General features: G+C 72.0%; 45 protein-coding genes and 6 pseudogenes (2 of these 51 running past the window's edge). 23 read left to right on the plus strand and 28 right to left on the minus strand.

From position 1 onward, the window contains the following. Window positions 1-3,860, minus strand: the 5' portion of a protein-coding gene (locus AMK33_RS18930; RefSeq protein WP_073934013.1) for a hypothetical protein. It extends 1,198 nt beyond the left edge of the window; 3,860 of the gene's 5,058 nt are visible here — the first part of the coding sequence; its start codon is at window positions 3,858-3,860; the stop codon falls past the left edge of the window. Then, window positions 3,857-4,711 (minus strand): DUF4132 domain-containing protein, encoded by an 855-nt coding sequence (locus AMK33_RS18935; protein WP_073934014.1) that lies wholly within the window; start codon window positions 4,709-4,711, stop codon window positions 3,857-3,859. The genes AMK33_RS18930 and AMK33_RS18935 overlap by 4 nt, the downstream gene beginning before the upstream one ends. 221 nt (window positions 4,712-4,932) lie before the next feature. Here AMK33_RS18935 and AMK33_RS18940 point away from each other — a divergent pair, with 221 nt between their 5' ends. Next, entirely contained in the window at window positions 4,933-5,145 is a 213-nt protein-coding gene (locus AMK33_RS18940) for a hypothetical protein (protein ID WP_073934015.1), read from the plus strand. Window positions 5,146-5,157: 12 nt separating this feature from the next. Here the strand turns inward: AMK33_RS18940 and AMK33_RS18945 are convergent. Next, window positions 5,158-5,626 (minus strand): annotated as a pseudogene (locus AMK33_RS18945) (DUF4396 domain-containing protein). Window positions 5,627-5,930: 304 nt separating this feature from the next. Further along, window positions 5,931-6,023: pseudogene (locus tag AMK33_RS45190) on the minus strand (hypothetical protein); the annotation flags it as partial. A gap of 139 nt (window positions 6,024-6,162) precedes the next feature. Here AMK33_RS45190 and AMK33_RS45195 point away from each other — a divergent pair. Both AMK33_RS45195 and AMK33_RS43880 read left to right on the plus strand, forming a co-directional pair. Continuing rightward, window positions 6,163-6,576, plus strand: a pseudogene (locus AMK33_RS45195) (WD40 repeat domain-containing protein); the annotation flags it as partial. 241 nt (window positions 6,577-6,817) lie between these two features. Continuing rightward, a complete protein-coding gene (locus tag AMK33_RS43880; protein ID WP_235618135.1) occupies window positions 6,818-6,988 on the plus strand; it encodes a hypothetical protein in 171 nt (56 codons plus the stop codon). Between the two features lie 33 nt (window positions 6,989-7,021). Here the strand turns inward: AMK33_RS43880 and AMK33_RS18955 are convergent, their stop codons facing one another. Continuing rightward, window positions 7,022-8,017, minus strand: a complete 996-nt coding sequence (locus tag AMK33_RS18955) for an aldo/keto reductase (protein WP_073934017.1) — start codon at window positions 8,015-8,017, stop codon at window positions 7,022-7,024. Between the two features lie 127 nt (window positions 8,018-8,144). On the opposite strand from AMK33_RS18955, the gene AMK33_RS18960 reads away from it, so the two are divergent. Then, window positions 8,145-8,993 carry a helix-turn-helix transcriptional regulator gene (locus tag AMK33_RS18960; RefSeq protein ID WP_073934018.1) on the plus strand — a complete coding sequence of 283 codons (849 nt, stop codon included), beginning with the start codon at window positions 8,145-8,147 and terminating at the stop codon, window positions 8,991-8,993. A gap of 79 nt (window positions 8,994-9,072) precedes the next feature. Then, on the plus strand, window positions 9,073-10,389 hold the full coding sequence (locus AMK33_RS18965) for a tetratricopeptide repeat protein (RefSeq protein WP_073934019.1): 1,317 nt from the start codon (window positions 9,073-9,075) through the stop codon (window positions 10,387-10,389). A gap of 57 nt (window positions 10,390-10,446) precedes the next feature. On the opposite strand, the gene AMK33_RS18970 is transcribed toward AMK33_RS18965, so the two are convergent. Both AMK33_RS18970 and AMK33_RS18975 read right to left on the minus strand, forming a co-directional pair. Then, window positions 10,447-10,629: a hypothetical protein gene (locus AMK33_RS18970; RefSeq protein WP_073934020.1), complete on the minus strand. Its 183-nt coding sequence runs from the start codon at window positions 10,627-10,629 to the stop codon at window positions 10,447-10,449. A 102-nt stretch (window positions 10,630-10,731) separates the two neighbouring features. Then, on the minus strand, window positions 10,732-11,346 hold the full coding sequence (locus AMK33_RS18975) for a DUF998 domain-containing protein (RefSeq protein ID WP_073934021.1): 615 nt from the start codon (window positions 11,344-11,346) through the stop codon (window positions 10,732-10,734). 116 nt (window positions 11,347-11,462) lie between these two features. On the opposite strand from AMK33_RS18975, the gene AMK33_RS18980 reads away from it, so the two are divergent. Then, entirely contained in the window at window positions 11,463-12,293 is an 831-nt protein-coding gene (locus AMK33_RS18980) for an alpha/beta fold hydrolase (protein WP_073934022.1), read from the plus strand. A gap of 103 nt (window positions 12,294-12,396) precedes the next feature. Here AMK33_RS18980 and AMK33_RS18985 read toward each other — a convergent pair whose 3' ends face one another. The 5 genes from AMK33_RS18985 to AMK33_RS19005 form a co-directional block, all read right to left on the minus strand. Continuing rightward, entirely contained in the window at window positions 12,397-13,587 is a 1,191-nt protein-coding gene (locus tag AMK33_RS18985; RefSeq protein ID WP_073934023.1) for an MFS transporter, read from the minus strand. 73 nt (window positions 13,588-13,660) lie between these two features. Next, window positions 13,661-14,605 (minus strand): carbohydrate ABC transporter permease, encoded by a 945-nt coding sequence (locus AMK33_RS18990; protein WP_073934024.1) that lies wholly within the window; start codon window positions 14,603-14,605, stop codon window positions 13,661-13,663. 1 nt (window position 14,606) lies between these two features. Continuing rightward, window positions 14,607-15,539, minus strand: coding sequence for a carbohydrate ABC transporter permease (locus tag AMK33_RS18995; protein WP_073934025.1), 933 nt, complete (start codon window positions 15,537-15,539; stop codon window positions 14,607-14,609). A gap of 22 nt (window positions 15,540-15,561) precedes the next feature. Continuing rightward, window positions 15,562-16,932, minus strand: coding sequence for an extracellular solute-binding protein (locus AMK33_RS19000; RefSeq protein ID WP_073934026.1), 1,371 nt, complete (start codon window positions 16,930-16,932; stop codon window positions 15,562-15,564). A gap of 108 nt (window positions 16,933-17,040) precedes the next feature. Then, window positions 17,041-18,867, minus strand: coding sequence for a glycoside hydrolase family 2 protein (locus AMK33_RS19005; protein WP_073934027.1), 1,827 nt, complete (start codon window positions 18,865-18,867; stop codon window positions 17,041-17,043). Between the two features lie 177 nt (window positions 18,868-19,044). Here AMK33_RS19005 and AMK33_RS19010 point away from each other — a divergent pair, with 177 nt between their 5' ends. From AMK33_RS19010 to AMK33_RS19045, 8 genes and pseudogenes are all read left to right on the plus strand, one after another. Further along, window positions 19,045-20,058, plus strand: coding sequence for a LacI family DNA-binding transcriptional regulator (locus AMK33_RS19010; RefSeq protein ID WP_073934028.1), 1,014 nt, complete (start codon window positions 19,045-19,047; stop codon window positions 20,056-20,058). Between the two features lie 505 nt (window positions 20,059-20,563). Next, on the plus strand, window positions 20,564-21,595 hold the full coding sequence (locus AMK33_RS19015; RefSeq protein WP_073934029.1) for a LacI family DNA-binding transcriptional regulator: 1,032 nt from the start codon (window positions 20,564-20,566) through the stop codon (window positions 21,593-21,595). A gap of 1,059 nt (window positions 21,596-22,654) precedes the next feature. Beyond that, the gene (locus AMK33_RS19020) at window positions 22,655-23,752 is read left to right on the plus strand and encodes an ABC transporter substrate-binding protein (protein ID WP_073934030.1); all 1,098 of its coding nucleotides are present in this window, start codon (window positions 22,655-22,657) and stop codon (window positions 23,750-23,752) included. A gap of 66 nt (window positions 23,753-23,818) precedes the next feature. Further along, window positions 23,819-25,378 carry a sugar ABC transporter ATP-binding protein gene (locus AMK33_RS19025; RefSeq protein WP_073934031.1) on the plus strand — a complete coding sequence of 520 codons (1,560 nt, stop codon included), beginning with the start codon at window positions 23,819-23,821 and terminating at the stop codon, window positions 25,376-25,378. Beyond that, a complete protein-coding gene (locus AMK33_RS19030; protein WP_073934032.1) occupies window positions 25,371-26,333 on the plus strand; it encodes an ABC transporter permease in 963 nt (320 codons plus the stop codon). The genes AMK33_RS19025 and AMK33_RS19030 overlap by 8 nt, the downstream gene beginning before the upstream one ends. Then, window positions 26,330-27,367: an ABC transporter permease gene (locus tag AMK33_RS19035; protein WP_073934033.1), complete on the plus strand. Its 1,038-nt coding sequence runs from the start codon at window positions 26,330-26,332 to the stop codon at window positions 27,365-27,367. Before AMK33_RS19030 ends, AMK33_RS19035 begins: the two co-directional genes overlap by 4 nt. Window positions 27,368-27,741: 374 nt before the next feature. Next, window positions 27,742-28,965, plus strand: coding sequence for an RNA-guided endonuclease InsQ/TnpB family protein (locus tag AMK33_RS19040; RefSeq protein WP_073934034.1), 1,224 nt, complete (start codon window positions 27,742-27,744; stop codon window positions 28,963-28,965). 57 nt (window positions 28,966-29,022) lie between these two features. Beyond that, window positions 29,023-29,315 (plus strand): annotated as a pseudogene (locus AMK33_RS19045) (AbfB domain-containing protein); the annotation flags it as partial. 64 nt (window positions 29,316-29,379) lie between these two features. Here the strand turns inward: AMK33_RS19045 and AMK33_RS19050 are convergent. Further along, entirely contained in the window at window positions 29,380-32,655 is a 3,276-nt protein-coding gene (locus tag AMK33_RS19050) for a glycoside hydrolase family 2 (RefSeq protein WP_073934035.1), read from the minus strand. Window positions 32,656-32,959: 304 nt separating this feature from the next. Between AMK33_RS19050 and AMK33_RS19055 the strand changes: the two genes are divergently transcribed. Then, a complete protein-coding gene (locus AMK33_RS19055) occupies window positions 32,960-34,054 on the plus strand; it encodes a glycoside hydrolase family 43 protein (protein ID WP_073934036.1) in 1,095 nt (364 codons plus the stop codon). A gap of 1 nt (window position 34,055) precedes the next feature. Here the strand turns inward: AMK33_RS19055 and AMK33_RS19060 are convergent, their stop codons facing one another. Continuing rightward, entirely contained in the window at window positions 34,056-35,237 is a 1,182-nt protein-coding gene (locus tag AMK33_RS19060; RefSeq protein ID WP_073934037.1) for a GDSL-type esterase/lipase family protein, read from the minus strand. A 46-nt stretch (window positions 35,238-35,283) separates the two neighbouring features. After that, window positions 35,284-35,856, minus strand: coding sequence for a TetR/AcrR family transcriptional regulator (locus AMK33_RS19065; RefSeq protein ID WP_073934038.1), 573 nt, complete (start codon window positions 35,854-35,856; stop codon window positions 35,284-35,286). 117 nt (window positions 35,857-35,973) lie between these two features. Here AMK33_RS19065 and ligA point away from each other — a divergent pair, with 117 nt between their 5' ends. Continuing rightward, window positions 35,974-38,046: an NAD-dependent DNA ligase LigA gene (gene ligA, locus AMK33_RS19070; RefSeq protein WP_073934039.1), complete on the plus strand. Its 2,073-nt coding sequence runs from the start codon at window positions 35,974-35,976 to the stop codon at window positions 38,044-38,046. A 26-nt stretch (window positions 38,047-38,072) separates the two neighbouring features. Here ligA and AMK33_RS19075 read toward each other — a convergent pair whose 3' ends face one another. Both AMK33_RS19075 and AMK33_RS19080 read right to left on the minus strand, forming a co-directional pair. After that, window positions 38,073-38,510: a nuclear transport factor 2 family protein gene (locus AMK33_RS19075; protein WP_073934040.1), complete on the minus strand. Its 438-nt coding sequence runs from the start codon at window positions 38,508-38,510 to the stop codon at window positions 38,073-38,075. A 313-nt stretch (window positions 38,511-38,823) separates the two neighbouring features. Further along, complete coding sequence (locus AMK33_RS19080; protein WP_073934041.1) at window positions 38,824-39,582, minus strand: hypothetical protein; 759 nt, start codon at window positions 39,580-39,582, stop codon at window positions 38,824-38,826. Between the two features lie 144 nt (window positions 39,583-39,726). Here AMK33_RS19080 and AMK33_RS19085 point away from each other — a divergent pair, with 144 nt between their 5' ends. Next, a complete protein-coding gene (locus tag AMK33_RS19085; protein ID WP_073934042.1) occupies window positions 39,727-40,248 on the plus strand; it encodes a VOC family protein in 522 nt (173 codons plus the stop codon). Here AMK33_RS19085 and AMK33_RS19090 read toward each other — a convergent pair. After that, entirely contained in the window at window positions 40,232-40,702 is a 471-nt protein-coding gene (locus AMK33_RS19090; protein WP_073934197.1) for an Lrp/AsnC family transcriptional regulator, read from the minus strand. The two genes, AMK33_RS19085 and AMK33_RS19090, sit on opposite strands and share 17 nt — an antisense overlap. An 85-nt stretch (window positions 40,703-40,787) precedes the next feature. On the opposite strand from AMK33_RS19090, the gene AMK33_RS19095 reads away from it, so the two are divergent. After that, window positions 40,788-41,696: an SMP-30/gluconolactonase/LRE family protein gene (locus tag AMK33_RS19095; RefSeq protein ID WP_073934043.1), complete on the plus strand. Its 909-nt coding sequence runs from the start codon at window positions 40,788-40,790 to the stop codon at window positions 41,694-41,696. 280 nt (window positions 41,697-41,976) lie between these two features. Further along, complete coding sequence (locus AMK33_RS19100) at window positions 41,977-43,704, plus strand: ATP-binding cassette domain-containing protein (protein WP_443030923.1); 1,728 nt, start codon at window positions 41,977-41,979, stop codon at window positions 43,702-43,704. A gap of 17 nt (window positions 43,705-43,721) precedes the next feature. Here the strand turns inward: AMK33_RS19100 and AMK33_RS19105 are convergent. The 3 genes and pseudogenes from AMK33_RS19105 to AMK33_RS19115 form a co-directional block, all read right to left on the minus strand. Next, window positions 43,722-45,001 (minus strand): annotated as a pseudogene (locus AMK33_RS19105) (RNA polymerase sigma factor). A gap of 10 nt (window positions 45,002-45,011) precedes the next feature. Further along, the gene (locus tag AMK33_RS19110) at window positions 45,012-45,371 is read right to left on the minus strand and encodes a YciI family protein (RefSeq protein WP_073934045.1); all 360 of its coding nucleotides are present in this window, start codon (window positions 45,369-45,371) and stop codon (window positions 45,012-45,014) included. Window positions 45,372-45,434: 63 nt separating this feature from the next. Continuing rightward, entirely contained in the window at window positions 45,435-47,036 is a 1,602-nt protein-coding gene (locus AMK33_RS19115) for an MFS transporter (protein WP_073934046.1), read from the minus strand. A gap of 201 nt (window positions 47,037-47,237) precedes the next feature. On the opposite strand from AMK33_RS19115, the gene AMK33_RS19120 reads away from it, so the two are divergent. After that, complete coding sequence (locus AMK33_RS19120; protein ID WP_201263045.1) at window positions 47,238-47,888, plus strand: phosphoribosyltransferase; 651 nt, start codon at window positions 47,238-47,240, stop codon at window positions 47,886-47,888. Here the strand turns inward: AMK33_RS19120 and AMK33_RS19125 are convergent. After that, window positions 47,839-48,795 carry a LysR family transcriptional regulator gene (locus AMK33_RS19125; protein WP_073934048.1) on the minus strand — a complete coding sequence of 319 codons (957 nt, stop codon included), beginning with the start codon at window positions 48,793-48,795 and terminating at the stop codon, window positions 47,839-47,841. The two genes, AMK33_RS19120 and AMK33_RS19125, sit on opposite strands and share 50 nt — an antisense overlap. Before the next feature lie 72 nt (window positions 48,796-48,867). Here AMK33_RS19125 and AMK33_RS19130 point away from each other — a divergent pair, with 72 nt between their 5' ends. Beyond that, window positions 48,868-49,257 carry a RidA family protein gene (locus AMK33_RS19130; RefSeq protein WP_073934049.1) on the plus strand — a complete coding sequence of 130 codons (390 nt, stop codon included), beginning with the start codon at window positions 48,868-48,870 and terminating at the stop codon, window positions 49,255-49,257. A gap of 24 nt (window positions 49,258-49,281) precedes the next feature. Here the strand turns inward: AMK33_RS19130 and AMK33_RS19135 are convergent, their stop codons facing one another. The 5 genes and pseudogenes from AMK33_RS19135 to AMK33_RS43885 form a co-directional block, all read right to left on the minus strand. After that, window positions 49,282-50,079 (minus strand): VOC family protein, encoded by a 798-nt coding sequence (locus AMK33_RS19135; RefSeq protein ID WP_073934050.1) that lies wholly within the window; start codon window positions 50,077-50,079, stop codon window positions 49,282-49,284. 68 nt (window positions 50,080-50,147) lie between these two features. After that, a complete protein-coding gene (locus AMK33_RS19140) occupies window positions 50,148-50,591 on the minus strand; it encodes a CocE/NonD family hydrolase C-terminal non-catalytic domain-containing protein (protein WP_235618136.1) in 444 nt (147 codons plus the stop codon). A 500-nt stretch (window positions 50,592-51,091) separates the two neighbouring features. Then, on the minus strand, window positions 51,092-52,237 hold the full coding sequence (locus AMK33_RS19145; RefSeq protein ID WP_073934051.1) for an RNA polymerase sigma factor: 1,146 nt from the start codon (window positions 52,235-52,237) through the stop codon (window positions 51,092-51,094). An 8-nt stretch (window positions 52,238-52,245) separates the two neighbouring features. Further along, window positions 52,246-52,653 carry a YciI family protein gene (locus AMK33_RS19150; protein ID WP_073934052.1) on the minus strand — a complete coding sequence of 136 codons (408 nt, stop codon included), beginning with the start codon at window positions 52,651-52,653 and terminating at the stop codon, window positions 52,246-52,248. 602 nt (window positions 52,654-53,255) lie between these two features. Beyond that, window positions 53,256-53,351, minus strand: a pseudogene (locus AMK33_RS43885) (TetR family transcriptional regulator); the annotation flags it as partial. Window positions 53,352-53,432: 81 nt separating this feature from the next. Here AMK33_RS43885 and AMK33_RS43265 point away from each other — a divergent pair. Continuing rightward, window positions 53,433-53,744, plus strand: coding sequence for a hypothetical protein (locus AMK33_RS43265; protein ID WP_201263046.1), 312 nt, complete (start codon window positions 53,433-53,435; stop codon window positions 53,742-53,744). A gap of 146 nt (window positions 53,745-53,890) precedes the next feature. Beyond that, window positions 53,891-54,031, plus strand: a complete 141-nt coding sequence (locus tag AMK33_RS43270; protein ID WP_201263047.1) for a hypothetical protein — start codon at window positions 53,891-53,893, stop codon at window positions 54,029-54,031. On the opposite strand, the gene AMK33_RS19165 is transcribed toward AMK33_RS43270, so the two are convergent. After that, on the minus strand, window positions 54,028-56,835 hold the 3' portion of the coding sequence (locus AMK33_RS19165; protein WP_073934054.1) for a family 16 glycoside hydrolase. The gene runs 204 nt beyond the window's last position; only the last 2,808 of its 3,012 coding nucleotides appear in the window; its start codon lies off the right edge, out of view; the stop codon is at window positions 54,028-54,030. The genes AMK33_RS43270 and AMK33_RS19165 overlap by 4 nt on opposite strands.

Consider the following 56,835-nt stretch of genomic DNA (forward strand, 5'->3'; position numbering starts at 1 on the left):
ATCCGGTCGCCGTGCTCCAGCGAGCCCAGCAGCGTGTCGCCGAGCTGCTTCTGGCGCGGCTTCAGACCGGTGGCGGCGATGACCTCGTCGGTGAGCTGCGGCGGCTCGCCGGCGAGCAGCAGTGCCGCCTGGACCGGGCCCAGCCCGTCCCGGGTCGCGGCGGACAGGGCGGCGGTCGCCTCCGGCTGCCAGGGCGCTGCGCCCTTGTCCCGGATCAGACCGGTCACGGCCGCCAGCGCGTCGGCCGGGAACACCGGCGGGTACGCGGTCTCCCGCTCCAGGGTGAAGTGTGCGACGGCGCCGAAGACACCGGCCGGGTCGTGGTCCAGGGCGAGCCAGTTGACCCGTCCGGTGCGGTGGTCGACGTTCTGACGCCCGAGCACGACGACGGTGCGGCCCTCGCGGCGCAGCACCTGGCCGACGCGCTCCTGCCGTTCGTTCGGCTCGCTCAGCATCACCTCGCGCAGTGCGGCCCCGGGCGCGGCCAGCGGGCCCTCCGTGATCGCGTCGAACAGCAGGAGCAGCGCCCGGCGGTGCGGTTCCGTCAGGGTGGCCGAGGCGGCACGGTAGGCGAGCGGTCGCAGCACGCCCAGCACCGACGGCCACACCGCGGCGATGCCGGGAACGGTGAACTCGTCGCTGTGCCACCCGTCGGCGGTCCCGGCGGGCCGGGACGACGCGGGCAGGGGCTTGCCGTCGGCGGGCTTGCCGGACAGGACGTGGTTCACGGCGCGGATCTGACGCAGCATGCTCCAGTTCTGTCCGCTGCCCCACCAGCCGTGCAGCCCGGCGAAACCGGAGGTCGCCTCCCGCAGCGTCTGTTCGTCGCCGTCCTCGGGGCTGTAGTCGGCGAACATGCCCTCGGCGCGCTTGCGTTCGGTCCGGGGCCGCTCGGCCGGGGGTGTCACGAAGGTGGCGACGGACGCCGCCAGGCGCAGCACCGCGTGCACGAGGGCGGCGACACCGGTGAGCAGGTGGGGCTCGGTGAGGGCGGGCAGGGCGCGGGACACCGCGTCCCGCACGACCTTGTCGGCGGTGGGGACGTCGGGCTTGGCGGTGGCGGCCCTCGCGGGGCCGGGCCGGCCGGCGGTCTGCGGGGAGTCGGCCGGTGTCCCCGCCGCCGCGATCCTCGCCTGCCGCTCGGTCAGCGCCTCGGCGCCGGCGCGCAGCAGTTCCTCGGCCTGTTCGTCGCTCAGGGCCCGCAGGAGCGCCGAGGCGTTCTCGTCGCGCGGCCGCAGCGCGTGCCAGAAGTCGGCCGGCGGGACGAGCCGGGTGCCGGCGGCGAACTCGCCGCCGCGCTCCAGCGGTGTCACCCGGCCCAGTTCCCGCAGGCCTGTGGTGCTGTCGGTCGTGTAGAGGGCGATCTGACGGTGCTGGGCGACGACGACGGGCTCGACGCCGCCGGGCAGCCGCAGCGCGCCGAGCGGCACGCCCGGTATCCGGCGGCCGTGTGCCGCCGCCAGGGTGGCGGTCCGGCCGTCCGGGGTGCCGACGGTGGTCCGGGCCTCGTCCCCCTGGCCCTCGGTGCGCACCCAGCGGCCGAGGACCGTGCCGTCCGTGCCGAACGGGCTGTCCTCCAGGCCGGGTTGCAGGGGCAGCACCGCGCAGTGGTGCTGGAGGAGGGTGGCGCCGTCGCGGATGCCGGAGTTCAGGAAGGCGGGCAGTGAGGCACGTCCGTGGGTGCCGGTGGCCGGGTCGTACTCGAGCCACACCTGCCGCGTCCCCTGCCGTCCACGCCGCCAGTAGGAGGTGCCGTCGCCGAGGATCTGGCGCGCGGGCGGCAGGACCGTGTCGCCGGCGTGCAGGGCGCGTCCGCCGGTGGCGCGGCCGCCGTCCGGCAGGGGGATGGAGGTCTCGCCCACGCCGCCGCCGTACCAGTGCGGAAGCTTCTCGCCGTCGAGCGGGAACACCTCGGACGGCCGGGCGGACCAGTAGCCGTGCTGTTTGTTGTCCTGCCGCCACATCACCAGGAGTTCGCCGTCCGTGTAGCGGAACGACGGGCGCTGCCACCTGTCCAGTCCGTCCGGCAGCCGCAGGTCGTGCTCCAGCAGGATGTCCCGCGGTCCCACGACGATCGCCTTGTGCCGGCGGGAGAGGATCAGGGCCGGCCAGGCCTCGTGGACGGCGAGGGTGTCGTCGCGGTCGCGGCGGGTCTCCGCGTCGAGCCGGCGCAGCGCCTCGTCGAGGGCGGGCCAGCCCAGTTCGTCCGGGATGCCGGCGCGCAGGGCGTTGCCGAGCAGCGGTGCGACGTCGAGTGCGGCGGCGCGGGCGACGGCGTCCGGGCTGATCCGGGCGGCGATCGCGCGGAACGGGCTCAGCCGCTGGAGTGCCGTGCGGGCGGCCTCGAGACCGGCGGCGCCGTCCAGTTCGCCGGCGGAGTCGTCCAGCCACTCGCGGAGCACGTCGGCGAGCACGGGGTGGCCGGCGATTCCGTCCAGCATCTTCTGGCCGGTGTGCCGGCCGTGCTGGTTGCCGATGGCGTGGTAGAGCGTGCGGCGGCCGAGCCGGTCCGCCGCGACGGCCGTCAGGTCGCGTCGCCCGGGCCGGGTGTCCCTCAGCCACCGGTCGAGGGCGAGGTGGACGTCGGTGCCGTCGCCGGGCGGGGCCAGCGGCACGTCCAGCGCCAGGCACAGGTCCAGCAGGTCGAGGTCGGTGCCGGCGTGCCAGCGGCCGGTGAAGAGGTCGACGGGGCGGCCCCGGTCGCGCAGTCGCGGGGCCATGCGCTCCACGAGCGCGAGGGTGGCCGGCGAGCGGTCGCCGACCGTGCCGCCGTGCTTGCGGTGCAGGCACCAGCGGCTGAGCCAGTCGGCCGCGTCGGTCCCGTCCGCCGTCTCCGCCTCCCCCGTCAGCAGCCGGTCGGCGCCGGTCTCGGCGAGCAGCGCCAGCCAGAACTCGTCGTCCTCGGTGGAGCGGCCGAGACCGGCCGGCATGATCTCCAGCAGCCGGCCGCGTACGGCGGGCCGCTGTCCGGCGAGGACGACGAGCGTGGCCCGGTAGGTGTTCCAGAAGGAGGCGGGGGCGCGGACCGCCGCGGGCGACGCGAGCAGGTCCGCGACCAGGGCGCACTCCTCGGTGACCCGGTCCAGGCCGGCGGCCTTGATCAGGGCGCGGGCGTCCTGGGGCAGCGACGCGTACGGCGGCATGCCGGCCGCGCAGCGTTCCACGGTGAGCTGCCGGAACTGCGCCCAGGCGTCGGCCGGGGTGAGCCGGGCGGCGAGGGCCTTCACGTGCTCCTTGAGCGCCTTGACCGTCAGCGCCCCGGCGAAGGCGAACTCCAGGAACACGGCGCGCTGCCGCTCCTCGTCCACGGTCAGCGCGTGCACCCGCTCCGCCTCGCGGGCCTTGCCGAAGAACGCCGCCGCGTAGGTGGTGTTCTCGTGCTGGAGGAAGACGCGGGCGGCCTGCTCGTAGAAGGTGGGCAGGAAGTGCGGGACGGCACGGCCGAGCCGCTCGCCGAGCGCCTCGAAGCCGTCCTTGGCGGTGCCGGGGCGGGACTTGGCCTGCCGGGCGAGCCGCTCGACGTCCTTGACCAGCGCCAGCGCGTGGTGCCCGTTGGCCGGGTCGTTGACCAGCGCCCACGCGGGGAAGCCGAGGGTCTCCCGGCGCACCTGTCCGACCTCGCGGGTCTCCGGCTCGCGGGCCAGTCCGAGGAAGTCCAGGGCGAGGTCCTCCGCCTCGCCCAGCGTGCCCGGCACCAGCCGTACGACCTTCCGCTCGTCCAGCGCGGTGTGCGTGTACGTGCGGGCGGTGAGGACGTCGGCGTCCTCCCGGTCGGTGGTGCCCGGGGGCAGTACGGCGCCGGCGTCGAGCAGAGCGGCGGAGGTGGTCTCGTCGTAGGTGAATCCGTCGTACGTCGTCATGCCGCACGCTCCTCGTCCTCGATGTCGCGTCCGGCGTACAGCGCGGCCGCCATGCGCATGCCCTCCGACCAGGCCACCGGCCCTACCCGGCCGAGCTTCAGCACCCGGCCGGCCGGGTCGGTGAAGACCAGGGGGCCGGTCTCCGTCTCGTCGTAGCCGTCGTAGTCGCCGACCCACACCCGGGCCTCGACGGCGTGGCCGTCCTCCACCACGGAGCACACTGCGTGGCCGCCGCGCACGCGGTAGCCGAGCTGGGTCGCGCGGCCGTGCAGGAACCTCAGCTCCTTGAAGGCGCCGCCCGCGTGGTCCTCGACGGAGGCGGCCTCGGCGTCGAGTGCCGCGGGCCGGTGCCACACCTCGCGGAAGAGCTGCTGGGCGCGCTGTTCGACGCCGAGCTCGACGGCGAACTCCCGCAGCTCCTCCAGGTCGTCGAGGAGCACGGGGTGCGGCAGGCGGACCAGGCCGGGGGTGAGGCGAACGGTGTCGCCGTCGAGGTCGACCAGGCCGAGGCCGCGCTCGGGGTCGGCGTCCCGCAGGAATCCGGCCGCCGCGCCGTCCGTGCCCGTGACCACCAGGTCGCGGAGGGCGGCCTGCCAGGCGGGGTCCGGCCACACCCGCGCCAGCACCTCGAACGGCACCGGCAGCGAGCGCACCATCCACCGCTCCACATCGGCCAGGCACTGCCGTTCGTGCCGCTCCAGCCACTCGGTGAGCTGGCGCAGCCCCACCACCGCCGGATCGTCGGCGATCTTGGACGGTACGGACTTCAGCCGCCGTCCGGCCGCGTTGCGGCACACCACCTTGCCGTCGTCGAGGGCGACCTCGTAGCCGCCTGCCGACACCCACCCCATGCGTGCCTCCCGCACCCGCAATGATCAAGTGACGGGAACTGTAGAGCAGGGCTCTGACAACGGGTCCCGGGGTACTCGTCCCCAGGCGGGCACCGCCGTGGCGCGGGGCGGTGAAGCGGGGCCATCAGGGTGGTCGCAGGCCGTGTCGGGCGGCCGTCCCGGGGCCGGCTGGCCATCCTGGGTCGGTAGCGCGGCCCCTTCCGAGCGACAAGGAGCACGGCATGCCCACGGACCCGGTCGGACGATTCCTCGCGGCCCTGGACCCTCACCACCGGGAGGCCGTCAGCGGCAGACCGCGCGAGGAACAGGAACGGCTGGCGGCGGCCTGGGAACAGGAGCTGGAGGCCGACACCGAGCTCGACTCCCTCGACGAGTTGTCCCCGCCGGCGGCGGAGGCCGAGGCGGCCCGCCGCGTCCTGGACCGCGAGCACTGAAGCATTCCGCGGTCAGTGGTGGGCGTGGGCGACGGCGTGGCCCTTGCCGCGGCCGATCATCCACCTGTTGACCGGTGGTGGTGACCGCGAACGCCACGGCGAAGCCGCCGAGCAGCGCCGACCGGAACAGCCCGTCCGACAGGTGCGCGTCCGTCGCGCCCGGTGTCAGGGCGATGATCGCGTTGTCGACCAGTTCCATCACCGCGACGGAGACCGTGTCGGCGGCCAGCGCCACCTTGATCGCGGCCCGCAGGGACAGGCCCGCGCGCATCACCGCGAAGAGCGTGAAGGAGTAGCCGAGGGCGAGGGCGATCGCGAGGATCATGGTCGGTACGTTGCCCCACAGCAGGGCCGTGCCGATGACCATGCCGAGGATCTCGCCGATGGCGCACCCGGTCAGGCAGTGGAGCGTCGCCTTCACCGCCATCGCCCAGGAGGCGTGGTCGTGCCCGGCGGCGGTGTGGTGCGTGCTGTGATCCATGGCCTTCGTCCCCCTTCGGCATCCCGGGCGGCCGGTGCCGGCCCACCGGGATCAACACATACGGCCAGGGGGTATACACCAAGGGCTGTTCAGCGACGTGAACGGCCTCATGCCCCTTGCGGGCCGGACGCGTCGCGCCGGACGGCGAGGACCGCCCGGTCGTCCGCCTGGGGGCCGTCGGTCCACCGCTCCACATCGGCCAGCACCGCACCGCCGCGGTGTGCAGGGCGGGGAAGGGCGCCAGGCGCGGCAGGTGCCGCTGGGGGTCGTAGAAGTCGCCGGTGCGGTTGCGGGCCTCGGTGACACCGTCCGTGACCATGATCAGAACCGAGTCCCGCTCGAAGGCCACCTCGGCGACGGCCGGGCGGCTGCGGCAGCTCAGTGGCGCACTGGCCGTGTGCCTCGTCCTGGCGGTGCCGGCGGGCCTGACCGCGTGGCAGCAGGGCGAAGTGGCCGGCGAGCAGGCGCGGCTGGCCGTCTCCCGGGAGCTGGCGGCCCTGTCCGAGGCCGCGGCGGCCCATCAGGTGGAGGCGCCCATGACGCTGGCGGTGGCCGCGTTCGACGAGTCGCCCACGCCCGCGGCTCTCAGCGCGCTGCTCAGCACACAGGCCCACCCGTACGCCGGGCGGCTCGCGGGACACGGCGGGAAACCGGTGAACGCGCTGGCCTTCACCCCGGACGGCCGGACCGTCGTGACCGCCGGCGACGACGGCGTCGTCCGCCTGTGGGACGTGGCCGGGCGGAGGCGTACGGCCCGGCTGACCGTGCCGGGCACGGGGCTGACCGCGGTGGCGATCGGCCCCTCCGGCTCCGTGTTCGCGGTGGCCGGGCGCACCGGTGCGCCGCGCCTGTACGACATGGGGTCAGGGCGCGGGACCGGCACCCTGGCGGCGACGGCACCGGTGCACGCGGTGGCGTTCAGTCCGGACGGCTCGCTGCTCGCCTCGGGGGCGACGACGGCACCGTGCGGCTGTGGCACGTGCGCGACCGCCTGCGTCCCGGCCCGGTGCTCCGGGTGGGAGGGACAGTGCGGGCGCCGGCGTTCCGTCCCGGGGACGGCACTCCGGCGGTGGCCGGGGCGGCACGCGGCTGGTGAGCGGCTCGGACGACGGTACCGCGCGGCTGTGGGACCTCCCCCGCCGGGCGCCGAGGGCGACGCTGCGCGGGCACACCGGGCGGGTCCAGGACGCCGTGTTCGACGGCGACGGCACCCTGCGCACGGTCGGCCGTGACGGCACCTGGCGCACCTGGGACCTGGACCCGCACCGGGTGGCGGCACACGTCTGCGAGCGGATTCCGCCGCCGGCCCGGGCGTACTGGGAGCGCATCGCTCCCGGCACGCCGTACCGCGACGGCTGCTGACGCCGGCCGACGGGCCCCGCCGGGGAGCCGGGCTCAGTTGCCCACGCCGAGGCCGGCCATGAACGCGGCCGGGTAGCGGTCGCCGTGGGCCGCGCCCAGCGGTACCGCCTTCTCGATCTCGGCGAGGTCGTCCGCGGTGAGGTCGAGGTCCATCGCGGGCAGCGCCTCGGTCAGCCGCTCGCGGGTGCGGGGGCCGACCAGCGGCACGATGTCCTCGCCCTGTGCGGCGACCCAGGCGATGGCCAGCTGGGCGACGGTGCACCCCTTCGCGCCGGCCACCCGGCGCAGCGCCTCCACGAGGGCGAGGTTGTGTTCCACGTTGCCGCTCGAGAACCGGGGGCTGAGCGCCCGGTGGTCACCGGTGCCGGCGCCACGGCCGGCGGTCCAGTGCCCGGAGATGAGGCCGCGGCCCAGGACGCCGTACGCGGTCAGGCCGATGCCGAGCTCCCGCAGCGCGGGCAGGACGTCCGCCTCGACCGCGCGGGAGATCAGCGAGTACTCGATCTGCAGGTCGGTGACGGGATGCACGGCGTGCGCCCGGCGGACCGTCGCCGCGTCGACCTCCGAGAGGCCGAGATGCCGTACGTACCCGGCGTCGATCAGCTCCTTGATCGCGCCCACGGTCTCCTCGATCGGTACCGCCGGGTCCAGCCGCGCGGGACGGTAGACGTCGATGTGGTCGGTGCCCAGCCGGGTCAGCGAGTAGGCGAGGAAGTTCTTCACCGCCTCGGGGCGGCCGTCGTACCCGCCCATGGCCGGGGTCGGCCCGCTCAGCATGCCGAACTTGACGCTCAGCCGGTAACCGTCCCGGTCGCGGCCCCGCAGGGCCTCGGCGAGCAGCAGCTCGTTGTGGCCCATGCCGTAGAAGTCGCCCGTGTCGATCAGCGTGACGCCGGCCTCCAGCGCGGCGTGCACGGTGGCGATGCTCTCCGTGCGGTCGGCCGCGCCGTAGGCACCCGACATGCTCATCGCGCCGAGGCCCAGCGCGGAGACGGCCGGACCGTCGCTGCCCAGAGTGCGTGTCTGCATCGTGTTCTCCTTCGTGGTCGCTCCGTCACCCACCCTGCGCCGGTGCCGGGGCCACCGGGAGCGGAGCGTTCATCATGGGAGAGCCGCTCCCTGGATCGGCGGGTGCGCCGCGAGGGAGCATGGGGTCATGCAACGTGAGGAACTCGCCGACTTCCTGCGCCGCCGCCGCGAGGCGATCCGCCCGGCCGACGTCGGCATCACCGACGGCCCCCGCCGCCGCACCGCCGGTCTGCGCCGGGAGGAGGTCGCGATGCTGGCGGGCATGTCGGTGGACTACGTCGTACGCCTGGAGCAGGGCCGCAGCAGTCAGCCCTCCACGCAGCTGCTCGTCGCGCTGGCGCGTGCGCTGCGCCTCTCCGACGACGAGCGCGACCACCTGTTCCATCTGGCCGGTCACCGGCCCCCGCCCGCCGACGGGGTGGCCCGCCTGGCCCGGGCGGGTCTGGTGCGCATGCTCGACCTGCTCGGCGACACACCGGCCCTCGTCATGTCCGACCTGGGGGAAGTCCTCGCGCAGAACCGGGCGTCCCTTCTGCTGATGAGCGACCTCACCGGCTTCTCCGGCGACCGGCGCTACATCGTTCACCGCTGGTTCACCGAACCGGCCGCCCGCGCCGTCGGCCCGGCCGAGGAAGAGGAGTACTACGCCCGCCGGCTCGTGGCCGATCTGCGCGCGGTCGCCGGGCGCCGGGCCGGCGATCCCACGGTCACCGGACTCGTCGAACGGCTGCGGGCCGCGAGCGCGCACTTCCGCCGGCTCTGGGCGGAGCACGAGGTGGCGGTCCGGCGGGCCGACCGCAAGACGTTCCTGCACCCGCGGGTGGGCCGCCTGCTGATGGACTGCGAAACCCTGGTCACCCCCGATCAGCGACAGCAGCTGCTGGTGCTCACACCGGCGGACACCGAGGCCCGCGAGCGGCTGGAGCTGCTGCGCGTGCTCGGCAGTGAGGAGTTCCCCACGGGCACACCCCGCTGAAACGGCCGGCACACCAACCCGGCCAGGACGCGGAACAATACGGTTGAGGGCGGCCGTGATCGCCGGAGAGGATCCGCGCATGTTCTCGCGCAGAAACCGCCGCCCCACCTCCCCGGACCTGGCCAAGGCCTGGGAGTGCCTCGACACGGATGACGTTCCCGGCGCGCTGCGCCGACTGCGGCAGGCCGGCACGGCCCCCCTCGACCAGGTCGCCCCCGTCGTCGGGCGGGCCGCCCGGACAGCCGGGTTCGACGACCTCCAGGAGGCGGCCTCGGCACTGGCCGCGCACCCCGGCAAGGCCCGGGCGCTGTACGACTACGGGTACGCGTGCGTGGAACGCGGCGTGTCCTACCTGGCGGTCCCCGCCCTGCGCGAGGCGTTGCGGCTGGCGCCGGACTCCCCCGCGGTACTGCGGGAACTGGTGTCGGCGTACGAGGACGAGGGCCGGCACCGCGACGCCGCCGACGCGCTGCTGGCGCACGAGGCCAGCCTCACCGACTGGCCCGACCGCTATCTGCTGGTCTTCAACGCCGTCCTGGCCGGTGACCTGGAGCTGGCCCGGCGTCAGCACACGCTGCTGCCCGCCCCCGACGACGCCGTGTGGCTGGAGGCACAAGGCCGGCAGAACCGCGTCCTGGAGCGCGCCACGAGCGCCGGCGAGGCCGGTCCGCTGGACCACGCGGACCTGCGCGGCTGGCAGTACGTGATGGGCGGCACCGTGCTCGGCACGATGTCCCCGTACGGGTACGACGCCGGGATGGCCGGCCGGTACGCCTGGCTCCAGGACACCCACGGCCAGTGTCTGCTCGGTCTGCTGCGGCTGCGGTCGGTGCTCGCCGCCGCGGACGTACGACCGCGCTCGGTGTCGCTGCTGCCGGACCGCGGGAGCAGGATCCTGGGACTGGCCGCCGCCGAGGTGCTGGACCTTCCGGCGGAGCCCTACGAGGCCGGCCGGCAGGACACCGTCGTCGTCGCCCACGACCTCGGCGCGACCGCCGACGAGCGGGAGGGCCCGCGCATACTGGAGCAGCTCCTGCACCGGACGCCGGGACAGGTGCTGCACGAACACGCCTGCTGCTGGACCGACCCGCCGGCCGTCACGGCCGACAGTGTCGCGCTGCTCCACCAGTCGGCGGTGGCTCCGTGGGCCGCCGGCCTGCGGCAGAGCTCCGACGGGGGCGTGGAGCCCGGCGAGCCGGACGAGCGGCCGGAGGCGGAGATCGCCGCGGAGATCGTGGGCGCCGACCCGACGCCGGACGAGGGCGACGGGTCGGCGCCCGCGGATCCGGTCGAACGGCTCACGGACTTCGTCTCGGCCGTACGCGGCACATGGCTGCGGGGCGACCGGTACCGCCTTCGGTCCTCCGGACCGGTGGCCAGCTCACGGTTCCTCTGACCGGGCCCGGTCCGGTCGGCGGGTCCGGTCGGCGGGTCCGGTCGGCCGGATCGGGCTCTAGTCGACGGCGAGGTGGCCGGGCTGGGCGACCGCGTACAGGACCGCGTTCGCGATGTCCTCGGGCCGCAGGGTCCGCACCGAGCCGGCCATGGTCCTGGCCGTGTCCCGGACGGCCGGTTCGGTGATGTGACCGGCCGGTTCGGCCGGAACGAGTCCGGGCTCGATGACGACGACGCGCACGGCTCGGGCACGTGAACAGGGCGCCGTCCGCGGCGACAGCACGGGAACGGACGTCGTGCTGCCGCACCGGCCGCCCACCGGCCCGCACCTCACCGACCCACGTCAGTCCGGCCGACCCGCGGACGACTCGTCGCCGTCCCCGGCATGGCGGAGGCAGGAGGTGACGACCACGAAGGGCCAGAGGGACTGAATGACCGTCACCACGCGTTCCGCGACGCCCGCCGCGCCGTGGCGGTGCATCTCGACGAGGAACCACACCGCGCCGACCACCATCGAGGCGGTCGCCACGGCCGAGGCCGCCGGCCGCAGCGCCCAGGGAGCGGCACGGCCGCCGTCGGCGGCCAGCAGCGGCCACAGGGCCAGGAGCGCGAACCCGACCGCGGCCACCGAACCGTGGCGCAGGGACCCCCCGCTGCTCGGCGCCGGCAGCAGCGCCACCACCAGCGCCGCCACTCCCCCGCCGGCCAGCGCCACGCGTCCGGCCGTCGCCGCCGCCCGCAGCCCCCAGGCGGTGAGCAGATGGCAGGCTCCCAGGGCGAGAAACGCCGCGGTCATCACCCAGGAGCCCGCGGCTCCATAGGCCGCCAGGACGCTGATCGTCTGGGTGACGGGGTCGTAGGCGGGTCCCTCCAGTGACGCCGCGATCACCCAGCCCGCGACGAGCAGGACGGGCGCGCACCCCGACGAAAAAAGGGCCCATCTGGGAACAAGCAACATCGAACCACCATAGAACGCGCCCAACCGCCCTTCGGGGGGCATAGCAGGAGATGAGGTGCGCCGGTCCGGAGCGTAAGGTGAGTGCCGTCGGTCCGGATCACGCGGAGGGATCATCCATGGGCACGGTCACCACCCCCGACGGCACGACCATCTTCTACAAGGACTGGGGTCCGCGCGACGGACAGCCGATCGTCTTCCACCACGGCTGGCCGCTCAGCGCCGACGACTGGGACAACCAGATGCTGTTCTTCCTCTCCCAGGGCTATCGCGTGATCGCCCACGACCGGCGTGGTCACGGCCGCTCCGGTCAGACCGCGAGCGGCCACGAGATGGACACCTACGCCGCGGACGTGGCGGCGCTGACCGGCGCCCTCGATCTGCGGGGGGCCGTACACGTCGGGCACTCGACCGGCGGTGGAGAGGCCGCGCGGTACGTCGCGCGGGCCGAGCCCGGCCGGGTCGCGAAGGCGGTGCTGGTCGGCGCGGTTCCGCCGGTCATGGTCAAGTCCGAGAGCAATCCCGGCGGTCTGCCGATCGAGGTCTTCGACGGGTTCCGCGCGGCCCTGGCCGCCAACCGCGCGCAGTTCTTCATCGACGTGCCGTCGGGTCCGTTCTACGGATTCAACCGGCCCGGCGCGGAGGTCTCCCAGGGGCTGATCGACAACTGGTGGCGGCAGGGCATGACGGGGGCGGCCAACGCCCACTACGAGTGCATCAAGGCGTTCTCGGAGACCGACTTCACCGAGGACCTCAAGAAGATCGACGTCCCGGTCCTCGTCGCGCACGGCACCGACGACCAGATCGTTCCCTACGAGGACTCCGCGCCGTTGACGGTCAAGCTGCTGAAGCACGGCACCCTGAAGACCTACGAGGGGTACCCCCACGGCATGCTGTCGACCCATCCGGACGTCCTCAACCGGGACATCCTGGAATTCATCAAGTCCTAGCGCGGCCCCGGCCCTTCGGAGGTCTCCGTGTCGCGATCCCCGACAGCGCGTCGGAGGTGCCGTACAGGCCGTCGCCCGTCCCCGCCCGGAGTGAAGCCGGCGCTCACGCCCCCGCCGGCACCGGGTGGCGCAGGAGGTAGCCGGCCGCGGCCACGACGAGGGCTCCCATGCAGGCGATGAACACCAGCCCCGCGCCCTCCAGGCCCATCGGTCCGGTCAGCAGCCCCACGCCGATGACCGGCACCGAGATGCCCAGGTACGCCACCACGAACAGCGTCGAGATCACCGCCGCGCGCCGGTCCGACGGGGACGCCTCGCTCACCGCGGACAGCGCGCCGCGGAACGCGAGCCCCTGGCCGAACCCTCCGACGATCGCGCTCAGCACCACCAGCGTCAGCAGGTCCCAGTACAACGCGCCCGCGAGCAGCGCCAGCCCGGCGAGGAGCCCGGCGCACCCCAGTGGCAGTGACCGGACCGTGCCGGCCCGGCCGGCGGCCAGTTGCCCGCCGGTCGAGGCGAAGAAGGCCAGCGCCACGACCAGTCCGCTCACGGCGTGATCGGTCACGTCCAGGTAGCGCGCGAGGAAGGCCGGGCTGACGGAGGTGAACACGCCGAACAGTGCGAATCCCACGAACGAGGCGGTCGCCGCCGGGCCGAACACCGGCCGCACCCGCGGCGGCACGCCGGGCCGCCGCGGTCGTACGGTGTTCGGCGGACGGCGCTCCGCCACGGTCTCCGGAAGCCGCAGCAGGACGGCGGCCGAGCAGGCCACCAGGGCGAGGTGCACGGCGAACGGCAGGTACAGCGGCCAGGGCGCGTACTCGGCGAGGACTCCGGCGAGCAGCGGGCCGCAGCCGAGACCGCCCATGTTGACGGCGGTGGCGACGAACGTGGCCCGGGAGGCTCCGCCGGGCGGTGCCGACTCCATGACGTACGCCGTGGCGGCCCCGGTGAACAGTCCGGCGGAGAACCCGGACAGCAGCCGTCCGGCGTACAGCCGGCCCAACGCGGTGGCGCACAGGAAGCAGACGGCGCTCGCGGCCGCGCAGCCCAGGCCCCACAGCAGCACCGGGCGCCGGCCCACGGCGTCCGAAGCGTTGCCGGCCAGCAGCAGTGCTCCGATGACCGCGAAGGCGTACACGGCGTAGACGACGGTGACCGTCAGCTCGGAGAAGCCGAACTTCTGCTGGTAGAGGGGGTAGAGCGGGGTCGGCAGCGTGGTGCCGGTCATGCACACCGCGAACACCGCACCGCCGAGCAGACACACCCGCCATCCGCGGCGATCACCGGCCATGCCCCGACGCTAACGCCTCACCCGGCCGCAACCCCTTACGGCACGCCACCGGCCGGGTGTCACCGAACCGGTGTCACTGACCGCCCAGGCCGGTCGTCGCCACCGACTTCACGATGTGCCGCTGGAAGAAGACGAACACCAGCACGAGGGGCAGTGCGGCCAGTACCGAGGAGGCCATCGTCTGGGCGTAATTGACGCCGTAGGCGTCCTTCACCGCGGTGATGCCGACCGGCAGGGTCATCAGTGCCGGGTCGGACGTCGACACGAACGGCCACATGAAGTTGTTCCACGCGCCGATGAACACGAAGATCGACACCGCGGCGAGCATCGGGCGGGACAGCGGCAGCACCACCGACCAGAAGATCCGGGCGTGGCCGGCGCCGTCGATGCGGGCGGCTTCCTCCAGCTCGCGCGGGAGGGAGTCGAAGTGCTTCTTCAGGATGAAGACCATCACCGGCGCGACCGTCTGCGGCAGGATCACCGCCGCGTAGGTGTCCACCAGGTCCAGGGTGAGCATCTGCTGGAACCACGGCACGATCAGGAGCTGCGGCGGCACCAGGATCGACGCCATGGTGACGGTGAACAGCCACCGCCTGCCGCGGAACAGCGTGCGGGAGAAGGCGTAGCCGGCCATCGCGGACACGCCCACGGTGATGACGGTGACGGCCGCGGCGATGAAGAAGCTGTTCAGCATCCACAGGGGCAGGTCGCCGCGCTCGATCACGGTGCGGAAGCCGTCCAGGGTGAAGCCGCCCCGTGGCCAGATCCAGTGCAGCGGATCGCTGGCGTCCTGCTCGGACTTGAACGCCGTGAGCACCGCCCAGGCCATCGGCAGCAGCCAGATCAGCGCCATCACCGCGAGGGCCGCCAGGGCCAGGGCGCGGGACAGCCGGCTCGGGCCGAGGGTGAGGTTGGGTCCGCGCCGCGGGGCCGGCCGGTCGCGGTGGGCCCGGCGCGCGGCGGGGAGCGGGGAGACCGAGCGGCGCGCGGGCCGTGTCGGGACGTCGATGGAGGTCATGTCACTTCTCCCTGCGGCGAAGGGCGACGAACTGCACGGCGGAGGCGAGGACGATGAGGGCGAAGAAGACGTAAGCGATGGCGGAGGCGTAGCCGAGGCGGTAGCCGGTGAAGCCCATGTCGTAGAGGTACTCGACGACGGGGCGGGTGGAGCCGTTGGGCCCGCCCTTGGTGAGCAGGTACACCTGGTCGAAGACCTTCAGCGAGGCGAGGATCTGCAGCACCGTGACCACGCCGATGATGCGCCGCAGTTGCGGGAGCGTCACGTGCCACAGCCGCCGCCAGGCGCCGGCGCCGTCCAGGGCCGCCGCCTCGTACAGGTGGTCGGGCACGGCTTGCAGCGCGGCCAGGAACAGCAGGAAGTTGAAGCCGACGGTCCACCACAGGGTGGCGATCACGATGGCGTACAGGGCGACGGACTCGTCGCTCAGCCAGGCGTAGCCGTCCAGCCCGACCGCCTGCAGCAGGTGGTTGTAGAGGCCGAGGTCCGGCTGGTAGAGCCAGCCCCACAGCAGGCCGATCACACCGACCGGCAGCAGGTACGGGGCGAAGAACGCGAGCCGCCACACCCACTGTCCGGGCAGTCCGGTGTACACCAGCAGGGCCATGCCGAGGGCGACGACCACCAGGGGCACGGTGGAGACGACGGTGAACCACACGGTGTGCCACATGGTGCGCCACATCTCGGCGTCGCCGAGGGCCTCCGCGTAGTTGTCCAGTCCGATGAAGGACGGGTCCTGGGCGGCGAGCGAGGTGTCGGTGAGGCTCATCCAGACGCCCTGGACCAGCGGCCAGAGCATGAAGAGGACGAACAGGACGAGGAACGGCAGGGCGAAGAGGAGTCCCGGGGAGAAGGCGCGGCGCGGTGTCGCGCCGGGTCCTCCGGCGGGGCGGGCGGCCTTCGGACGGCCGCGGGAAGCGAGTTCGGTGGACATCTGCTGCCTCCTTCGCGGCGGCTCAGGCCGGGCTGGGCTTGGAGAGGGCGGTGTTGATCCGCTCGACCATGGCGCGGGCGGCCCGGTCGGGCGCCAGGCCGTCGAGCATGGACTGCTGGAGCACCTGCGACATGGAGTTCTGGAAGTCGGATCCGGCTCCGGCGAACCAGACGGCGGGGTCGAGCACCACGTGGTCGGCCGCCGCCGCGTACCGTGCCTGCGGCTCCAGTCGTGCGTAGGCCTCGGTACGGGTCACCGGCTGGTACGCCGGGATGTGACCGGCCTTCGCCCAGGTCTGGCCGGCCTTGAGGATGGCGGCCACCGCCTGGTGGGTGCGCCTGCGGTGTGCCTCGTCGGGGTCGGGGCGGCGCGGCAGCACGAAGGAGTGGGAGTCGGCGTAGATCGCGGGGGTGCCGAACACCGTGGGGAAGGGCGCCGCCCCGATCTCCGGGTCGGCGGCCCGGAAGGTGCCGAGCTCCCATTCACCGGAGAGGATCATGGCGCTCTGGCTGTTGGTGAAGTTGGCGAGGGCCGCCGGGTAGTCGAGGCGGCGCGGGTTGGCGCGGCCGTCGACCAGTTTCTGCATGAAGGCGATGACCTCGGTCATCGCGTCGACGTTCGCCGTGACGGTGCCGCCGACGGGCAGGTCGAAGTCGTTCCCGGTCTGCCGGTAGAGCCCGTAGAACAGCCGCCAGCCCTGCGCCGTGTCGTTGACGTAGCCGAAGGCGATCCCCTGCTTGCCGGACGCCTTGGCCAGTTCCCGGCCGGCTTCGAGGAACCGCTCGGGGCTGGAGAAGGCGTCCTGGTCGAGGCTTCCGTCGCCGGTCAGCAGTCCGGCCTCGCGGACGGGGTCCGGGTGGTAGAAGACGATGAACGGGTGGGTGTCCAGCGGTACGGCGAACGTCCGGCCCTGGTACTGGGTGCGGCCCCACACGGCGTCGGCGAAGTCCTTCTCGCGGACGCCGAATTCGGCCAGCAGGCCGGTGTCCCAGGGGTCGAGCAGTCCCAGGGGGGCGTAGCCCGCCAGGCGCGACATGTGGGAAATCGCGACGTCCGGGCCGCGCCCGCCGGCCGAGGCCATGGCGAGCTTGGTGTAGTAGGGCGTGCCCCATTCCAGCACGGTCCGCTCGACGCGGGTGCCGGGCATGTCGGACCCTGCCGTGCCGATCAGTTCGTCGAGCAGGGCGCCGTCGGCGCCGCTGAACAGGTCCCACATGCGCACGGTGCGCGGATCCGACGAGGCCGCGGCGGAACCGCAGCCGGCGAGGGCCCCGCCGCCGAGGAGTACGGCGGCGGAGGCCAGCGAGGCGCGGAGCAGGCCGCGTCGGGACGGCGCGGCGCGGTTTCCCAGCGGCCCGGCGGAGGCGGCCCGTGGGCCAGGCAGGTCGACCATGGCACTACCTTTCTCTACATCGATGTACATCGCCGCCGGACGCTGCGGACGACATGCCGTGGGGAGGGGCCCCGGTTCCGGTCGTCCGCCGGGCCGGGTGCGGCGCCGTCAGCCGGCTGATTCGCAGGCGGCCGTGCGCTGCTGGACTTGGCGCAGTACGGCGGTGTCGAACTTCTCGGCGCGGTCGAAGCCGTAGACGCCGTTGCGCTCCTGGAAGACGTCGGTGAGCTGCGTGTAGCAGTAGCCGAACATGTCCGGGTCGTCGAGCAGGACGTCCACCAGCCCGGTGAAGCGGGCCAGGAACTCCTCGGTGCTGCGCGGCCGTTCGCCGTACCCCCAGGAGGTCCCCCGCTCGTCGCCGGCGGCGGTCGCGGCGACGGCCGCGTCCCACCAGATGCCGCCGAACTCGCTGCAGAAGTAGGGCTGTCCGCGGTAGGGGACGGACCAGTCGCGGCCGTCGGGGCCGGTGTTGACGTACGGGCGGTCCTCGGCGAGTCCCGCCATCGTCTTGGCGAAGGCCCGCGGGTCCTGCTCGTAGCAGTGCGAGTCGTAGACGTCGGTCTCCGCCACGCGGTGGGCGTAGCCGGAGGCGTCGATCACCGGGCGGCTGGGGTCGGCCTGCTTGGTGGCAAGGAACATCGCCCGCGTCACGTCGTCGAGCTGGGTGATCCGGTCGTGCAGGTTCTGGTACGTCTCGTTCAGCGGGCACCAGCCGATGATCGACGGGTGGGAGTGGTCGCGTTCCAGGGCTTCCAGCCACTGGGCGACGTAACCGGCGTCGGGGCGCTGGTTGTCGTCGCGTACGCCGGTCTCGCAGCCCCAGTCGCCGAACTCGCCCCACACCAGGTAGCCGAGCCGGTCGGCGTGGTAGAGGTAGCGCTCCTCGAACACCTTCTGGTGGAGGCGGGCCCCGTTGAAACCGGCCCGCAGGCCGAGTTCGATGTCGCGCACGAGGTCGGCGTCGGTGGGGGCGGTCATCAGGCCGTCCGGGTAGTAGCCCTGGTCGAGCACCAGCCGCTGGAACACCGGCTCGCCGTTGATCAGCACCCGCTTGCCGTGGACGGCGACCGAGCGCAGTCCGGCGTACGACGTCGCCTCGTCGACGATTCCGCCGGCCGCGTCGACGAGCTGGAAGCGCAGGTCGTACAGGTGCGGGTCGGCCGGCGACCAGGTGCGCAGCCGGTCCTCGGGCACGGTCAGCACCAGCCGGGGGCACAGGTCGAGGTCGGCGCGGGCGGAGGCGGACACGACCTCGCCGTGCTCGTCCGTGAGGACCGCCCGCACCCGGTGGCCCGGCAGGTTGCCGGTGACCGGGAGGTCGATGTGGAAGGAGCCCGAGCCCAGGTCGGGGGTGATCCGCGGGCGCTTGAGGCGGGCCGTGGCCGGTACGGGCTCCAGCCACACCGTCTGCCAGATCCCGGTGGTCCGGGTGTAGTGGCAGTGGGTGTTGGCGTACCAGGTGGCCTGCTTTCCGCGTGCCTGCGGGCCGTGCCGGGTGTCGCGGGCGCGGACCACGATCACGGCCTCCTCGCCGGGCGCGGCCACCCCGCGCAGCTCCGCGGTGAACGGGGTGAAGCCGCCGCGGTGGCGGGCCACCTCGGTGCCGTTGACCCAGACGGTGGCATCGTGGTCCACCGCCCCGAAGTGCAGCAGTACGTCGTTGCCGGACCACTCGGCCGGGACGGTCACCGTGCGCCGGTACCAGACGGCCTCCAGGAAGTCCGTGTCGCCGATTCCCGACAGTTCGGACTCGGGGCAGAAGGGCACGAGGATCTCGCCCGCGAGGTCGCGGTCGCGCAGTCCGCGCTCCAGTCCGCTGTCCCCGCGGTCCGTCTCGAACTGCCAGCGGCCGTTGAGGTTCAGCCAGGCCTCGCGGACGAACTGGGGCCGGGGGTGCTCCGGACGCGGGACGTCCAGGGGCAGGGGCGTGCTCATGCTGCTCCTCATCAGTGCAGGTGCGCTGTGTACGGGGTCATGCGACCACACGATTACATCGATGTAAATGGCGGCGGCGGAAAGTTTTCGATGGAACGATTCACGTCACCCGCGGCCCGGTCCGACGGAGCTGCCGTTACGATCCCGACAGGCAGCGGGAGGGACGAGAAGGGAAGCATGGGCAGGCCCAGGATCAAGGACGTCGCGGAGTACGCCGGCGTCTCGGCGAAGACCGTGTCGAACGTCCTCAACGACTACGAGCACGTCTCCGAGCGGACCCGGACCGCGGTGCGGGAGGCCATCGACGCGCTCGGCTACCGGGTCAACATCGCCGGACGGCAGCTCCGCCGGGGCCGTACGGGCATGATCGCGCTGGCCGTGCCGGACCTGGACGTCGCCTATTTCGCCGAACTGGCCCGGCACGTCATGGCGGAGACCGAACGCCGGGGCAGCACCACGCTGCTGGTCGAGACCGGCGGACGGCACGAGAAGGAACTGGCCGCGGTGCGCGGGTTCGACGCCCAGTTCACCGACGGCGTCATTCTCTCGCCGCTCGCCCTGCAACCCCGCGACCTGGCCGATCGTGACACCCGGCTGCCGCTGGTACTGCTGGGTGAGTGCAACCTGCCCGGCAGCGCCGACCATGTCGCGATCGACAACGTGACGGCGGCGCGCGAGGCGACCGAGCACCTGCTGTCGCGGGGCCGCCGGCGCATCGCGGTGATCGGCGGTGATCTGCACGGGTCGCGGAACACCAGCCGGCTGCGCACGGTCGGCCACCAGGAGGCCCTGGCCGCGGCCGGGGTGGCGCTGCCGGACGAACTGGTCCTTCCCGTGCCCGCGTTCCGCTGGGCCGACGGGGCCGCCGCCACCCGCATCCTCATGCGGCTGCCGGAGCGGCCGGACGCGATGCTCTGCCTCAACGACCACCTGGCGCTGGGCGCGGTGCGGGCCCTGCACGAGGACGGCTGGTCGGTGCCGAAGGACCTCGACGTGGTCGGGTTCGACGACATCGAGGCCACCCGGTTCAGCATCCCCACCGTCACCACCGTCGCCCCGGACAAGCGGGGCATCGCGCGGCGGGCGGTGGAGCTGCTGCTGGACCGTATCGACGCGGACGGGCCGGGCGGGCCGGCCGTCGACGAGACGGCGGGGCATCGGCTGATCGTGCGGGAGAGTTCGGGAGGTTGAGGGAGCCGGGCCGGTCCAGTTCGGTCCGGGCCTGTCCAGTTCGGTCCGGTCCGGTCCGGGCGACGGCCCGTCCGCCTGTGGGCACGGGGCCGCTCCGGTGGAGGGATGCTGTTGGCGAATCCGGCGGCAAGACGCCGACGGGAGCGAACCTCCCACCGGAACGGCCCGTCGACGGCGCGTCGCCGGGAGATTCGCTCCCGGCGTGGCCCCGGGGCTTGCGCCTGGGAGTGGTCCGGCGGATTCACCGACGGCGTCCGGTGGACGGCGCGGGTCCTCCGGGACGACACTTCCGGTGACGGCCCCGGCGCCGGCGCCCGGGAGCCGTCCGGTCCGGCGAGGTCCGCGGGGCCGTTCTCGACACGCCCCCTGTTCACGCCTTGTCAGTGTCACGGGACGGCATGTATAACGTTGTAAAACTTGAGCCCAGCGGCTCGGCGCACGGCTCATGGTGACGGCACGTATCCGCACCGACCAACCGAGTCGGGCCGCTCACGAAGGGATTGCCGTGCGGGTCAGCCTCAAGGACGTCGCCGCGCACGCGGGGGTCTCCATCAAGACCGTCTCCAACGTGGTGAACAACTACCAGCACGTCACCCCGGCCATGCGCGAGCGTGTCCAGCGGTCCATCGACGCGCTCGGTTACCGGCCCAACCTCGCCGCCAGGCATCTGCGGAAGGGACGTACGGGCATCATCGCGCTCGCCCTGCCCGAACTCGGGAACCCCTACTTCGCCGAACTGGCCGCCTCCGTCATCGACGCCGCGTCCGAGCACGACTACATCGTGCTGCTCGACCACACCGGGGGCATGCGCGAGCAGGAGCTGCTGGTGAGCCAGGGCTTCCGGGCCCGGGTCATCGACGGGCTCATCCTCAGCCCCATCGAGCTGGAGGCCGAGGACCTGCGCGACCGCGCCCAGGACGTGCCGCTGGTGCTGCTCGGCGAGCGGGACTACGACCTGCCGTACGACCACATCGCCATCGACAACGTGGCCGCGGCCCGCGCCGCCGTCCGGCACCTGATCTGCCTGGGGCGCCGGGAGGTGGCGTTCATCGGGGCCCGGCGCGGACGCAGCGAGCCCGCGCAACTGCGCGTGCGCGGCTGGCGCGAGGAACTGACCGCCGCGGGGCTGTCGGCCGACGAGGGGCTCGTCGCCGCCACCGACGGCTGGGGACACGCAGACGGGGCGCTGGCCATGAACCACATCCTCGACAGCGGACGGCGGCCCGACGCGGTGTTCGCCTACAACGACCCGATGGCGATCGGGGCGATGCGGGTGCTGCACGAACGGGGGCTGCGGGTACCGGAGGACATCGCCGTCGTCGGCTTCGACGACGTGATCGAGGGACGCTTCGGGGCGGTGACGCTCACGTCCGTGTCGCCGGACAAGGCCGCCATCGGCCGGCTGGCGGTGGAGTCGGTACTCGCCCGCCTCAACGACCGGGCGCCGGAGCCGCGCCGGATCTGGGCGGATTACCGACTCGCCGAGCGGGAGAGCACGTTGGGGCGGCCTGCGGCCGGGAAGGTCACGGACGTCTGACGTACCGGGCGTGCCGCGGGCGGTGCCCGCGGCTTCGGGACGAACCTGTGCCGGGGACACGCCGTCGCGTGTGCCTGCGCGTCGGCGGCGCTCGCGACACGCCTGAGGCAGTGCCGTCGGGGCGGCCGACACGCCGGAGCCCTTGAGCAGGGGCGCCTCCTGACACACCGAGCCCTTGAGCAGGGGCGCGCCCTGACACGCCGAAGTCCCTGAGCGGGGGCACGCCCTGACACGTCGACCGCCGGACGGAAACACCGCGGCGGCGCTCGCGGAGGCGGGGCCGGCCCGCGCTTGGACGTGCCTACGGCGCCGCCGCACGCCGGATCGGCCGGGGGCGGGTCGAGTGAGCGCGTTGGTACGCGACACGTCTGTGGAGTCGGCGTGGTCTTGCGTGCCCCTGAGCGGCCGACACGCCGGAGTGCGCGCAGGCCGGCGGCAGTTGGGTGCCCTCGGTGGGCGTGGGGGTTTGCGCGGCCCGGCGTGTGCGGGGTGCCGTCGCGCCCACCCGTGCCGCCCCAGCGGCACGACTGCCCGCGGTTGGCGGCGGGGCGGGTGCACCGCGGGAGTCCGTTGCCGTCCGCGTGAGTGCTCAAGTCGGCGACCGGTACCGCTGGTTCGACGAGCCGGGCCCACCACTGGGCTGCCGGGGCCGGAGGCCGGTCTTCCCCGGTACACATGCCGTACACCGACGTGCCTCCTGGCCGCAGAGCCGAAGGCCGGTCTCAGCCGGCACACGCGCCGTACACCGACGTGCCTCATGGGCTCGGGGGCGGAGCCCGGTCTCCCCGGTACACGCCATGCGCCGACGGCACTTCACGGCGCACGGGGCAAGCGCTTGCCGGGGCGAGCGGTGGCCCGGGCGGCGCGGGAGTGGGCCGCCGTCCGACCCGCCCCGTTCGCTTCGCACCTTGTGCGCAAGGGGTTTACAGCATCCTTCCAACGATGTAAAACCTCCTTGCGGCGCACCGGACGCCGCTTTGCACAGGGGGAGCAGCACCATGTCTGCGCGTCCTTCGGCTCCCCAGTTCCCTTTTCAGCGTCACCCGGATCGGGGTCACCATGCAGCGCACCACTCACCGTTCTCACCTTCTCGCCCGTCCCGTGGTCGTGGCCTTGGCCGCCGCCGTGGCCCTGACCGTCACCTCCTGCGCCAAGTCGGAGGACGACGCGTCGGACAGCAAGAAGTCCCCGGCGGCCGCCGCCGACGCCGAGCAGAAGGTCGTCACGCCGAAGCCGGGCAGCGAGACCTGCACCATCGACGCCTACGGCGGCGAGAAGATCGACCTGAAGGACGCCACGGTCGGCTTCTCCCAGTCGGAGAAGGAGGCCAATCCGTTCCGCATCGCGGAGACGCAGTCCATCAAGGACGAGGCGGCCAAGAGAGGCGTCAAGCTGCTCACCGCCAACGCCCAGTCGCAGTTCTCCAAGCAGATCAGCGACGTCCAGACCCTGCTCACCAAGGGCGTCGACCTGCTGGTGATCGCCCCGCTCAACTCCGACGGCTGGGACCCGGTGCTGCAGGCCGCCGCCGCGAAGAAGGTCCCGATCGTCACCATCGACCGCAAGATCAACGCCACCCCCTGCAAGGACTACGTCTCCTTCATCGCCTCGGACTTCGTCGAGCAGGGCCGCCGCGCCGCCGACCAGATGATCGAGGCCACCGGCGGCAAGGGCGAGGTCGCCATCCTGCTGGGCTCGGCCGGGAACAACGTCACCACCGAGCGCACCAAGGGCTTCAAGGAGCGCGTCGCCGAGAAGGCCCCCGACCTGAAGGTCGTCTTCGAGCAGACCGGTGACTTCACCCGTGAGAAGGGCCAGCAGGTCACCGAGCAGCTCATCCAGTCCAACCCCGGCATCAAGGGAATCTACGCGGAGAACGACGAGATGGGCCTGGGCGCGGTCGCCGCGCTGAAGGGCGCCGGCAAGAAGGCCGGCGACGTCGAGATCATCACGGTCGACGGTACGCGCAACGCCGTCCAGGGCGTCGTCGACGGCTGGATCAGCGGCGTCATCGAGTCCAACCCGAGGTTCGGCCCGCTGGCGTTCCAGACGCTGGACGACTTCACCCAGGGCGAGGAAGTCCCCCAGGACATCGTGATCCAGGACAGCGCCTACGACGCCGACAACGCCGAGCAGGACCTCGGCAAGGCCTACTGATCCGCTCCGGGGCCCGGTCCCCGGGCCCCCTGTCCGTCCGTCACCACTTTCTTCCTGGAGGCACAGGTGGCTCCCCCCGCCGAAGTCCTCGCCGTCCGCGGACTGAGCAAGTCCTTCCCCGGCGTCCGGGCCCTGGACGACGTGGACCTGACCCTGCACCCCGGTGAGGTCCACGCCCTGATCGGCGAGAACGGCGCCGGCAAGTCGACCCTCATCAAGCTCCTCACCGGGGTCTACCGGCCCGACGCCGGTGACATCGTTTTCCAGGGCCGTGACGTCTCCTTCGCCACCCCGCTGGAGGCCCAGAAGGCCGGGATCTCGACCATCTACCAAGAGGTCAACCTCATCCCGCTGCTGAGCGTGGCCCGCAACCTCTTCCTGGGCCGCGAACCGCGCACCCGTCTCGGCCTGCTGGACTTCGCCCGCATGAACCGGGAGGCCGAGGAGGCGCTGAGCGCCCACGGCGTCCGGGTGGACGTCCGCCGGCCGTTGCGCACCCTCGGTGTCGGCGCGCAGCAGATGGTCGCCCTGGCGCGTGCCGTGGCGAGCGAGGCCCGGATCGTCATCATGGACGAGCCGACCTCGTCCCTGGAACCGCGGGAGGTCGAGACGCTGTTCTCGGTCATCCGCCGACTGCGCGACGAGGGCATCGCCGTCGTCTACGTCAGCCACCGTCTCGACGAGCTGTACGCCGTGTGCGACACGGTGACCGTGCTGCGCGACGGCCGTCGCGTGCACCACGGGCGCCTCGCCGACCTCGACCGGCTCTCCCTGGTGTCGACCATGCTGGGCCGGGAGCTGGGCGAGGTCCGTCAGGAGGGCCTGACGAAGTTCACCGGCGACCACCACGCCGCCGACAGCCGACCCGTGCTGGAGGCCCGTGGACTGACGGTGCCGCACAAGCTGCGCGAGGTGTCGGTGAGCATCCGTCCCGGCGAGGTCGTCGGTCTCGGCGGGCTGCTCGGCTCCGGACGCACCGAGACCGCGAAGGCCATCTCCGGTGCCCTCGGCACGAGTTCGGGCAGTGTGACGGTGGCCGGGGTCCCGTTGCGCGGCGGCTCCACCCCGGCCGCCATCCGGGCGGGCATCAGTCTGCTGCCGGAGGACCGCAAGAGCGAGGGCATCGTGCCCGGTCTGTCGGTCCGCGAGAACATCTCGCTGGCGGTCCTGCCCCGGCTCTCCCGCTTCGGCCTGGTCTCCGAGGCGCGCGTCGACAGCATCGTGGACACCTTCATCGAGCGGCTGCGCATCAAGGCGTCCTCGCCGCAGCAGAAGGTCGGTGAACTCTCCGGCGGAAACCAGCAGAAGGTGCTGCTCGCCCGCTGGCTGGCGATGAACCCCAAGGTCCTGCTCCTGGACGAGCCCACCCGGGGCATCGACGTCGGGGCCAAGGCCGAGGTGCAGAAACTCGTGGACGAACTGGCCGCGGACGGCCTGGGCGTCCTGCTCATCTCCTCCGACCTGGAGGAACTGATCGAAGGGTCCGACCGCGTGGTCGTACTGAAGGACGGTGCGGTCGTCGGCGAGCTGACCGGCGACGAGGTCACCGAGGACAAGCTGATGCGGACCATCGCCGGGCACGCCCCGGACCGGGACGCGGTCGAGGAGGCGGCCACCGATGGCTGAAGCCACCCTCAAGACCGTCCCGCTGGACAAGGCCCGCGTCCTGCAGTGGCTGCAGACGTACGGCGTCTACGCCGGCGTGGCGCTGCTGCTGGTCGTCAACATCGTCATCACCCCGCACTTCCTGTCCGCGGAGAACTTCCGCACCCAGGCCGTGCAGGTCGCCCCCGTCATCATCGTGGCGCTCGGCATGGCCCTGGTCATCGGCACCGAGGGCGTCGACCTCTCGGTCGGTGCCGTGATGGCGCTGGCGGCCTCCGTGACGGCCCTCTACCTCGGCTACGGACTCGTGCCGGCGCTGCTCGTGGTGGCGGTGTTCGCCGCGGGCGTCGGACTGGCCAACGGGGCGCTGGTCGCGTTCGTCGGGGTGCAGCCGATCGTGGCGACGCTGGCGCTCATGGTCGGCGGCCGGGGCCTCGCCCTGGTGCTGCTGCCGCAACTGGAGGACCTGCGCAACCCGTCCCTGGCCTCCCTGGGCTCGGGCGACGTGCTGGGCATCCCGTATCTGATCCTGATCGCCGCCGTGCTGGCGCTGCTGGTGGCCTTCGTCGTCCGCCGCACCACCTTCGGACGGCAGCTCCTCGCCATCGGCGACAGCCGTCCCGCGGCGCAGCTCGCCGGACTGCCGGTGCGCCGCGTGCTGATCGTGGTGTACGTCGTCTGCGCGCTGCTCGCCGCCGTGGCGGGCGTCCTCGCCACCGCGCGGCTCCAGGCCAGCGACCCGACGTCGCTGGGCAATCTGATGGAGCTGTCCGCCATCACCGCCGTCGTGGTCGGCGGGACACCGCTGACCGGCGGCCGGGTGAACATCGCCGGCACCGTGGCGGGAGCCGTCCTCATCCAGTTGCTCACCGCCACCCTCATCAAGCACGATCTGCCGCCCTCCTGGACCCAGATCGCGCAGGCCATAGTGATCGTCGCCGCGGTCTACGCGGCACGGGGACGGGGGAAGCGATGACCGCCACGAAGACGGACGCCCCGGTGACCTCGGCGGGCGACGGGAAACCGCCGGTGGCCGGCGAGCCGGTGGGGTCCGCGCGCTCCGAGCGGGTGAGCGCGCTGGTCCAGCAGCACGGCGCGCTGGCGGTGCTGGTGGTCGTCTCCCTGGTGGCGTCGTTCAGCTTCGACTCCTTCGCCACCGGGGACAACGTCAGCAACATGGCGACGAGTTCGGCGTTCCTGGCGATCGTCGCGCTCGGCATGACCTTCGTGATCATCACCGGGGGCATCGACCTGTCGGTCGGCTCGCTGTTCGCGCTGGGCGGGGTCCTGGCGGCCTGGGGCTCCCAGTACGGAACGCTGGTGGCGCTGCTGCTGCCGCTGGTGGTGTGCGGGGCGATCGGTGTCGTCAACGGGCTGCTCGTGGCCCGCTCCCGGCTGGCGCCGTTCATCGTCACCCTGGCCGCCATGCTCGGTACGCGCGGTCTGATGCTGGCGCTCACCGACGAGGGCGCCAACACGTACCTGATCGGCAAGGGTTCGTTCCTGGCGGAACTCGGGCAGGGCACGACCTTCGGTCTGGGCAATCCCGTGTGGATCACGCTGGCGCTGTTCGTCGCCGGGGCCGTCGTGCTGCGCCGTACGCGCTTCGGACAGCATGTGTACGCGGTCGGCGGCAACGAGGACGCGGCGGCGCTGATGGGCGCCCCGGTGGCCCGTACCAAGATCCTCGTCTACACCCTGTCCGGGGTGCTGGCGGGACTGGCCGGCGCGCTCAACGCGGCCTGGCTCGCCTCCGGGGTGACCATCCTCGGCAACGGCATGGAGCTGGACGCCATCGCCGCCGTCGTCATCGGCGGCACCCTGCTCACCGGCGGGCTCGGCTACGTCAGCGGCTCGCTGGTCGGTGTGCTGCTGCTCAGGGTGATCCAGAACGTCATCAACCAGGTCGGCTCCCTGGACTCCTCCTACCAGCAGGTCGTCAGCGGCGCCTTCCTGGCCGTCGTCGTCATCGCCCAGACCTGGCTGGGCCGCCGACGGCAACTGATGTAGAGCTCCGGGCGCGGCAGCCGGGCACCTCCGACTCCCGCTGCCGCGTCCGGTACCGGGCGGCCGGTCACGCTCCACCGCGGACCGACCGCTTCTCGCACGCGCACGTCTCCCCCTCCCCCTTCCCAAGGAGTGACGATTCGTCGAGTACAGGCCCCACGTCTGCCCCGCCCTCCGGTTCGGACGGTGGTGGCTCACCGCTGTGTCGGCCGTGCCGGCCCGGCTCGTCGGCATGGCCTTCACCGGCTTCGGCGTGGCGACCGCGGCACGGAGCGCCGCGGTGTCGGTCCGGCGGATCCGGACGGTGCGGCCTGGAGTGAGACGGGGAACGGATGTTCCCGGCGACAGGCGATACGGCTCGTTCGTACGATCCTCGCATGCAGCTTCGGTACGCCTTCAGGTTGTACCCGGACACCGGTCAGCAGACGGCGCCGGCCAAGGCGTTCGGGTGCGCGCGGGTGGTGTTCAACGACGGGGTGCGCGCCCGCGAGGACGCCCGCAGGGCCGGGCAGCCGTTCCCGAAGGCCGGAGAACTGTCCGTGCGTCTGATCACCGAGGCCAAACGGACAGCGGAACGGTCCTGGCTGGGTGAGGTCTCCGCGGTGGTGCTCCAGCAGTCCCTGCGGGATGCCGAGAGGGCGTACCGCAACTTCTTCGCCTCCCTCAAGGGCACCCGAAAGGACCCCAGGATCGGCCCGCCTCGCTTCAAGTCCCGCAAGGACACGCGGCAGTCGATCCGGTTCACCGCCAACGCCCGCTGGAGCATCACCGGCAGCGGACGGCTGAACCTGCCGAAGATCGGCGCGGTGAAGGTGAAGTGGTCCCGCACCCTGCCCACCACCCCCACCTCCGTCACCGTGATCAAGGACGCGGCCGGCAGGTTCTTCGCCTCGTTCGTCATCGACACCGACCCGGCCGCCGACGCCGCCCGGATGCCGGAGACCGACCGCACCCTCGGTATCGACCTCGGCCTCACCCACTTCGCCGTCCTGTACGACGGCACGAAGATCGACTCCCCGCGCTTCCTGCGGCGCGCGGAGAAGAAGCTGAAGAAGGCCCAGAAGGAACTCTCCCGCAAACAGAAGGGAAGCGAGGACCGGGACAAGGCCCGTCTGAAGGTCGCCCGTGCCCACGCCAAGGTCACCGACGCGCGCCGCGAGTTCCACCACCAGCTGTCCACGAAGCTGATCTCCGAGAACCAAGGGATCGGCGTGGAGGACCTGTCGGTGAAGGCTCTGGCCCGCACCAGACTGGCCAAGTCCGTGCACGACGCCGGGTGGTCCTCGTTCATCAGCATGCTGGAATACAAAGCGGAACGATACGGCCGCACCCTGGCCAAAATCGGCCGGTTCGAACCGACCTCCCAGACCTGCCACGTCTGCGGCACCGTGGACGGACCCAAACCCCTGAACATCCGGGAATGGACCTGTACCGCCTGCGGCACCGTCCACGACCGGGACCACAACGCCGCGATCAACATCGAAACGGCCGCCGGACTGGCGGCATCGGCCTGCGGAGCGCCGGTAAGACCAGGAGCGTTCCCGGCACAGCGCGAAGAAACAGGAAGCCACGGATTCCCGACCGGACCCAGTGCCGCGTAGCGGCACAGCAACGATCGAGAAGGCCAGAATCCTCGGGCTTCAGCCCGAGGTGCAAGTCAATCCTTCGAGTCGCGGAACTACTGCTCCGGCGAGCATCTGCGGCACCGCGACTCCTGTGTGTACAAGGAGGGCGGCAACGGCGACCTGTTCCGTGCCGACGCCACTTCTGCCCGGTCCGGGGCGCGAACGGCGGGGTGAGACTGTCCGCCTACAACTTCCCCGAGCAGTATCTGCGCCACTACAACGCCGAGTTGTGGCTGGCCACCCCGGGCGGAACCCACACCTGGGACAACCCCGCCCTCTTCACCGAGGACACCACCTGGACGGTGGAGGCCCCCTGGGCCCCCTGACGCCATGAGAGGCGGGGTGGTGCGGGCGCACATGTGCGCCCGCACCACCCCGCCGTCAGCAGGGCTACTGCTTCTCCCCGTTGTGGAGCGCGCTCACCTCCTCCGCGGTGAGCGCCTTGTCGTAGGCGTGGACCTGGTCCACCGCGCCGTCCCAGAAGTCGGTGTTCTCGCCGTTCCACTGGGCGCGGCCCACGGCAAGGGGGCCGGTGGCGACGTAGGCGGGGCCGGCGGTCGCGGTCGACGCGAGCTTGCCGTCGACGTAGAGCCTGATCTGGTTGGTCGCGTCGTCACGTACGCCGACGAGGTGGTACCAGCGGCCGGTCTCCGGTGTGGTCTCCAGCCGTGCGCGCTGCCCGTCGGGCGTGCTGAAGGCGAACGCGCCCTGGCCGTACTGCAGGTAGAAGGGGCTGGCCTGGCGCCGTCCGTCCTGGCTGACGGCGGTGGCGTAGTTGCCGGGCAGGGAGTCGAGACTGACCCAGGCGGAGACCGTGTAGCTGCCGGTGGTGTCGAGCACCGGGCCTTCGGTCTGGGCGTACTGTCCCTGGCCGTCGAACTTCAGCGCGCTGCCGCTGACTCCGGTGGTCCAGGTGGTGCCCTCGCTCAGCGTGAGCGGCTTGTCGTTCGGGCCGTCGTCCTTCGCGGTGGTGCCGGTGCCCTCGTCGAGGGTCCAGGACCCGCCGCCCTTGAGCGGCTCGCGGTCGCCCGCCGCGGCGCCGGCCGCGATGACCTTGCGGTTGATCTCGCGCACCCGGACCGGGTCGACCTTGATCTCCCGGCGGTCGTAGGTGTAGAGGCCGTTGAGTTCGTTCTCCAGGTCGGTGATCTGTGTGTACACCGAGCCGGAGAGTTCGGCGCCGGCCTGGTCGAGGTAGAACTTCTCGGTGTTCTCCACGTACTTGCGGGTCAGCGCCTCCTTGTCGGCGACACCGCTGTAGATCACGGTCGGCGTGCCCGGCCACATGTGGCCCGGGGTGCGCAGCGTGAAGCCGCCGTGCTCACCGTCCATGGCCGCCCGGTGGTCCGGGAAGGGCGGGTCCTCGTTGTTGTAGTCGTGGTGGTCGATGATGTCGCCCTTGCCCGAGTCACCCTTGGAGTTGCAGCAGTTGACACCGCTGTGGGCGTTGACGATCCGGGACGGGTCGGCGGCCTTCACCGACTCGGCGATACGGCCGCTCTCCTCGCGGTTCCACTCGCCCCAGCCCTCGTTGAAGACGATCCAGCCGATGACGGAGGGCGAGTTGTGGTGCTGGCGCATCATCTCGCGGCCCTGGTCGACGAAGGCCTTCTGTCCGGTGGCGTCGGTGAGGTTCCCGGAGACGAAGTCCTGCCAGACCAGCAGGCCGAGCTTGTCCGCGTGGTAGAACCAGCGGGGTGACTCCACCTTGATGTGCTTGCGGACGGCGTTGAAACCGAGCTTCTTGTGCGCCTCCAGGTCGAACGCCAGGGCGTCGTCGCTGGGCGCGGTGTAGAGGCCGTCGGGCCAGAAGCCCTGGTCGAGGGTGGCGAGGGAGAAGACGGGCTTGCCGTTGAGGACCAGCTTCTGGTAGCCGCCGACCTCCTCGATCCCGACCTCGCGCATGCCGAAGTAGCTGCCGACCCTGTCGGTGGACCTGCCGTCCTTCAGCTTGATGTCGAGGTCGTAGAGGTAGGGGTCGTCCGGGCTCCACAGGTGCTGCCTGGCCACGCGCAGGTCCAGCTCCTTGTTGGCCGGTCCGCTGACCCGGCCGACGACCTTGCCACGGGCGTCGCGGGCCACGGCCTCGACGCGGGCGTGCTTGGAGGCGCCCTCGGACTCGACGGTCACCGCGAGGGTGCCGGTGTCGATGTCGGGCGTGGTGACGACGTTGTCAATGGAGGTGTCGGCGACGGGCTCCATCCAGACGGTCTGCCAGATGCCGGACGACTGGGTGTAGAAGATGCCGCCGGGGTTGGTGGACTGCTTGCCCATCGGCTGGTTGGCGCCGCCGGTGTCGGTGACCGCGACGACGATCTCCTGCTTGCCCCGGCCCTTGATCGCGTCGGTGATGTCGGCGCTGAAGGCGTTGTAGCCGCCGGTGTGTTCGGCGACCTTCTTGCCGTTGACCCACACGGTGGCCCGGTAGTCCACGGCACCGAAGTTGAGCTTCAGCCGGTTGGCCCTGCCGCTCTTGCCGACCTTCCAACTCCTCGGCACGTCCACGAGCTTGCGGTAGAACATGTGGTCCTCGTGCCGCTCGAGTCCGGAGAGCTGCGACTCGACCGGGAACGGCACGATGATCTTCTCGTCCAGGTCCTTGCCGAAGACCGGCTGCTCACCGGCCTCGGCGCCGCTGAACTGCCAGGGTCCGTTGAGGTTCTTCCACTTCGAGCGGACCTGCTGCGGGCGGGGGTACTCCGGCAGCGGGTTGTTCTTGTCGACCTTGTCGCCCCACGGGGTGGTGATGCGGTGGGTGGACGTGTTCGTGGCGTAGCGGACGATCCGGGGCACGGTCTTGCCGCCGGTCTTGAGGCCGCCCTCGCCGTCGTAGGTGAACCGGACCTGCTGGTTCTTCTGGATCGGCTCGGAGAGCGTGATCAGGAGGGAGTCGGGGTCATCGGGGGCGGCCGTCACCGACTCGACCGGCATGGCGGTCGTGTCGGCTTCGATCTTGAGGTGGCCGGCCACCTCGGCGAGGTCGCCCACCGGGTCCTCGAACCGGGCGCGCAGTTGCCGCCCGTCCCCGGTGACGGTCGGTTCCACCGGGAAGACCTCGAACCCGGCGGGCGGGGTGAACGCCGTCGTCGGCACGAGCTGCTTGGGCATCGTCGGCGTCGACCAGCGCAGGAACATGTTGGCGCCGCCGACGTCCTGGAACATCTCCATACGGAAGTCGTGCTTCTCGCCGGCGGTCAGCCTGACCGCCGCGCTGGTCTGCTCCTTGTCCCAGTCGCCCACCCAGTGGTCGATGACGGGTTCGTCGTCGATGAACAGCCGGAAGCCGTTGTCGCCGATGGCGTGGAAGGTGTATTCACCGGTCTCCGGTGCCTCGATCTGCCCGGTCCAGCGGGCGGTGGTGTGCTCCGTCCGCCCGGTCAGCTCCTCGAAGGTGCTGGTCAGTCCGGAGAAGTTGATCTGCGGCTCCAGCAGGGTGCCGCCGAGTTCGGCGAAGTCCCGGGCGCCCGGCGCCGACATGCTGAAGTACTCGCCCTTCAGGCCGTGCACCACGACATCGGCGTCGGCGGCGGTCGAGCCGGCGGACACTCCGGCGATCGGCACGGCGGCCGACGCGGCGGGCGCCAGGGCACCCGTGGACAGGGCCAGGGCGGTCACGGTCAGCAGCGCCCACGATCTGGATCTCGGGCGGGTGAGTTGTCTTGTCATCGAACCTTTCCTCGCGCAGAGGGCATGGGACCAGGACGAAACAGAGGTGGCCGTCGGCTCGGCCGTCCCTTCATTCCAACGTTGGAAATCCGGTGTGCAGCGGAATGACAACACGCCGCCCGACGACTGTCCAGGCTTCGCACACAGTTGACGGTCCGTCAGCGCGCGGACCTGCGCGGTGCTATGGCGGTTCACGCGAGGGCGACCGGACTCCACGGCTCTATTGACATGCCCGCCACCGGTCACCATCCTGTGGGAGCGGATTTCATCGATGTAAACCTCGGCGCGGAGGTGACGGGACCCGATGGCCGAACTTCCCCACGGGACGAAGAGACTCTCTCGCCGCCTGGCCGGGGCCCTCGGCTTCGTGCTGTCCGGCGTTCTCGCCGCCGCGCTGACCCTGACGTCCGCCGAGCCCGCCCGGGCGGACCGGACCGGTCTGCGCGCCGCGGACCCGAGCGTGCTCCGGGTCGGTGGCACGTACATCTCCGTGCAGTCGGCCGGCGGAGGCATCGTCGTACGGCAGGCGTCCTCCACGGCGGCGCTGGACTCGGCGACCCCGCGGCAGGTGTGGTCGGACACGCGCGGTCGCGGTGAGGTCTGGGCTCCGGAGATCGTGCGGGACGGCGGCCGCTACTACATCTACTTCACGGCCGGGCGCGGAGCGGCTCACCGGATGTACGTGATCAGCTCCGCCAGCCCCGACAGCGGCTACTCCGCCGAGACGGAACTGGCCCTGCCGGACGACAAGTGGGCCATCGACGGGACCCTGTTCACGTTCAACGGTCGGCGCTGGTTCGTCTGGTCCGGCTGGGCCGGGGACACCGACGTCGAGCAGAACCTGTACATCGCCCGGATGAGCAGCCCGACCACGCCGACCGGTGCGCGGCACATCATCTCGCAGCCCCGGGAGAGCTGGGAGCGGGTGGTCGGCAACCCGTTCATCAACGAGGGCCCCGAGCCCGTCAAGGACCCGAACGGGCAGCTGCACATCGTGTACTCCGCCAACGGCAGCTGGAGCGACCAGTACTGCCTGGCCGACCTGCGGCTGCGGGCCGGCGGCGACCCGGCGTACGTATGGGACTGGTACAAGTCCAACGGCTGTCTGTTCGGCTCCGACCGGGCCACGATGATGGCCGGCTGGGACCCGACGCTGCACGTCGACGGCCCCGGCCACCACAGCTTCGTCCTGCTCGACGGCGACATCGGCACCAGCCCGCCCGCCGGGCCGCGGTTCCCGCTGATGTTCCACGCGGTGCCGAAGGGCACGCCGTACACGTGGGAGAACCGCTACTGGTACACGGGCACGTTCTGCTGGTGGGGCGACACCACCTACAGCCGCGCCAACGTCCCCGGGCCGAACACGGACACCGGCTGGAGCCTCAAGTTCTTCGAGTAGGTCAGCCCTCGGCCTGCGCGAACGGGCCGCCTTGGGCCGCGAAGGCGTGGGCGGCGAAGCGTGCGCCGATGCGGCGGTGCGTGGCCGCGTCGGGGTGGAGCCGGTCGGGCAGCGGCAGTTCGGAGTGGTCCGCCTCGCCGTAGAGGTCACGGCCGTCGAGGTAGTGCACGTTGGGGTCGTCGGCCGCGCGTCGCGTCACGATGCGCTTCAGCTCGTCGCGGATGACGCCGAGCGTCAGCTTGCCCTCGGCCCGCTCCTCGGGATCACCCGCGGCGGTGAACAGGAGTCGCCCCTCACCGAGACGGCTGAAGTCGAAGGCGGTGGGGCCGGGCGTGTCCTCGTGGATGGGGCACAGGATCGGCGAGACGACCAGCAGCGGCGCGGTGGGGTGACCCTCGCGGACGGTGTCGAGGAAGCCGTGGACGGCCGGGGTGAAGGCGCGCAGCCGCATCAGGTCGGCGTTGACCAGGTTGATGCCGATCTTGACGCTGATCAGGTCGGCCGGCGTGTCACGCATGGTCCGGGCGACGAACGGGTCGAGCAGGGCGCTGCCGCCGAAGCCCAGGTTGACCAGTTCCACGCCGCCCTGTGCCGCGGCGAACGCGGGCCAGGTCGTGGTGGGGCTCGCGGCGTCGGAGCCGTGGCTGATGGAGCTGCCGTGGTGCAGCCAGGTCCTGCGGCCGGAGACGGGAGCCGGCTCGACGGGGGCGTCGGTGCGCAGGGCGACGAGTTCGGTGGTCTCGTTGTGCGGCAGCCAGATCTCGACGGTCTTGTCGCGCTCGGGCAGGCCGGTGAAGCGGAGGGTGTCGGCGGGGCCGGTGCCGTGTTCGACCGCTCCGGTGCTCATGTCGATGGTCAGGGTGTTGCCGCCGGTCGCGGTCGCCCGGCCGGCCGGGCGTCCGTCGACGAGCAGGTCGTACTGGCCGTCCGGGCGGGGCGGGGCGCCGATGTAGACCCGCTTGGTGGGCAGCGTGTCGAGTTCGACCGTGGTCGCCCGGGTACGGAAGACCAGTCGTACGCCGGAGGGCTGGGACTCGGCCATGGCGAGCTGTCCGTCGGTGTTCTGGGCGCGGGCCCGGGCGGGCAGGCGGTGAGGCAGGACCCCGTTCGCCGTGGGCTCCAGGTCGAGGGCGCCGCGTACGAGGTCCGCGGTGATGGGGGTGGTGTGCGAAGTGGAGGGCACGGTTTCCGTCCGTGGGTCGGGGCGGCTCAAGGGCCTGGAGTCGTGGTCAGGGCGCGGGCCAGTTGCGCAGGAGGGCGTCGAGCGCGTCGAGGACGCGCGACCAGGTCTCCTGTGTGTCGGGGGCGCTGTGGCTGAACCCTCCGCCCATCTCGATGCTGACGTAGCCGTGGAAGACGCTGCCCAGCAGGCGGACCGCGTGGGTCTGGTCCGGTTCCGTCAGGTCGTAGCCGCGCAGGAGGGCCCGGGTCATCTGTGCGTGCCGCACTCCCGCGCTGCCGGCGGCCGCTTCCGGGCCGAGCCGGAACTGGGCCGCCGCATAGCGTCCTGGATGCTCCCGCGCGTAGTCGCGGTAGACGTTCGCCAGGGCGGTCAGGGCGTCCTTGCCGGCCCGTCCGGCCAGGGCGTCGGCGGCACGGTCGGCGAGTTCCTCCAGGGCGAGCAGCGCGATCCGCGTCTTGAGGTCCTGGGAGTTCCTCACGTGGGAGTACAGGCTCGCCACCTTGACGTCGAAGCGCCGGGCGAGCTCGGAGACGGTCACCCGGTCGAAGCCGACCTCGTCGGCGAGCTCCGCCCCCGCTCTGGTGAGGCGTTCCACCGTCAGTCCTACGCGCGCTGCCATAATCATCCCCTCAATCAGCTAATACGAGTATGTAGCTGCCTAATGGCTTTAGGCAAGCAGGCCGGGTGTGATGCCCGTCGGAGCCCGTTGTCAGTGGTGGGAGGCAAGATGCGACGCATGACAACACCTGCAGCAGTGATCGTGGATGCCGCCGCCTACGCGCAGGCGGTCGAGGACGCCGTACGAGCGGCCGCCGCCTACTACGAGGGCGGCACCTCGGCGCTGGACGACGACACCTACGACCGGCTGGTACGAGGGATCGCCGACTGGGAGGCGGAGCATCCCGACGGGATACTCCCCGACTCCCCCACCGGGAAGGTCGCCGGCGGGGCGGTGGAGGGCGACGTGCCGCACACGGTGCCGATGCTCAGCCTCGACAACGTGTTCTCCGCGGAGGAGTTCACCGCCTGGACGGCCTCCTTGTCCCGCCGTACCGGACGTGAGGCGACGCGCTTCAGTGTGGGTCCGAAGCTGGACGGGCTCGCGATCGCCGCCCGGTACAGCGACGGCCGGCTCACCCGGCTGATCACCCGCGGGGACGGGACGGCCGGGGAGGACGTCTCGCACGCGATCGGCACCATCGAGGGGCTGCCCGAGAAGCTGGACGAACCGGTCACCGTGGAGGTGCGCGGCGAAGTCCTCATGACGGCCGCCCAGTTCGAGCACGCCAACGAGGTGCGCACCGCTCACGGCGGGCAGCCGTTCGCCAACCCGCGCAACGCGGCCGCGGGCACCCTGCGGGCGAAGGAGCGCGTCTACACGGTTCCTATGACGTTCTTCGGCTACGGTCTGCTGCCGCTGCCCGACACCGACTCCGTCCTCGCCGAGAAGCTGAACGAGCTCGCGCACAGCGAGCTGATGGCGCTGGCCGACGGTCTCGGGGTGCACACCAGCGCCCGGACCGCCGTCCCCGATGTCGTCGCCGAGACCGTCGATGAGGTCCTGGACCGGGTCGAGGGGATCGCCGCGGTCCGCGCCGAGCTGCCGTTCGGCATCGACGGGATCGTCATCAAGGCCGATCTCGCCGAGGACCAGCGGGCCGCGGGGTCCGGCTCCCGCGCGCCACGCTGGGCGATCGCCTACAAGCTGCCGGCCGTGGAGAAGATCACCCGGCTGCTGGAAGTGGAGTGGAACGTCGGCCGTACGGGCATCATCGCGCCGCGCGGCGTCCTCGAACCGGTCGTCATCGACGGCTCCACCATCACCTACGCCACCCTGCACAACCCGGCCGACATCACCCGCCGCGACCTGCGCCTGGGCGACCACGTCATGGTCCACCGGGCGGGCGACGTCATCCCCCGCATCGAGGCGCCGGTGGCCCATCTGCGGACGGGTGAGGAGCGGCCGATCGAGTTCCCGGCGCAGTGTCCGCGCTGCGGTTCGGACATCGACACCGGTGAGGAACGCTGGCGGTGTGCCCAGGGCCGCAACTGCCACCTGGTCGCGTCCCTCGCCTACGCCGCGGGCCGCGACCAGCTCGACATCGAGGGGCTGGGCGCCACCCGCGTGGTGCAGCTCGTCGACGCGGGCCTGGTGGCCGATCTCGCCGATCTGTTCACCCTGCGGCGCGAGCAGTTGCTCGCCCTGGAGCGGATGGGCGAGACCAGCACCGACAATCTGCTCGCCGCGCTCGCCAAGGCCAAGGAGCAGCCGCTGTCACGGGTGCTGTGCGCGCTGGGCGTGCGGGGCACCGGTAGGTCCATGTCACGGCGCATCGCCCGCTACTTCGCCACCATGGACCACATCCGCGCGGCCGACGCCGACGCCATGCAGCGGGTCGACGGCATCGGGGCGGAGAAGGCCCCGTCGATCGTCGCGGAGCTCGCCGAACTGGCCCCGCTGATCGACAAGCTGGCCGCCGCCGGTGTCAACATGACGGAGCCCGGCGCCACTCCGCCGCCGCCCGCCGGTGCCGAGGACGACGCCCCGGCCGAGGGCGGTCCGCTGGCCGGGATGACGGTGGTGGTCACCGGCGCGATGACCGGGAAGCTGGAGAAGCTCTCCCGCAACGAGATGAACGAACTCGTCGAACGGGCCGGCGGACGCTCCTCCTCCAGCGTCTCCAAGAAGACCTCCCTCGTGGTCGCGGGCGAGGGCGCCGGTTCCAAGCGTGCGAAGGCCGAACAGCTCGGCATCCGCCTCGCCACCCCGGAGGAGTTCGCCGCCCTGGTCGCCGAACTCCTCGACTGAGCCGGCCACCGGCCTGCGCCCGCCCGTCAGGGGGCGCAGGCCCCGGCGATGGACAGGCTGTTCTCGTAGAGGTGGTGCCGGGTGATCCGGCCGCCCTCCACGGTGAGGCGCAGGGCGAACGGGCCCTGGAAGGACCGCCCCGTCGCCCGTACCGTCCCCGACACATGCCCCATCAGGACCGCGTCCTTCCCGTCGACGAGGAAGGTGTCGACGGAGGCGTGCGCGTCCTCGGGCACGGTGTGTTCCATCAACTCCGTGAACTGGGCCGCGCATTCGGCGGCGGTGGACCGGGGGCGGATCCACGGAACGGTGGGGTTGTCGGCGAGCAGCCAGTCGACCTCGTCGGCGAAGACCGCGGCCAGCCGCCCGGTGTCCCCGGCGGACCGGGCGGCGAGGAACTCCCCCACGACGGCCCGGGTGACCTCGGCGGAACTCTCGTTGGCGACACTGGAGTCGATGGACATGACGCTCCCCTCTCGGCTGCGGCCCGGAGTCCGGTGCGGGGTCTCCGTGGATGTGCTCGATCCTGCCGGAGGGGAAGGATCGGGTCGATTACCCCGGACGTCATGCCCGGCCCATGCCTTCTGCGGGGTTGTGCCGTGTCCGCGGCGCCCTGTGCCGTGAACGCGTCCGCGTGCTCCGCGGCCCACTGGGTGAAGAGGCGGGCCGGGTGCCCGGTGACTCCGGTGACTCCGGTGACTCCGGTGACTCCGGTGACTCCGGTGACAAGGATCTTCCGGTTCTGCGTCATGGGACCGACCGCATGAGGGCTCGCGGTCAGGTTCCGTCCGCGAGCTGCGCGCCGTCGGGGACGGCCACGGCGAACTGCCGCTCGGGGCCGAAGCGCATGAACTCCTCGTACTTCCCCTCCGTCGGCTTCAGTTTCATCAGGAGCGGCGGTTCCACGGTGCGCAGATCGACGAGGGACGCCCTGTCCGGGAGACCGGCCGCCACGGCGGCCAGGTCGGGGTCTTCCGTGTCGCGCAGTTCGGCGACGGGGGTGCCGGAGACGGTCACCCGCCGGCGCCAGACCGACTCGCAGGGGAACCGGATGTCGAACTCCCCCTCGTCCTCGTCGTACGCGTCCGGATCGGTCCTGACGCGGTCCGCGAGGGCCAGGGCCTCACGCGCGTGGTCGACGAGGAATTCCGGGAGGGAGCGGGCGCAGTAGGCGTAGGTGTCGAAGAAGTCCGCGGACTGGGAGAACACCGCGCCCCACGCACCGGTTCCGGGATGCACGTCGACGAAGAAGTGGTCGCCGGTCGCGAGGGAGAGCAGTACCCGGGTCTCCTCGCCCGGCCCCCACATCCACTGGCGTTCGACCCTGCTGAGCCGGGGATCGAGGTGGAGGTGGTCGTCATCACCGATCCGAACGGCGCTCACGGCACGCAGCAACACCCGTATGTCGTCCGGCAGCCGGGGCTCCGCCTCGGTCAGCTCGGCGTCCGGGGCCCCGGGTTCGAGCGTGAACACGTCCGGCAGGCGCCGCTCCAGCTCCCGCAGCGTCTCGATCGCGTCCTGCGCGGTGACACCCATCGTCGTCCTCCCTGGTCCGGTGCGGTACGCCGACGAGCGTACGGACCGCCTCGGACAACGGGCGCGCCCGACTGTCCAGGTCAGGATCCGGCCTGCTTGCCGCCTGCCGTCGTGGACGACCGACACCGACGGAAGGAGACCGTGATGGCCGAGCGGACCGGCGCCGCGCCCGAGGGTTGCACCGGCGTCGCGCCCTGGGTGATGACCGACGGCACCGGGGCGTTCCTCGACTTCGTCGCCCAGGCGTTCGACGGCGAGGAGCTCGGGCGGGTGGCGACCGAAGACGGGTCGATCGGGCACGGTGAGATCCGGGTCGGCGACACCGTCGTCCTGGCCTTCGACCGGCGCGCGGACCGGCCGGTCCTGCCGAGCCTGCTGCGGGTGTTCGTCGCCGACACGGACACGGTGTTCTCGCGCGTCGTCGCGGCCGGCGGCCAGGTCGTCACACCGCTGTCGGACAACGCCTTCGGGCAGCGCGGAGGCCGCGTCAAGGATCCCTTCGGGAACATCTGGTGGGTGGTCCGCCACGTCGAGGACGTCTCCGAGGACGAGATGTGGAAGCGCCTGCGGGACCCCGTGTACGCCGAGGGCATGCGGGTGGCGCAGGCGACGCTCGACGCCGAACTCACCGGCCGGAGCAGCGCGCCCGTCAGGACGGCCGGCTGACCGGGTCGCCGCGGTTCTCACCGGCGTCCGGCGGGCGTTCGAAGAAGGTGTCCAGGACCACCGTCGCCTGTGTCCCGCTGACCCCGTCGATCGCGTACAGGCGGCGCAGCACGTCCTGCAGGCGCTCGGTGGTGGCGGTGCGCACCTTCACCAGGACGGAGGCGCTGCCCGCGATGACGTGCGCCTCCTGGATCTCCGGTACGGCGGCGAAGTCCTCGGCCCTGTCCCCCATCCACGCCGTGGAGTCGACCAGCACGAAGGCGAGGACCCCGCGGTCGAGTGCCGCGGGGTCGACGTCGACGGTCGTGGCCCGGATGACGCCCTGCTCGCGCAGCTTGCGCACGCGCTCGTGCGCCGCGCCCGCCGACAGGCCGACCGCCGCGCCCAGGGCGGCGTACGGCTGTGTCGCGTCCCGCTGGAGCAGCGCGATCAACCGGCGGTCGATGTCATCCAGTTGCCTCATGTGATGACCGTATCTGATCCGGCGATACGCGTGTTACGTTGCATCAGATCCTGATCACTCTCTGCGAAGGGACGCCATGCCCACCAACGGCCCGTACGAGATCCTGGACGACCGCTTCCGTACCGGACGCTGCGCGAACGGCGACAGCAGGCTCGAGGTCCTGTACGACGGCTGCCGCTGGGCCGAGGGCCCGCTGTATCTGCCCGCCTGGCGCCAGCTGGTCTGGAGCGACATCCCGAACGACCGCATCCTGCGCTGGGACGAGGCCACCGGCACGGTCGGCGTCTTCCGCACCCCGGCCGGTCACAGCAACGGCAACACCGTCGACCGGCAGGGCCGCCTGGTCACCTGTGAGCAGGGCAACCGCCGGGTGACCCGCACCGAGCCGGACGGCGCCGTGACCGTCCTCGCCGACCGGTACGACGGCAAGCGGCTCAACAGCCCGAACGACTCCGTCGTACGCTCCGACGGCACGATCTGGTTCTCCGACCCGGACTTCGGCATCACCAGCGACTACGAGGGCCATCGCGCCGAGTCGGAGATCGGCGCGTGCAACGTGTACCGGATCGACCCGCTGTCGGGGGACGTCCACCTCGCCGCGGACGGGTTCGAGGGGCCCAACGGGGTCGTCCTGTCCCCCGACGAGAGCCGGCTGTACGTCTCCGACTCGCGGGCCGCCCGGATCCACGCGTACGGCATCCGCGAGGACGGCACCCTCTCCGGCGGCGAGGTCTTCGCCGAGGGCCGGGACGGGGTCCACTTCGACAACATCCGCTTCGACGACGAGGGCCGCCTGTGGGCCGCCGCCCTCGACGACGGCGTGCACTGCTACGACCCCGACGGCACCCTCATCGGGAAGCTGCGCGTGCCCGAGCCCGTCTCCAACATCGCCTTCGGCGGACCGAAGAACAACCGCCTGTTCATCACCGCCACCACCTCCCTGTACTCCCTGGTGATGTCGGTGACCGGGGCTCCGCGCCTCTGAGCGGGCCGCGCGAGGTTTTCGGCCACCCGGGTCCGCGCCATCCGTCCGAAACGCCTGTTTTCGATACCGCTCCCTGTCTCGTTGAGTTCCGTGCGTCGCCTTCACGCCGTCGACCAGGCAGGGAGAAGTGCCGTTGACTCACCAGACCGCGCAGCCCGTCCCGCCCCCGCCGCCCGCCGAGATCACCTACTCCGGCCACTACTCCGTCAACCCGCTCGGCCAGGTCGGCTTCCGCTCCCTGTGCTCCCAGCTCCCCTCCGTGCTGCGCCGCATCACCGCCATGGCGTGGCGGACCGACCGCCGGGCCGTGGTCCTGCTCCTCACCTGTCAGCTGGTCACGGGCGTGTCGGCGGCGGTGCTGCTGGCGGCCACGGCCCGGGCGATGGGCCCGCTCCTCGGTGCGGGAACGGTCGCGGACCGCCTGCGCGAGGCACTTCCGGCGCTCGTCGTCGTCGCGGCGGCGAGCGCCGTCACCCGCGCGTCGGAGGCCCTGGCCATGTACGCCGAACGGCGGATCACGCCCCGGCTGACCACGGAGACCGACTCGGCGCTGGTCGAGGCCGTCTGCCGGGTGGAGGCCGAGGCGTACGCGACGGACGGCTTCTCCGACCGCCAGGAAGCCGCCGAGATGGGCGTGATGCGCACGCACGTGATGGTCATGGACGCCCAGCGCTTCATGGCCGCGCTGATCAGGATGGTCACGGCCGGCGGTGTCCTGTCCGTGCTCAACCCCCTGATGCTGCCGCTGCTCCTGCTGGCCGTGGCCCCGGCCGGCGTGGGGGCCGTCCTCACCGCGCGCGTCGACTACGAGATCCACTACGCGAACGTCGCGGACCGCAACGTACGCGGGATGACCCGCTGGTGGGCGACCACGCCGAAGTACGCGGACGAGGTCCGCGCCAACGGCATGACCGACTACCTCCTGTACTGGTACCGCGCCCTGTCGGAGCGGGTCGACCGGCGGTCCCTGGCCGCCGCTCCCCGGACCCTGCGCATCGCGCTGGTGTCCTCCGTCGCCAGTGGGACGTTCCTGGCCGCCACCTGGGGAATGCTCGCCTGGCTGGCCGTCACCGGGCGGATCGCGCCGGCCGTCGCCGCCACGGCCGTCGTCGCGGTCCAGACGACCCTGGCGGCGCTGTCCCAGGTCGTCGTCAACGGAGCGGCGGTGTTCCACACCAGCCTGTACCTCAGCGACATGCAGGCGTTCTTCGACGACGCCGCCGCGCGGGCGCCCCGGCGGGGCCCGGAGGCCGTCCGGGCCCCGGTGGAGGAGATCCGGCTGGACGAGGTCACGTACCGGTACCCCGGCAAGGACAAGCCCGCCGTCGACGGTGTCTCGCTGACCCTGCGGCGGGGGGAGATCCTCGCCGTCGTCGGCGTGAACGGCTCCGGCAAGAGCACCCTGACCCGGCTGATCACCGGCATCTACCTCGCGGACAAGGGCCGGATCACCTGGGACGGCACCGACCTCGCCCACGCCGATCCGGCCACGGTGTGGGACCGCACCGGCCTGGTGCCGCAGATCTTCGCCCAGTGGCCGCTGCGGGTGCGGGAGAACGTGACGCTGGGGCAGCCGAGGAGCCTCGACGACCAGGAGGTGTGGGAGGCCGTGGACGCGGTCGGGATGCGGGAGGCCGTCGAGGACCTGCCCGCCCGCCTGGACACCCTGCTGGCCCGTGAGATCTTCGGCGGTGCCGAACTCTCCGGCGGCCAGTGGCAGCGCCTGGCCTGCTCCAGGGCCCTGTACCGCCGCCCGCCCCTGCTGATCCTGGACGAGCCCACCTCCCAGATGGACCCGCGCGGCGAACACGGCATCTTCGAGAAGATCAAGGCGATCTCCGGCGACCGCATCACCATCGTCGTCACCCACCGTCTGGAGAACACGAGGATCGCCGACCACATCGTCGTCATGGAGCGGGGCCGGATCACCGAACAGGGCACCTACGACGACCTGGTCCACGCCGCCGGTACCTTCGCCGACCTCCTGCACCTGTCCCAGGACCGCTGAAACCGGACGCGCACGGCCTACGGTGCCAGCCGGGCGGCGTGGGTCTCGAGGTGGCGCCGCTCGGGGAGGCTGGTCGTGCGGCGCGCGGCGCAGCGGTAGGCGGACCGGGCGGCATCGAGGTCACCGGCCATCTCCAGCAGATGCGCGCGGACCGCCGCCGGCCGGTGGTGGTCCGCCAGCCGCCCGTCGGCGTCCAGGGTCTCCAGCAGCTCCAGTCCCGCCCGCGGTCCCTCCACCATGGCCAGCGCGACCGCGTGGTTGAGCGTCACCATGGGGTTGGCGGGCGCCATGCGTTCGAGCAGCCGGTAGAGCGCCAGGATCTGCGGCCAGTCGGTGTCCTCCGCCCGCTCCGCCTCGTCGTGCACCGCGGCGATCGCCGCCTGGAGCTGGTACGGGCCGAGCGGTGTACGGGCCAGCGCGTCCGTGACGAGGGCGACGCCCTCGGCGATGTACTCCCGGTTCCAGCGGCTCCGGTCCTGTTCGGCGAGCGGGACCAGCGCGCCGTCGGGGCGGCTGCGGGCCGGGCGCCGGGCGTCGGTGAGCAGCATCAGCGCCAGCAGTCCGGCCACCTCCCCGTCGTCGGGCCGCAGCCGGTGGACGGCGCGGGTGAGCCGGATCGCCTCACCGGTCAGTTCGCGGCGGTGCAGGTCCGGTCCTGAGGAGCTGGTGTAGCCCTCGTTGAATATCAGGTACAGCACGTGCAGCACCGCGTCGAGCCGGTCGCCCCACTCGGGCCCGGAGCCGGTCTGTGCGCCGGTCGCCCTGATGCGCTGCTTGGCCCGGGTGATCCTCCCCCACTGCCAGAAGGGCGTGGGAGGTGCCCCCAGGCCATGGTCGCCTCGGGGATGAGGAAGGCGCGGGCGATCTGCGCCGCGGTCAGGCCGCCGACGGCACGCAGGGTGAGGGCGATCCGCGAGGCGGCGGTGAGCGCGGGATGGCAGCAGAGGAACAGCAGCGTCAGCGTGTCGTCCCGCTCGCCCGGATGGTCGTCGTCGGCGGCCGGGGCGAGCAGTTCGTCGGCCGGTACGCGCGCCGCGGCGGTCGCCTCGCGGCGCCGGCGGGCCTGCTCGCTGCGCCACTGGTCGGTCAGCCGGCGGTTCGCGACGGTGACCAGCCAGCTCCGCGGGCCGGCCGGCACTCCCTCCTCGGGCCACTGGAGGGCGGCGGCCAGCAGGGCCTCCTGCACCGCGTCCTCGCACGCGTCGAACCGCCCGTGGCCGTGGCGCCGGACGAGCACGCCGAGGACCCGCGGCCCCAGGGTCCGCAGGAGATCCTCGACGTGCGCGTCCGCCTTCATGCCGGCCCCCTCACATCTCCATTCCGGCCTGGTTCATGAGCGGCCGCAGTTCCACGGCGTTGTACCGGGCGTCCGGCCAGCGCGCGGCGATCTCGGTGGCGCGTTCCAGGCTGTCGCAGTCGAAGATGCAGTAGCCGCCCAGGAACTCCTTGGCCTCCACGAACGGTCCGTCCGTGACCGTGGGCACGCCGTCGCGCACCCGTACGGACTTCGCGTTCGTCTCGTCGGCGAGCGCCTCACCACCGACCCACTCGCCGGACGCGGTGAGCTCCTCCATCAGCGCGCCCACTTCGGCGGCCACCTCTTCCATCTCCTTGGACAGGGTCTCCCGGGTCGCGGGATTGCTGTAGATCAGCAGCATGTACTTCATCGGTGGTCACTCCTCGTCCGTTCCGGTTCACGGGCTTCGGCGTCCGGTACGGGCGCCTGCCCACTAGTGGGTCGGAACAGACTCCGTGATCTCTACATCCCGCCGCTCCCGTATTTCACCACCGGGGCGTACGTGGCGGAGCAGGGCCACGACGAGGACGGCCACCACGGTCAGCAGGACGGAGCTGACACCGGCCGCGACGTGCATGCCGCCGGTGAAGGCGTCACGGGCGGAGCTCAGCAGTGCCGCTCCTGCCTGGCCGGGCAGCTGTTCCGCGGCGCTCACCGCCCCGGCGAGGGTGTCGCCGGCGGCCTCCGCCGCCGCGGGCGGGGCGGTGTCGGGGACCGCCCCCTCGATCCGGTGGCGGTAGACGGCGGTCGCCAGGCTGCCGAGGGTGGCGAGGCCGAGCGCGAAGCCGAACTGCCCGCTGGTCTCGTTCATCGAGGCCGCCGATCCGGCCTTCTCGAGCGGTGCGGAGCCGACGACGAGGTCGGTGCCCAGGACCACCGCCGGGCCGCCTCCGGTGTTCATCAGGGCGAACCCGGTCACCACGGCCGTCAGTCCGGGCCCCGGGCCGGCGTCGGCCCGGGTGAGCAGCAGCAGGCCGGCCGCCGCGACCAGCAGCCCGGTCCCGATCACGTACGCGGGACGGATCCGGCGCGCGACGACCGGGGCGAGCAGGGAGCCGACGACCGACCCGACCATCGCGGGAAGCATGCACAGACCCGCCCGGAACGGCGTCAGCCCCTCGACCAGTTGCAGGTACTCGGTGACGAAGAGCATGGTCGCGCCGACGAGCAGCGTGTTGAAGAACATCGTCCCCAGCGCGGTGGAGAACGCGCGGTCGGCGAAGAGCCGCAGGTCCAGCAGGGGATCGGCGAGCCGCCACTGCCGGAGCGCGAACACCACGCCGGCGGCGGCACCGGCCACGACGGCCAGCACCGGCACCGGCTGCCGGCCGGCCCTGGCCAGTTCCTTCAGCCCGTAGGCGGCCGGCAGGAGCGCGGCCAGGGAGAGCGCGACGCTCGCGGGATCCAGGCGCCCGGCCCGTGGAGCGCGGTACTCGGGCAGCAGCACCGGCCCCAGCACCAGCAGCAACGCCATCGCCGGCACGCCCAGCAGGAACACCGAGCCCCACCAGAAGTGCTCCAGCATGGCGCCGCCGACGAGCGGGCCGATCGTGGCGCCTCCGGTCAGGCACACCATCCAGATGCTGATGGCCACCGCCCGCTGCCCGGGGTCCCGGAACAGGTTGGTGATCAGGGCCATCGTCGACGGTGCCAGCGTCGCCCCGGCGATCCCGAGCAGCGCCCGGGCCGCGATCAGCGTGCCGGGACTGTCGGCGTACGCGGCCAGGACGGAGGCCGCGCCGAAGGCGACCGCGCCGGTCAGCAGCAGCCTGCGGCGGCCGATGCGGTCGCCGAGGGTGCCCGTCGTGATCAGGAATCCGGCGAGCATGAACGCGTAGATGTCCGTGATCCACAGTTGTTCGGTGCTGTCGGCCCCCAGGTCCGTGCTCAGTTTCGGCAGCGCCAGCAGCAGTACGAAGACATCGATGGAGACCAGCAGCGTGGGCAGTGCCAGCACCGCCAGCCCGGCCCACTCCCGCCGCCCGGCCCGCCCGTCGCCGACGCCGGCCGTCGCGCCCGCCCTGTCCGTACCCATGGGACCTTCCTCCCGCCCGCCCGCCGCTCACGGGCGGCGACGGACGCTCCGGCGCCCGCCCTGTGCGGGCGCCTCTCACCGGTGGGTCGGAACAGCCGGACGGACTTCGACATCCGCCGCGCACGCCGTCGTGACGCCCGCAGGTGAGTGGCGGGGCGATGGCGGTTACCCGGCACGGGTGGCCGAGGAAGGGAGCGAGCCGTGCGATTCCAAAGCCGGGCGCATGCCGGACAGGAGCTGGCCGTCAGGATGCTGGAGTGGGCGAGCAGCGGTGATCTCGCGAATGTGACCGTGCTGGCGCTGCCGCGCGGTGGCGTTCCGGTCGGGGCGGAGATCGCCCGGGCGATGCAGGTGCCCCTGGACGTCCTGGTGGTCCGCAAGATCGGGGTTCCCGGATCTCCCGGGGTGAGTGTCGGGGCGATCGCCGGGGACGATCCCCCGGTCTTCGACCGTACGGGGCTGAGGGCCATGGACCTCTCGGAGGACAAGCTCGGCGCCGAGGTGGCCCGGGCGCGGGTCGAGCTGCACCGGCGGGAGGGCGTCTACCGGGGCGGGCGTCCCGCCCCGGACATCAGCGGTCACAGCATCGTGGTCGTGGACGACGGGCTGGTCACGGGGGTCACCGCCCGCGCGGCGCTGCGGCACCTCCGGCGCGGCGGTCCGCTACGGCTGACGCTGGCGGTGCCGGTGTGCGGTCACGAGACCGCCACGGCGCTGCGGGACGAGGCCGACGACGTGGTCTCCCTGTACCAGCCGCAGCGGCTGCGGTCGGTCGGCGAGTGGTACGAGGACTTCCACCAGGTCACCGACCAGGAGGTACTGGACGCCCTGCGGGAACTGCACCCGGCCTAGGCACTTCCTGGCCGACGGTGGCCAGCAGGTTCGCGACCAGTGGGTTCGGGTCGTCGCTCCGCCAGGCGACGGCGACGTGGGTGCGGGCGGTGCCGGGGGTGACGGCGCGGAAGGCGACGCCCTTGAGGCGGATGCGGCGGATGCTCGCCGGGGCCAGGGAGACACCGAGACCGGTCTCCACCAGGGCGCACACGGTCTGCCACTCCACCGCGTGCTGGGCGATCCGGGGGGTGAAGCCCGCCTCGGCGCACAGGCCGGTGATCCGGTCATAAAGCCGCGGGCCGACTTCGCGGGGCAGGAGCACGAACGGCGAGTCCGCCAACTGGTCCAGACGCACGGTGCGTCGGGCGGCGAGCGGATGGGCCGCCGGCAGGACGGCGACGAACGGCTCGGTCAGGATGGTCCGGAAGCCGATCTCCGTCTCCCCGTCGGGGGGTTCGCGCAGCAGGCCGATGTCGATGGTGCCCTCGCGCAGGGCGGCGATCTGGGGCGCGGTGGTCATCTCGTGGATGTCCAGGCGCACGTCGGGGAACCGCTGCCGGAAGGTGCGCAGCAGGCCGGGCAGGACGGTCAGGGCGAGGGAGGCGGCGAAGCCGATCCGCAGGCGGCCCGCCCGGCCGCTTCCGGCGGCGCGGGCGGCGGACAGGCCGTCCGTGAGGTCGGCCAGGGCCCGTCGTACGGCGGGGAGCAGTTCGCGGCCGGCCGGGGTGAGGGTGACGCGTCCCGGTTCCCGGTGGAACAGCGGATGTCCGACCTTCTCCTCCAGGCGGCGGATCTGCTGGCTCAGCGGTGGCTGGGCGATGCCCAGCCGGGTGGCCGCGCGGCCGAAGTGCAGTTCCTCGGCGAGTACGACGAAGGCGTGCAGCTGCGGCAGCGGGAGTTCGGGGCGAAGCGCGGGACGCGTCATACGCCCAGAGATATCAGGTCATGCCTCTGCTGGTATTAGACGTATCGGTGCTGGTCACATAGCGTCCCGCGTATGACAGAGCGACGTGCGGTCCTCAGCGGCTCGACGTTCGAGGAGCAGATCGGCTACGCCCGCGCCGTGGTCCACGGCGACTGGGTGCACGTGTCCGGGACGACCGGCTTCGACTACACCACCATGACGATCTCCGACGACGTGGTGGAGCAGGCCGAGCAGTGTCTGCGCAACATCGGGGCCGCGCTGGCCGAGGCGGGGTGCTCCTTCGCCGACGTGGTGCGGGTGCGCTACATCCTGCCCGACCGGGACGACTTCGAGCCCTGCTGGCCGGTCCTGCGCCGCTGTTTCGGCGACGTCAGGCCGGCCGCCACGATGCTCATGTGCGGTCTGGCCGATCCGCGTATGAAGATCGAGATCGAGGTGTACGCGCAGCGGCCGGCCCGGTGACGGCCGGTCCGGCATCCCCGGTGTTCAGCTCTCGGCCGGGGTGAGCACGACGAAGTCCGCGTCGAAGGGGTCGAGGCAGACGGCCAGGCGGCCGACGCCTTCCGCGTCCTCCGGGCCCATCTGCACGCTTCCGCCGTTCTCGGTGACCTCGGCCACTGCGGCGTCGCAGTCGGTGACGTTGAAGACCGGGTGCCAGTACGGCCGCCCGCCCGCCAGGGCGAGGTCCTCCTTGCGGACCTCCATGAGGCCGCCGTGCATCCGCTCCTCGGGCAGTCCGGCCGGGGTGATCAGGGTGTAGGTGCCCTCGCCGCCCGGCATCTCCATGTCGCTGAACCGCCAGCCGAGGACACCGCCGTAGAACTCCTTCGCGGCCGCCGCGTCGCTGGTGTACAGCTCGGTCCAGGACAGTGAGCCCGGCTGGTCCACCAGGTCGACGCCCTTGCTCTCCCCCGGCTGCCAGACGGCGAACTGGCCGCCCAGCGGGTCGCTGTACTGTGCCATCCGGCCCCATTGTTCGAGGTCCATCGGCGGCACCCGCACGGTGCCGCCGGCGCGCTCCACCGCCTGGGTCGTGGCGTCCGCGTCGGCGACGGTGTAGTAGATCATCCAGGCCGGGCGGGCGCCCTCCTCGGTGAGCTTGCCGAGCCCGGCGACCATCTTGCCGTCCTTGCGGAACATCCCGCCTTCCATGTCCTCCCCGTCCCCCATGGGCTCGTAGTCCCAGCCGAGGACCGCGCCGTAGAAGGCCGCGGCGGCCCGGACGTCGGGGGACCCGAGGTCGAGCATGCAGGGGGAGCCGGGGGCGAAGTCAGTGGTGATCACCGCGATGTCCTTTCGCTGAATCCCATTTGTCCTCAGCGTGCCACCGGGCACTGACACTCGCCCTTCGGCTACTCCTTCTCCGCCGCCTCGCGCTTCGTGAACGGCAGCACGAGCCGGGAGGGGTGTGCGGCGTCGCGGTAGATCTTGTGGGTGACGGGGCGGCCGACCGGCAGGTGGAAGGCGTCCGGCGGCAGCAGCGCGTTGTGCGCGTCGGCGAGCGGTTCGTCGTCGGAGAGTTCCGCGACCAGTCTGTGGCCGGGCAGGAACGTCGCCGCGAACGGGTAGACGCGCAGCACGTACTCCTCGATCTTCCCCGGTTCGACCGGCACCGCGCGGGTGTGCGGGTGGCGGGGGTCGCCCTCGGTGGTGCGTTCCTCGTCGAGCTCGCGGTGCGAGGCCTTGAGGTAGGCGGTGGTGACGGGCTGCCGCTTGCCAGCCCGGGAAGCCGTTGGCCGCCCCGTGGACCTGGACGGCGTCGCCGGTGAACACCGAGCGCTGGCCGTCGACGACATAGGCGACCGATCCGGGTGTGCGGCCCGGGACGGAGTGCACCGAGACGGTGACGTCGCCGCCGGGGGAGAGCGTCTCGCCGCCCCTGACCAGCAGGGTGGGCTCCATCTCGCCGGAGATGACGGCGTTCGCGGCCGCCGTCGCCTTCGCCTCGCCCTCGGGGTCGCCCAGGTACCGGCCCCGGCCCGCGAGGTACTCCTCCACATGGGCCCGCCGTGAGCGGAGCATCGGTGCGTCGGCCTCGTGGATGACCACCTGTGCGCGCCGGCCGGTGAGTTCCCACAGGGCGTGCCGCTGGTCCCGCAACTCGGTCCGGGGCGTCCTCGGCGCGGTCACGGAGGCGGAGACGGTCGTCACCGCCGTAGGGGACGTGCCCGGCACCGGAGGGCGCCGTACCGGTCGACGCGCGGCCTCGTACGCCACGGCTTCCCGCTTTCCGGGCCGGGGATCGGCATGGTCCCGAACCCCCGGCTGAGTGGTCAGGGCTTCGCCGTTCGGCGTCTCAGCGGGGCCGGCGGGAGTTGAGCCGGGCGGCCTGGCGTGTCAGGTGGGCGCGCTCGGCGAGGTCGGATGCCTTGTGGGCCGCCTCGGCGTACAGCCGTGCCGCCGTCGCCGGGTCGCCGTCGCGCTCGTGGAGGTACGCCGCCACCGCGGTGTGGCGGGGCAGGGAGGAGTCCAGCTCCGCGAGCGCCGCCAGCCCGGCGCGCGGCCCGTCTGCCTCGCCGACGGCGACCGCGCGGTTGAGCCGGACGACCGGGCTGTCGGTCAGGCGCGTGAGTTCGTCGTACCACTCGACGATCTGCACCCAGTCGGTCTCCCCGGCGGTGGGCGCGTCGGCGTGGAGGGCGGCGATGGCGGCCTGGGCCTGGAACTCGCCCAGCCGGTCACGGGCGAGGGCCGCCTGCAGGATCCCGATGCCTTCGGCGATCGCCCCGGTGTCCCAGCGGCCGCGGTCCTGCTCCGCGAGCGGCACCAGGCCCCCGTCGGGCGCGGTGCGGGCGGCGCGCCGGGCGTGGTGGAGCAGCATGAGGGCGAGCAGCCCCGCCGCCTCGGGGTGGTCGACGGCGGCCGCGAGCTGCCGGGTGAGCCGGATGGCCTCGGCGGCGAGGTCGACGTCCCCCGAGTAGCCCTCGTTGAAGACCAGGTAGAGGACGCGCAGCACGGTGGCGACGTCGCCGGGCCGGTCGAAGCGCACACCGGACACGGTGCGCTTCGCCCGGCTGATCCGCTGCGCCATGGTCGCCTCGGGCACCAGGTAGGCCCGGGCGATCTGACGGGTGGTGAGCCCGCCGACGGCGCGCAGGGTGAGCGCGACCGCGGAGGACGGCGTCAGCGACGGATGGGCGCACAGGAAGTAGAGCTGTAGCGTGTCGTCCGCGTCGGGTGCGGGCCCGGGTGCCGGTTCCTCGTCGACGCGGTCCTCACGCCTGCGGCGGGCGGCGTCCGCTCGCGTCGCGTCGAGGAACTTGCGCCAGGCCGTGGTGATCAGCCAGCCCTTGGGGTCCCGCGGCATGTCGGCGGGCCAGACGCGGATCGCCTCGACCAGCGCGTCCTGTACGGCGTCCTCGGCCGCCGCGAAGTCGGCTCCGCGGCGGACCAGGATGGCGAGGACGCTCGGTGTGAGGCTGCGGAGCAGGGCCTCGTCCATGGGTGAGGTCACTCCGTGATGGTGGGCGACACGCCGTAGAACGGGCGCAGCTCCAGCCACTCGTGGATCGGCTTCCCGCCCGCCCCGGGGGCGGCCGACAGTTCCCCGGCCAGCTCGACGGCGCGCTCGTAGTCGTCGACGTCGATCACCATCCAGCCGGCGATGAGGTCCTTGGTCTCGGCGAACGGGCCGTCGGTGACCGGCGGGCGCCCCTCCCCGTCGTACCGGACCCACGTGCCCTCGGGCGCGAGCGCCTGGCCGTCGACGAACTCGCCGGTCTTCTCCAGCCGGGCCGCGAAGTCGTTCATGTACTGGATGTGCGCCGAGATCTCCTCGGGCGTCCACTGGTCCATGGGGACGTCGTTGACCGCGGCGGGAGCGCCTCGGTAGTGCTTCAGCAGCAGGTACTTGGCCATGGTGTGCTCCTCGGTTCCGATGCGGCCATTGTGGTCGCGTTCACCCCGGGGACGGAGCCGGACGCGGGTTCTCGACATCTCCGCCGGAATTTTTTCCGGGTTCTCGTGCCGGGTCCCGTCAGGTCAGCAGCCGCACCCGGCTCGCGCCGAGTTCGTCGGGCATCTGGTCGCGGGTGAGCTTCCAGTCGGCACGGTGCCGGTGCCGGGCGACGTAGTCGAGCCGGGACATGGCGAGTACGCCCCGGAAGCGGCGCTGGTGGGGCTCGAACCGTCCGGCCGCCGTCAGCCCGTCCTCGATGTCGCTGATGGCCTCCTCCAGTCAGCGCTCGACCGGGTCGGTGAGTTCCGGGTCGATCACCGCGGCATCGCGGCCGCTGCGGATGATCGGCCGGATGGCCGGCCGGATGTCGGCGGTCCGCCGCAGCCACGCCATGACCGCGTCCGGTGTCCCCTCGGCGACGGTGGCGACGAGGTCCCGCGCCGTGGAGCCGTGCTCGGAGGGGGCGGACGCGCTGCAGTGCCTCGTTGAGCCGCTCGTCGATGAGCGCTTTCATCAGTTCGCTGCGGGAGGGGAAGGACGCGTAGAAGGTCACGCGTGCGGTGCCCGCGGCGGTCGCGATGTCGTCGGCCGTGGTGGCGGTGTACCCCTTCGTCTTGAACAGCTCGAGTCCCGACTCCAGCAGCAGGCGGCGGGTCATCTGCTTCTGCGCCTCACGAAGGTTCGCCGTGCCGGAGACCCTGACGCCGCCCCGGCACGGCGAACGCTCACCTTGCGTACCGTGAAGCCTTCGGAGGAGCAGGTCGACGTCGAGTCGCTCCCGCAGCCGGGCGGCCGTGATGCCGTACGTCTCCAGGACGCGGATCCCGTCGGGGCCGGGGCGAAGACGCCGTGGTCGGTGTGGACGCGCCTGACCGTCAGCTCGGTGACGGTCGTGGCGCTGAACAGCGTGCCTCCGCACCTGGCGGGCATGGCCGGCGCCACCACCGACATGCTGCGCGGCCTCGGTTTCGCGCTCGGCCCGTCGTCGGTGCGGTCGCCCTCAGCGGCGCGGGACCGGCGTTCACGGCGAACCTGCCGGGTGCGGACCTGACGCCCGGTGAGGCCGCCGCGGCGGGTGAGATCGCCCGGACGGACGGGCCGATCGCGGCGAACAGTCTGCTGCCCGGAACCCCCGGATCGACGGCGCACGGGCTCGCCCTGGGCAGCGGCTTCGGCACCGCCCACCTGGTGTGCGGGGTGGCGGTGGCCGTCGCCGCGGCTCTGACCGCCTTCGGCATGACCGGGATCCGCGCCCGCCGCTCCTCGGCGGACGAGGAGTCCGGTGTCCTGCCGTCCGCGCCGGACGACAGGACACCGGACCTGGCCGCCGCGTCCTAACTCAGCGGCTCGATACGGAGGTTGCGGTAACGGACCTTGTTGCCGTGGTCCTGCAGCCGGATGGCTCCGGCTGCGGGACCCTCGGCGATCCCGCCGCCCGTCGGGCCGTCGACGGTCACGTTGTCGTGGATCTTCTTGCCGTTCCACACCACGGTGACCCGCGCGTCCGACGTCTTGTTCCCTTCGGCGTCGTAGCGCGCCGCGTGGAAGACGATGTCGTACGACTGCCAGGTCTCGGGCGCCCCGGCGGCGTTCACGTCGGGGGCCTTCTTCAGATAGATCGCTCCCGCTTCGTTGGTGTCGAGCGTGGTGTCGCCGTAGGAGTCCAGGATCTGGAGCTCATAGCGGTCCTGGAGGTAGACGCCGCTGTTGGCGCGGTCCTGGCCCGTCACGTCCGGGGGCAGCTGGGGCAGCCAGTACTCCACGTGCAGCTTGAAGTCGTCGTAGCTGTTCTTGGTACGGATGTCTCCGCAGCAGACCTCCATCGCACCGTCGGTGACGGGCCACTGAACCGGGCGCCCGTCGGTGTGCTGCCACCGGTCGAGGCCGTCGCCGTCGAACAGGCTGACCGGCCTGCCGTGCCGGTCGACGCTGAGGAGGTCGAGGTTGACGTGGCCGGTGTCGCCCTCGTCGTACCGGTAGGCGATGCTGTTGTGCCCGGCGCGCAGCCTCAGGGTCTCGGTCTGCGTCGACCAGGTGTCCCAGTCACCGGTGCTGCGGAACTCGGCCTGCTTCACCTTCCGGCCGTTGACGTACAGGGAGAGGGACTTGGTGCCCTGGAAGGGGTTCGGTCCGTTGGAGTAGCGCAGCCCCACGTCGTACGTTCCGCTCCTGCGCACCTCGACGTCGAAGGTCGTGGTGGCGCCCTGGGTGCCGTACCGGTCGACGAAGCCGCTGCCGGAGTAGCCCCGGTGGTCGGTGTTGATGCCGGCCGCGCCGGTGAGGGCCGCCTCCTCGGCCTCGTACAGCGGGCCCTGTGCGGGCTGCTTGCCCGGCATGGCGTTGAGGGTGTACCAGGCCTCCGTGCTCCACAGGGTCTCGCCCGAGGCCGAGCTGAACGGGCGCGGGGAGCGGACGTGCACGACGCGGCCCGGCTTGAGTCCCTCGACGGCCAGGGTCACCTTCTTGCGGTCGCGCGACAGCTTGGCCGAGGTCACCTCCAGTGTCTCCTCGGCGATCTTGGGTCCGCCGTAGTCGCGCGTCGGGGTGTAGCGCCACTGTTCGGCCTCGTAGTGGCTGACAAGGTTGTCAGCGGTCTCCTGTGACAGCGGCTGGGTGTACTCCAGCTCGAAGCCGCCCTTCTTCACCCGCATGGCCTGGATGTCGAAGGTGTTGCCGCCGTTCGGCGTCAGCTTCTGGAGGCCGTACCTGAGCTTGCCCTCCTGGCCCCAGTTGCCGTCCGCCCCCAGACCGCCCGCGTAGATCGCGCCGTCGGGGCCCATGGTGATCCGGTTGACGCCGGCTTCGAGGCCCTGGGTGAAGCGGAAGACGGCACCCTGGTACTGGCCCTTGACCTTCTCCAGGTAGGCGCGCTGGAGACCGCCGTAGGTGACGTCACCGAACAGCATCTGCCCCTTGAACCTGCCCTTGGTCAGATAGAGCGGGTTACTGGGCGAGTTGGCGATCTCGTTCTGCGGGAGCCAGAGCACCGGCTGGGTCACCGGCTCGGAGTCGAAGGGGCCCGCGGGGTTGGTGTAGTGGTTGAAGAAGCGGTCCTGCTCGATGTGGACCAGCTTCGAGGAAGGGAGCCAGCCGCCCTGGTTGTCGGTGGCGAAGATGTCACCGCCGGGGCCCCAGCCGATGCCGTTCGGGGTGCGCAGGCCACCGGCTATGTAACTCACCTCGCCGGTCTTCTTGTCGACCTTGATGGTGGCGCCGCGGCCGGGTGCGGGCTGCGGGTCCGTGGTGGCGCCGCCGTAGTTGATGGCGACGGAGAGGTTCAGATAGAAGTAGCCCTCGCGGTACAGCAGTCCGAAGGCGAACTCGTGGAAGTTGCCGCCGTAGGGCCAGGTGGCGATCGTCCTGAACTCGTCCATGACGCCGTCGCCGTCGCTGTCGCCCAGCTCCGTCAGCTCGTGCTTCTGGGAGACGAAGATGGTGCCGTCGACGACCTTGAGGCCCATCGGCTCCTTGAGGCCCTCGGCGATCTTCGTGGCCTTCACCTCGTCCGGGCCGGTGGTGCCGGTGACCTCGTCCATGACGTAGACCTCGCCGGCGGTGTTGTCGGTGCCGCCCCAGGTGCTCACCACCAGACGGCCGTCGGGCAGCCAGTCCATGCCGGTGACCTGCGGTTCGAAGCCCTCGGGGCGCAGGTCGGTGAGGGTGTGGTCGGGGCGCACCGAGTTGAGCGGGAGGCCGTCGCCCGGCGAGTCCCTGATGCCCTCGCACTCCTTGCGGCCCGGTGCGGTGACGCGGACCACGCCGGCGTCGGTGCTCAGGGCCGCGTTCGGCACGGTCACGAAGTCGCTCGCGCCCGGCGGCTGCCAGGCGAGGTGGAGCACCTGGTCGCCGCCGCGCTCGAAGTGGTCGATGCGCAACGCGTGCATGCCCTCGGTGAGTTGGACGGTGCCGTCCTTGGGTTCGGCACCGTGCAGCCCGTCGTGGTCGATGACCACCTGGTCGTCGACCAGCAGCCGTGAGCCGTCGTCGCTGGAGAGCCGGAAGGTGTACGAGCCGTCGGCCGGCACATGGATGTTGCCGGTGACCTGGGTGACGAAGTTGTCGCTGAACCCGCCGAAGTCGCCGGTCGTGCTCCAGTCGACGGTCGGCATCAGCTTGTCGACGTTGGGGGTCTGTCCGGGCTT

Source organism: Streptomyces sp. CB02400 (assembly GCF_001905725.1).
In the GTDB taxonomy this organism is placed as follows: domain Bacteria; phylum Actinomycetota; class Actinomycetes; order Streptomycetales; family Streptomycetaceae; genus Streptomyces; species Streptomyces atrovirens.

What these genes read in the sequence shown, in the direction of transcription:
- AMK33_RS18985 (WP_073934023.1), bottom strand. Translation starts at nt 13,587, where the DNA reads ATGGCCGGTGATCGCCGCGGATGGCGGGTGTGTCTGCTCGGCGGTGCG.
- AMK33_RS18980 (WP_073934022.1), top strand. Translation starts at nt 11,463, where the DNA reads ATGGGCACGGTCACCACCCCCGACGGCACGACCATCTTCTACAAGGAC.
- AMK33_RS19125 (WP_073934048.1), bottom strand. Translation starts at nt 48,795, where the DNA reads ATGACGCGTCCCGCGCTTCGCCCCGAACTCCCGCTGCCGCAGCTGCAC.
- ligA (WP_073934039.1), top strand. Translation starts at nt 35,974, where the DNA reads ATGACAACACCTGCAGCAGTGATCGTGGATGCCGCCGCCTACGCGCAG.
- AMK33_RS18940 (WP_073934015.1), top strand. Translation starts at nt 4,933, where the DNA reads ATGCCCACGGACCCGGTCGGACGATTCCTCGCGGCCCTGGACCCTCAC.
- AMK33_RS18995 (WP_073934025.1), bottom strand. Translation starts at nt 15,539, where the DNA reads ATGTCCACCGAACTCGCTTCCCGCGGCCGTCCGAAGGCCGCCCGCCCC.
- AMK33_RS19020 (WP_073934030.1), top strand. Translation starts at nt 22,655, where the DNA reads ATGCAGCGCACCACTCACCGTTCTCACCTTCTCGCCCGTCCCGTGGTC.
- AMK33_RS19035 (WP_073934033.1), top strand. Translation starts at nt 26,330, where the DNA reads ATGACCGCCACGAAGACGGACGCCCCGGTGACCTCGGCGGGCGACGGG.
- AMK33_RS19030 (WP_073934032.1), top strand. Translation starts at nt 25,371, where the DNA reads ATGGCTGAAGCCACCCTCAAGACCGTCCCGCTGGACAAGGCCCGCGTC.
- AMK33_RS19130 (WP_073934049.1), top strand. Translation starts at nt 48,868, where the DNA reads ATGACAGAGCGACGTGCGGTCCTCAGCGGCTCGACGTTCGAGGAGCAG.
- AMK33_RS19110 (WP_073934045.1), bottom strand. Translation starts at nt 45,371, where the DNA reads ATGAAGTACATGCTGCTGATCTACAGCAATCCCGCGACCCGGGAGACC.
- AMK33_RS19095 (WP_073934043.1), top strand. Translation starts at nt 40,788, where the DNA reads ATGCCCACCAACGGCCCGTACGAGATCCTGGACGACCGCTTCCGTACC.
- AMK33_RS19140 (WP_235618136.1), bottom strand. Translation starts at nt 50,591, where the DNA reads ATGTCGTCGACGGCCAGCGCTCGGTGTTCACCGGCGACGCCGTCCAGG.
- AMK33_RS18935 (WP_073934014.1), bottom strand. Translation starts at nt 4,711, where the DNA reads ATGGGGTGGGTGTCGGCAGGCGGCTACGAGGTCGCCCTCGACGACGGC.
- AMK33_RS18990 (WP_073934024.1), bottom strand. Translation starts at nt 14,605, where the DNA reads ATGACCTCCATCGACGTCCCGACACGGCCCGCGCGCCGCTCGGTCTCC.
- AMK33_RS19075 (WP_073934040.1), bottom strand. Translation starts at nt 38,510, where the DNA reads ATGTCCATCGACTCCAGTGTCGCCAACGAGAGTTCCGCCGAGGTCACC.
- AMK33_RS19115 (WP_073934046.1), bottom strand. Translation starts at nt 47,036, where the DNA reads ATGGGTACGGACAGGGCGGGCGCGACGGCCGGCGTCGGCGACGGGCGG.
- AMK33_RS18960 (WP_073934018.1), top strand. Translation starts at nt 8,145, where the DNA reads ATGCAACGTGAGGAACTCGCCGACTTCCTGCGCCGCCGCCGCGAGGCG.
- AMK33_RS18975 (WP_073934021.1), bottom strand. Translation starts at nt 11,346, where the DNA reads ATGTTGCTTGTTCCCAGATGGGCCCTTTTTTCGTCGGGGTGCGCGCCC.
- AMK33_RS19050 (WP_073934035.1), bottom strand. Translation starts at nt 32,655, where the DNA reads ATGACAAGACAACTCACCCGCCCGAGATCCAGATCGTGGGCGCTGCTG.
- AMK33_RS19100 (WP_443030923.1), top strand. Translation starts at nt 41,977, where the DNA reads ATGGCGTGGCGGACCGACCGCCGGGCCGTGGTCCTGCTCCTCACCTGT.
- AMK33_RS19055 (WP_073934036.1), top strand. Translation starts at nt 32,960, where the DNA reads ATGGCCGAACTTCCCCACGGGACGAAGAGACTCTCTCGCCGCCTGGCC.
- AMK33_RS19145 (WP_073934051.1), bottom strand. Translation starts at nt 52,237, where the DNA reads ATGGACGAGGCCCTGCTCCGCAGCCTCACACCGAGCGTCCTCGCCATC.
- AMK33_RS19040 (WP_073934034.1), top strand. Translation starts at nt 27,742, where the DNA reads ATGCAGCTTCGGTACGCCTTCAGGTTGTACCCGGACACCGGTCAGCAG.
- AMK33_RS19085 (WP_073934042.1), top strand. Translation starts at nt 39,727, where the DNA reads ATGGCCGAGCGGACCGGCGCCGCGCCCGAGGGTTGCACCGGCGTCGCG.
- AMK33_RS19150 (WP_073934052.1), bottom strand. Translation starts at nt 52,653, where the DNA reads ATGGCCAAGTACCTGCTGCTGAAGCACTACCGAGGCGCTCCCGCCGCG.
- AMK33_RS19065 (WP_073934038.1), bottom strand. Translation starts at nt 35,856, where the DNA reads ATGGCAGCGCGCGTAGGACTGACGGTGGAACGCCTCACCAGAGCGGGG.
- AMK33_RS19080 (WP_073934041.1), bottom strand. Translation starts at nt 39,582, where the DNA reads ATGGGTGTCACCGCGCAGGACGCGATCGAGACGCTGCGGGAGCTGGAG.
- AMK33_RS19010 (WP_073934028.1), top strand. Translation starts at nt 19,045, where the DNA reads ATGGGCAGGCCCAGGATCAAGGACGTCGCGGAGTACGCCGGCGTCTCG.
- AMK33_RS19005 (WP_073934027.1), bottom strand. Translation starts at nt 18,867, where the DNA reads ATGAGCACGCCCCTGCCCCTGGACGTCCCGCGTCCGGAGCACCCCCGG.
- AMK33_RS18955 (WP_073934017.1), bottom strand. Translation starts at nt 8,017, where the DNA reads ATGCAGACACGCACTCTGGGCAGCGACGGTCCGGCCGTCTCCGCGCTG.
- AMK33_RS18965 (WP_073934019.1), top strand. Translation starts at nt 9,073, where the DNA reads ATGTTCTCGCGCAGAAACCGCCGCCCCACCTCCCCGGACCTGGCCAAG.
- AMK33_RS19000 (WP_073934026.1), bottom strand. Translation starts at nt 16,932, where the DNA reads ATGGTCGACCTGCCTGGCCCACGGGCCGCCTCCGCCGGGCCGCTGGGA.